Below are 57,671 nucleotides of genomic sequence, written 5' to 3' on the forward strand. Positions count from 1 at the left end.
GGCGATGGGTTTGTAACTCTCCATAATTTCCCAGGCATACAAACGATCCAAACCCCAGTTGGTCCCCCTCCGACTTTGAACATAGTAATCGCCTCCATACAGCAAGGTGTCGGTCAACTCCAATTGCAGGGCAATGGCTCCTGCCTGCATGGTATCGAGACTGGAATGAGGATTCAGATAGGTGCCGGAATTATCCACGCCAATACAGCGAAGCCGGTTGTAGGACATTTCAATGGGATCTGGGGGTCGGCAACCTATGAAGACCCTAAACATCAGGCCTCCCAGAAGCAAAAGCATCACCTTGGCGGAACGAGATAAACGCAGAGGAGATTTCATTTGGTACGTTAAGATTGAGGTTGTTTACGAAGGTAAAAATACGCGCAACGCAGCAAACCTACAAACGCCATTTTATGAAAATGGAATTTTTAACGACTAAAAAAAACTAGCGCTCCCAGAAGGTACTGGTGAAGAGAATAAGCACGGTGGTGAGTTCCAAGCGTCCGATCAACATCAAAAAGGACAAGAGCACCTTGCCGGCATCGGGCATGTGGGCATAGGTAGCTGCTGGGCCAACTGTTCCAATTCCAGGACCCACGCCGCCCATATTGGCGGCAACAGAACCCACCGAAGTCAGCACGTCCTCCCCCAAAAAGACCATGATGATGGACCCGGCGGTAAAAGTCAGCAGATATAAAACCAAAAATGAAATAAGACTGCCCACCTTTTCATCGTCGATCACCTCGCCATTTATTTTCAGAAGACTGACGCTGTTGGGATGCACCATCCGCCGGAAGTGAAGCATCACGTTGCGGAAGGAGACGACGTGTCGAATGACTTTTATACCGCCCCCGGTACTGCCTACGCTGGCCCCAACAAACATCAATAGAAAAATAAGTATCCAGGCTTCCTGCGGCCACTTCAAATAATCGGTGGTAGCAAAACCGGTGGTGGTCATGATGGAAACCACCTGAAAAAAGCTGTCTCGCAAGGCCTGTTCAAGACCAAAATCTTCCTTGAAGTAAAGAACGGAGGCAATCAGCAGGGCAATTACCAAGACGATGCCGGAATAGGTGCGCAATTCCAGATTGGAAAAAACGCGCTTAAAACGCCCTTTAACAAAGTGATAATGCAGGTAAAAATTCATTCCGGCCAGAAACATAAACAGCAAGACCACATATTGGGCATAGGACGAATAGGCCGCCATACTGGCATTGCGGGTACTGAAACCGCCGGTAGACATGGTACTGAAGGCGTGATTCATGGCATCGAAGAAATCCATATCTCCAGCCCATAAAAGGCCCATAAGTACAAAGGTGAGCGTCACATAAACGCCCCATAGCCGCTTGGCCGTGCTGGCTGTTTTGGGGGTCAGTTTTTCATAAGAAATTCCCGAAGCTTCGTTCTTAAACAGGTTGTAGCCCCCAATGCGCAAAAGAGGCAGGATGGCTACAACCAAAACAATGATGCCCATACCGCCAATCCAGTGGGTGAGACTGCGCCAATACAGGATGCTTTTGGGCAGTGCCTCAATGTCGTTAAGGATGGACGACCCGGTGGTGGTAAATCCGCTGACCGTTTCAAAAACTGCGTCGTAACCGTTGGGAATGGCACCGGTAAGCAGATAGGGCAGGGTACCGAAAATAGAAATAATAACCCAGGTAAAAGTCACCGTAAAATAGCTGTCTTTAAGTCCCAGCTCCTTTTTAAGGTCGCGCAGCGTGAAAAAATACATGGCTGTACCGGCTGCCAGGGTCAGGAGCGACGACAACATAAGCTCGTCGATAACTTCCTCCTTGTAAACCAGTGCCCAGACAATGCTGGTGAGCATAAAGGTGCCCAACAGGATAAGCACACGACCAAAAATGTTCAGGATAAAGCGGAAATTCATACGCAAAGACTAAACAAGATAAAGTTAAGGGTTCTATTCAGGCGGCGCAAATGTAGTCAATAAACCGGCACCACAAAAACTATTGCGGCAAAGACATCCGTATTCGCCAGGGAGCCGGGAAAAGATTGTTGATGCGGCGACCAATATTTTTACCGAAACCCAGGGCAGCACCCGCATAGCTGAGCAAGACATAGCCCCTGGGCAGGTCCGGTGGCGCTTCGAGCGCCTCCCCCTTCAGATAGCGCAGGGCGGCAGACAAGTCTAGTTCATATCCCGGGAAGGCCCCGGGATGCAAAGAAGTATTCAATGCCAGTTCGGCGGCGGGCACCCAATGCGCCTTTAAAGCCTGTCCCAAAAGCACCCCATAACTCAACACATCCACGTGCCGCTGCAGAAGCTGCAATAAGCCCTGCTGTTCAGCTGGGAAGGCGCGCCATCCTTCCTGCGCCTCTTCAAAATGCCACGCACCCGACACCAAAAGTCGATTGAGCTCAGTAGGCACTGCCGCTTTCCGGGCTTTCTTTTTTTCAGCCTTGGGGGCCGAAAATGCAGAAACCCCACTGGTTTTACGCAACAGGGCCACAAAAAAGCCCTCGCCCTTTACCTTATGCGGATAAAAAGCCAGGCCGTTACCCTGGCCCACAGGCAGAGCCACCGTACCCCAGTCTTCCGGTACCCTCAAAGGCAAGATTTCTGCACCGTACTCAGCCGCCAACCAGGTCAAATTGGCCTCGTTTTCCTCGGGATTAAAGGTACAGGTGCTGTAAATCAGGTAACCGCCCTGCTTAAGGGCGGGCCAGGCCGCACTTAAAATACGCTGCTGACGCAGGGCACAATGCCGGGCATTGTCGCTGCTCCATTCCTCAATGGCCCGGACATCCTTGCGGAACATGCCCTCTCCGCTGCAGGGGGCGTCGACCACCATCAAATCAAAAAGACCTTCCAATGCTGAAAAAGCCGATGGGTCGCTGCGTGTAACCACTTGGTTTACCTGTCCCCATTTGGCCATATTTTCTGCCAAAATATTGGCGCGGGACTTGATGACCTCATTGCTGACGAGGAGCCCACTGCCCGCCAGAAAAGCGGACATCAGGGTGCTTTTGCCACCGGGTGCTCCACACAAATCGAGCAAAACGGGATCATCTGGCAGCCGGTCGTCCAACTGCTTCAAAATCCAATCCAACACCATACTGCTGGCTTCCTGTGGATAGTAACAGCCGGCATGAAAAAAGGGATCGAGGGTGTAAACCGGCTTCTCCGGCAAATATCTTCCGCTGGCACACCAGGGAACCATTTCAGTCTGGTCAAAATGGGGCGGACTCACTTTTTGAGGATTCAATCGCAGCGAAACGGGTGCCTGGGCCTCCAGCGCCTGAAAAAAAAGCTGCAGCTCACTCCCCATTTGGGCGGCGATGCGACTGCGAAAGGCTTCCGGCAAAATAAGGGTCATAGTGCTTACATTTCACTCTCAAAAAAGAGCTTGTAAAAATTCATTCCCCGCTGGGCATCAAAACCCTTTTCAATGTAATCGCGCTTCCCGTGCACATAAACATGAAAGTTCTTATCCAGTTTGAGTACCGACTTAAAATGCTTCTTCTCCGATTTAACGGCACTCTTGCTGATGTCGAAACTGTCGTTCAAAGGAATACCCCGGCTTTCTTCAAACTGGGTACGGTAGTCGGCAAAGGCATCGGCCACTTCTGGGAAACGCACCACTTCCTGCTCAAAATCTTCCTGCTTAAAAGTGCCCTTCTTATCGAAAAAATCCAGGGAACGATTCAGAAAATCAAACTGCTCGGGACGCGGCACCTGATTCTCATTGTTGTACACATCCTGCACAAAACCCTTACACATATTCATGTAGTTCTGGGTAAAGTAGTAGCTGTCCTCGCGCGGCTGCAGGGCCAAAAAATCTTCTTTCCAAAAACGCGCCTCATTGCCCTTGTTGATGTTATCGACCATCACCGCCTTAAAACCCTGGGCCCTTTCGGTATTAAAAATGATGCAGCCCTTGTCCATCTTACGGATGTTGATGCCTTCCTGAGCACCCAGAATAAAGTTCTCCTCCTTCAAAAAGACCTTTAAAAAAGTATCCTTATTCTCGCTCTTGAACAAGCCCAATCCGTCTGCCACCTCCCCGTCTACCACGCAGTTGCGGAAGAGGGCCACATAAAATTCGCCACCGCGAATTTTGGGATGGTTGCTTTGCTGATGCAAAAATTCGGCCAACTGCAAAGAGGACTGATAAAATTGGGATGGATCGTCAAAAATGGCACAGGCCTGCTGATACACCAAACCTGCGGCGCCTTCCTCCGCCCCTATGAAATTGTAATAAGCCTCGGTTTTAAATGCGGAGAAAAAGTAGGTTTTGAGCACGCTGCCCACCATCTCCTCATCCTGCAGCCGCATGCTGCTTTTCGAAAAACGTACGGGCTCGCCATCGGCACGGGTTCCTACATGGTGTACCACCAGTTCATCGATCACTACCTGGGAATGTTCAATCATTAGAATGTGCTTTTTTTTACTTCAGCAAAGATAAAAATTTTAGCCAAACCCCTATTCCACGGCACTGCCGCTCAATTCGTAAACTGCGGCAGTGCGTGCAGCCATGCGTGCGCCCAGGCCCCCATTCAGGGCGATTTGAGCCGGAAACTGTAATTTTCGTGCCCCACCCAGCAAATCGTTGCCCGCATAAAACCAAGCGGCTTTCATGCCGCAGAGTTGCATGGCGTCGGACGGAATCCGTAATTTAAAGCTTTGCTCCTGTTCGCTGAAATTGGCCACGACCAAATACTGTCGCCCTTCATGGTAACGCAGAAAGGCAAAAAGCGCTGCAGCGTCGAATGCAGGATTATCCTTATTGGCCCACATCAAATCGTAGAAACGACCCTTAACAAAGGCGGGGTGTTCCTGCAGCACTTTGAACAAGCGCTTGTATGCTGCACGGAGCCTTCGGGCAGCTTCGCTGAATCCTTCCTCGCCCCAGTGGCCCTGCTGCCAGAGCTGCAGGGTATGCGGATGCCAGTAATCGAAGATGCTGGTGCGACCGTCCACTCCGCTGAAGCCTTCTTCGTCCATTCCGGGTTCCCCCAATTCCTGACCGAAATAAAGCAGCAGGGGATTATTAAAAAGGGTGGCCAACACCACCATTCCCGGAAGGGCACGGGCGCCGTCGCCCAAAAAAAAGTCCGAAGCCAATCGCTGCTCATCGTGGTTCTCAAGAAAATAAAGCAAGAAACCATGCAGTCCGTCGGTCTGCTGCCAGGCGGCAGTCAGCGCCGAAGCCGGTGCCTTTCCTTCCAGCACAGCCCTTAAGGTATCGTAAAGCACCACCTTGTCGTACAAATAATCAAAGCCGGCCTTAAAAATGAAATCGTGGTAACGCTCCTGTTCGTAGACTTCGGCAATAAACAAGAGCTTTGGGTAGCGTCGGCGTACTTCGCCAATCATCCAACGCCAGAAAGCAATCGGCACCATACCGGCCATGTCGCAGCGAAAGCCGTCGATGCCTTTATCGGCCCAATACAGCACCACGTCGCGCATCTTCAACCAGGTATCCGGTTCAGGGTCAAAATCTTCGGGACTGTCGCCCACAAAATCCACCCCATAGTTGAGCTTAACCGTCTCGTACCAGTCGCCGTGCCTCGGGTTGGCTTTAAAGCAATCGTTGCCGGTGGCCCGTGCGGGTTCCTCTTCCCAGCGTTCACCCCGCTCCTCGGCTTCGGGCGAATCAAAGCGGGCACCCGGCAGATAGTAAAAGTTGTTGTCCTTATGAAAGGCCAAATCCCGACGATCGCCGGCCCCAAAATCAACCACCCCTTCAGGAGCGGCATCCGACACATACTGCCGGGCCAAATGATTCGGCACCAGATCGATCAATACTTTCAAACCCTGCTTATGGGTCCGCTCCACCAATGCCTCAAACTCTTCCATGCGTCGCTCCACTACATCGGCCAAATCCGGATCCACATCGTAATAATCCTTAATGGCGTAGGGCGATCCGGCTTCCCCTTTAACCACATCGCGCGAATCGCGCACAATCCCATAAGCACTGTAATCGGTGCAGGTGGCATGCTCCAGCACGCCGGTGTACCAAATATGGGTGGCCCCCAAATCGGCAATGGCCGCTAAAGCCGCCTCATCAATGGCAGAGAATTTTCCACTGCCGTTTTGTGCCAGGGAGCCCCCTTTTATGTTGCTGCTCTGCTTGTTGCCGAACAAGCGCGGCAAAAGCTGATAAATGACCATCCGTCGTTTTTCCATCCTTCAAATCCCTCCAAACTGAAACCATTATTACTTGGTAAAAATAACACAAACTTCGCTGCCAATTACATAATTCTTATCTTAGTCTGTTGAATTCTTCACACGCCAGTCGCTGTATGTCCATGAGAAGATTACTGTTGATCATCAACCTCCTGCTGTCCGCACCGCTCTTCGGTCAATACTACCACGCGGGCAACAGTCCCGCCCGGCTGCGCTGGCAGCAAATAGAAACACCCGCAGCGCGACTCGTTTTTGAAAAGGGCTTTGCTCAACAAGCTTTACAACTGGCTGCTTTTATGGACAGTGTGGCACCCTTGGTGGGCGCCAGCATGCGACACCGCCCCCGCTCCATCGACCTCTTACTGCACAACCACACCGCCTATGCCAACGGCTTTGTCACCTGGGCACCGCGCCGGTCCGAATGGTTCACCCTGCCGCCACAGCAGCTGCAGCCCACCCCCTGGCTGCAACACCTGGCACTGCACGAATACCGCCATGTGGTGCAAATCGACCAACTGAACCGTGGTTTTACCAAAGACCTGTCGTGGCTGCTGGGCCAGCAGGCAGTGGGCGGCGTGCTGGGCGCCTACGTACCCATGTGGCTGCTCGAAGGAGATGCCATCCTGGCAGAAACCGCACTGAGCGAGAGCGGCAGAGGCCGCTCTCACGCCTTCAACGCCGAACTCAAGGCGCAGCTGCTCGAAAAGGGCCGCTATTCCTACGAAAAAGCCTATCTGGGCTCCTACCGGGATTATGTGCCCGACTACTACAAAATGGGCTACCTGATGGTAAGTAAGGGGCGTGAGTGGTGGGGACCGCCGGTATGGGAACAGACCTTGAAGTTTGTGGGGCGGCGCAGCTGGCATCCCAGGGCCTTTGAAAGGGGCTTGAAACGACAAACAGACATGGGCCAACGGGAGCTGTACCAAAAAACTTTCGACGATTGGACCAAACAGTGGAGGGCAGAAGCCGAGCATATTCAACCCTCGTCCTTTCTGGCACTGCCTGTTGTGTCGGACGATTACCGCAACTACCGCTGGCCTGTGGCGGTGGACAGTCAACGAATTGTGGCAGAAGTGGAGGGTCCGGGACTGCGGCGACAAATACAAATCCTGAATGAGGTGGACGGCACGGCCAACACCCTGTTGTACCTGGGCTGGCGCGCCCAGGAAGCGCTGTCGGCCAATGAGCAGGGGGTCGTGTGGACCGAGTTGCGGCAGCACCCGCGCTGGGAGCAGGAGGTGTGGTCGGAGCTTTGGCATGCCTCCCTCGAGACGGGACAGCGCAGAAGGCTGAGCAGTAAAACCCGCTATTTTTCTCCCGCTCTGCATCCCGAAAAAGCAGAGGTGGCGGTAGTCGAAGCGCATACCGACCTGCGTTTTGCACTGGTGGTTCTCGATTTGGAAAGCGGCCGGGAACTGCATCGCTTTGCCGCTCCCGAGCATTGTCAGCTGCTTACACCCAGATGGAACGCAAAGGGAACCGGTCTCCTCCTCTTTTTGCAAGGCCCAGAGGGACGGGCCCTGCATACCCTGAACCTTAACACAGGTCACTGGCAGCAAGTCCTGCCCTGGTCGCACAAGGACTTCCGCAACCCCGTGCAGCAGGGCGACAGCATTTGGTTTACGGGTCCCGCCACCTACAACGACGAAATTTTCCTTTGGACGGGCGAAGAGGCAGTGCCCAGGGAGGTGACCCAGACCGCCTACGGGGCCGACTACGCCAACCCCACGCCGGAGGGGGGACTGCTTTACAGTCGCTATACCGCCCAGGGCTACCGGGTGAGTCGCCATTTGCAGGACGCAGCAGAAACCACCACCGCAAATGCCTCCGCTTTAGAAACAATGGCGCGACTACTGACCGAACAGGAAAAACAAATACAGGCTGAACTGCCGCCGGCCGACTCCACTTCGACAAAAGAATATACCCCGCGTCGCTACAGCAAATGGAATACCCTGCAGTGGCACAGCTGGGCACCGGCCTTTGTCGACCTCGAAGGCGGCGCCTTGTACACCGGCATAACCGCCTTCTCTCAAAACCTGCTGGGCACTACCTTTGTTTCAGCAGGCTACAACGCCAACCCGGCCAACACCCACGAACGCTTTCAGCTGCGCATCGACTACCGTGGATTTTACCCCCTGCTGTCCCTACGCTTTCAGAGTGGCTACCAATCCTTTAAAAACCATGGCCCTTTAAGTGACGGGCAATACCTTTACTACCTCAATAACGACGAACGAGTCAATCAGCGCAGTCTGAAAGCAGGAATAAGTCTCCCCCACAACTTCAGTAGGGGCGCCTGGTCGCGCCACCTCCATGCCGCCCTCAACTTCAGCCTGCAGCAAAGGGATGCCCTGGAAGCAAATCTGACCCAGTATCTCCACCTTGGCGACGCGTTGATAGAAACGGGACAAACCCTTGAATACCGGCAGGAACGCATCCATTTTAAGGGCTTGGATTATACCCTTAGCCTGCGCAACATCCGGCGTGGCAGCAGTCGCGATGTAGTCCCCCGAATGGGCCAGTCCTCCTCCCTCTTCTACCGGCATGCCGCCTTGGGAAGTACCGACAATGGAAGCATAATGGGATTCATGACACGGATCTATCTGCCGGGACCGGGAAAACACGATGCACTGTACCTCAGTGCAGATTTCCAAAAACGAAGCTGGGGCGAAACGGTGGCCAACAATGAGGACCTCCGCTACCGACAGAGCAATGTCATCAACTACCCCCGCGGCTATGATTTTGTACCCAACGATAAAATGTGGCTGCTGAGCGCCAACTACCAGTTTCCCTTGTGGCTGCCCGATGTCCGCCTGGGCAAATTGGCCTACCTCAAGCGGCTCCGAATGGGTCTCTTTTACGACCAGGCTTTCAGCACTTATGAGCAACGACTGGAGCCACTTTCGATCAATGTGCAACAACACATTCGACCGGCATCGGCAGGACTCGAATTGTTTGCGGACACCCACCTGCTGCGCTTCATCAGCCCTTTCAGCATCGGAGGCCGGGCAGGCTACACCAGCGAAGGCGATTTTTTTGGCGGCTTCATCTTCAGCAGTGCACTGAGTGGCTTTTTGGTTAACCAGTAAGGGCTAGGCTTCCTTCACCACAGACCCGAGCGGTCCACGCCGCAGCGTAATGATGGTGATCTCCGGCGGCATGCCGACCCGGGCAGGCAGGCCATGGTAACCCAGGCCCCGGTTCACGTACAAAAACTGCTTGCCTTCCTGATACAGACCTGCCCAGCGCTTTTGCACATATTGGGCGGGACTCCAGCGAAAGTCTCCCTTTTCAATACCAAACTGCATGCCGTGGGTATGGCCGGACAAAGTGAGATCAAAAATACCCTGGGGCCGAATTTTATGGTCCCAGTGGTCGGGGTCGTGCGAAAGCAAAATACGGAAGTTCAGTGCTTCCAGTCCGCGAGCAGCCAGCTGCTCATCTCCCGTCTGCGGAAAAGAAGCTGTACCCCAGTTTTCTACCCCGGCCAGACCAATGCGGTCGCCATTTCGACTCAAAACCAGGCCCTTGTTGCGCAGCAATTGAAAACCCAAACGACGGTAGCCATCGGTAATGCCTCTGAAGTTGGCAGCTTTTTTAGATTCGGAAGGCCAGCGACTGTAATTGCCGTAATCGTGGTTGCCCAAAATGGCATACTTACCCATAGGCGCCTTTAAAGGCGCAAAAACGGATTCCCAGCCGCGCACTTCGGCCGCAAAATTATTCACCAGATCACCGGTAAATAAGAGCAAGTCGGGCTGCTCTGCATTAATTAAAGCGATGGCTTCTTTCAAGGGTTCTCTGCGATCGCCAAAACTGCCAATGTGCAAATCGGATATTTGCGCAATGCGTAAGCCATCAAAACCGGCAGGCAAATTGGGGAAACTAAGTGTCACATGCCGGGTATAAAAAGCGTAGCGGCCTTTAAACGCACCAAATAAAAGGGAAACAAAGGGCGCCGTAGCCATCACAATTCCCACCTGACTCAAAAACTTCCTGCGCGACATGCGGGGGTAGTGGTGCACCTTTTCTTCGCGCTTTGGCCAAAGCCGGTTAACGACCAGCTGCAAGCCATGAAAACCAGAAAAAAGGAACTTGCTGAGATATACCAACAAGAAAAAAAATAAGAACCAGCCGAAATCACGATAAATCTGTGCACCATCGGTCTGGGGCATGCGCAAGCCTGTGTATATAAAACCTATAATGGCAGTTAAGGGAAGCAAGCCAAAAAAAGAAAGTGCAAACATCCTTGAAGCGGGAGACTTAAAACCTTTACTCTTTTTCCAACGCCAAAGCAAAAAGGCATCGATCAAAACCACCACAACCACTACCAACCACACCAGAGCAAACTGATACTTCATACGCGTTTCTGTTAGGAAGCATATACTTAAAGACAGGCAACAAAAGCCTGAAAATGAAGGACGCTACACGGATTTGTTTACCATAAAATCCGTTGCAAAGTTACAACAACCCTGCCGCCGTAGTGATAAAAAAAGTTAATCTTGCAAAAGGACTGTTGCACAGGCTTAGCGTCCTTCAACAGACATTTCGGGAACATATATTGGCAAATCACTCCTTTGTGCGACCAACAAGCACTCAAAAGCATTACTTTTGAAGCATGAGCAAAAAGACGGAAAACGCGGACGATTTTCTGCGCATTCATGAGGGCATCATGAAACCGGGCCTTCCCTCCTCCCTGAGGCGAATAGCCTATGTCTCCCTTATAGGCATTGCCAGCATGCTTCTTCTGGGAGAGTTGCTGGATCTGTCGGATATGTCGGACATCTATTCGCGTCCCATCGCAATCATTATGGCTGTACTGGGGATCAATTTATTGAGTGAAGGCAACATCATCATCAACAGAGTGCTTAACCGGCGCATGCCCTGGAGCAAACAATTGAAAAGACGGATTGGCCTGCAGCTTGCACTGAGTTTCGCCTGGCTTACAATCATTTACCTCTTCTTTGTATTGACTTCGCCACGAAGCCTGTCTAAAGGGGCTTTGATTTCCTTCATCTTCGGAACGATTTTTATCATGGGGTTTAACGGGGTGCTGATTCTCCGTAACTTTGCCTACAACTGGCGACAATCCATTCTCGAAAACGAAGAACTCAAACAGGCCAAACTGCATGCCGACTATATGGCGCTGCAAAACCAACTCAATCCGCACTTCCTTTTCAACAGTTTCAGTGTACTGATCTCGGAAATTCAATACAACCCGATAAGCGCTGTTGAGTTTGCGCAAAAGATGTCGGACGTTTATCGTTACGTGTTGCAACAGCGCAATGCCACCACCACGCCCCTTAAATCAGAATTGGATTTTATTGCCGATTATTATTATCTTCATCAAATCCGTATGGGTGAGACCCTGGATTTGAAAACAGATATCAATCCCGAACACCTTAACCTGGAAATTCCGCCCCTTACCCTGCAGATTCTGATTGAAAATGCCATCAAACACAACCGGGCTACGGAAAAAAAGCCACTGCAGATAAGGGTGAGCAGCAGACCCGATCACAGAATTCAGGTCAGCAACAACATTCACCGAAAAAGCAGCACCTATTCTACCGGAACCGGACTCGAAAATATAACCAAACGCTATCGTCTGCTCACATCCAAAGAACTTATTATCGAAGACGACAATGGGGTTTTTCAGGTCAGTCTCCCCTTACTCGAAAAGCACGAACTGCCCAAACCCATTTAAACCTAAAATTTGCATCCGATGAATACCCAACCAACACGCATCCTGATTGTTGAGGATGAATTGCCTTCACAGCGCCTCCTGAAAAACATGATTGTAGAGCTGCGACCCGACTGGCAGGTGGTGGCCACCACCACCGGAGTGGAGGAAACCGTGGAGTGGCTGCAAAACAATCCCCACCCCCAACTGATCTTTTTAGATGTCCAGCTGTCGGACGGCCTCAGTTTCGAGATATTTGACCAAATTAAGCCCCAATCGGTGGTGGTCTTTACAACGGCTTACGACGAGTACGCCATTCATGCCTTTAAGGTCAACAGCATCGACTACCTGCTCAAGCCCATTCGTCCCGAACAGCTTGAGGAGAGTCTGAAAAAGTACGAGCGCCTCATGCTAACACTGACGCCCCGCATTGACCTTAGCGAACTGAAAAACTTAAGCGCCTTGCTGCAAGAAGGAAAACCGACTTACCGCAACCGCATTTTGGTGCCTGCCGCCGACGGCTTCCTTAAGCTCAATGTGCGCGATGTGGCTTTTTTTCACAGTTCTCAAAAAGTTACCACAGCCCTCACCCACAATCAGCAACCACATATTGTAGATATGACCCTGGAAAAACTGGAAGAAGAACTCGACCCCGACTTGTTTTTCAGAGCCAACCGTCAGTTTCTTCTGCACATCGATGCCATTCAACGCATAGAAACCTGGTTCAACGGCAAACTGGTTGTAAAAACCCGCCCCGAGGCCGATGAAAAAATTGTGGTCAGTCGCGAAAAGGCCAGAAGTTTTAAAGACTGGATCAACCGCTAATTAGCATTTTAATCTTCTGCCACAGCGGGTCGGTCGCTTTCGGTCTGCCGCCCTTCCTTTATCATGGTCTTGATCTCCTCCCGTTCTTCGCTATCGGGCTGGGGTACTTCACTTTTTTGACCAGGGGTTCCCTCGCTCAAATAAAAACGACAAAACAAGGGGAAGTGATCGGACCCAATTCCACGCAGTCGTTTAAAGGAGGCGATAAGCACCTCGCCGGAATGAAAAAACAAATCGATGGGAAAACGAAAAACAGGATAGCGGGCATGAAAGGTGGACACAAAGCCGCGTCCGATGCGCGGATCAATCAGGCGGGAGACTTTTCGGAATAAAATGGAGGAGCGTGCCCAGGCTACATTGTTGAAATCGCCGGCAACGACAACGGGGCCTGTCTGTTTACGCACTCTTTGGGCGACCGACAAGAGCTCGCTGTCGCGTTCCTTGGATGTGGGTTCTTCGGTGGGACTGGGTGGTGGGGGATGCACCCCCCAGAAGGTGAAGGCCTGGCCATCCCGGGTCTCCATCTGAATCTCCATACTGGGAAGGTCGTCTGCGGTCAGGTAATGCACCTTGGCATTTATGACCGGCAAACGGGTATAGAAATGCATGCCATAGGTATTCTCCAAGGCTACTTTTTGACTGAAGGGATAAACTTTCTCCAAGGCAGCCATTCCTTGCTCCCAGGCGTGGTTCGACTCCATGGTGAGTACCACATCGGGATCCTGCTCCCTGATCAAAGCAAGCAAGCGCTTATACTGCGCATTGAACAGATACACATTAACGGAGAGCAGGGTAACACCCTGTCGTTCAGCTTCCGACTTGAAGCGTCTTTTCTTTGGATACAAGGGCGTATAAGGGAAAAGCACCCAGCTGTTGTGGATACCAACCGCCACCAGGGCGCCCGTGCTCACCCAAAACAGAATGCCTTCAGCTTCGATCCAGGGCCCTGCCAGCACAAGCAGCATCAAAGCCTGCAAAACCCAGAGCTGAATCCGCACAAAGTCGAGCACCCTAAAAAACCAGTGCTGTTCGCTTACCAGAGGCAGCAAATCAACCAACACCAACAAAAAAACACCCAGCGTCCAAATCGTCATCATGATCATCAGAAAATCAATGCGCTACTTTTCGGACAATGAAAATACGCATTATTCCGGCATGCGACAACAAACAGGCTAAGCTTTCATGATATAACAAACCACCTGCAAGTCCCCTTGCCGGGCAAAAACCAGATAACCCTTCTCTTTCAACTGATCCAGGAGGGGCACCGGTTCAAAAGGAGCTTGCAGCTCCAAAATCTCATCGCCCTGCAGCTGATGGGCGGCACTGAGGACTCCGGCCAGGGGACTTTCTCCCTTTTGAATAAGGCTGGAAGCATCATAAATCCGCACCACCCGGCTTTCAGAAAACCATTCGGGCGGGGCAGCGACCAGATAACTGTGCGCCTCTGATCCCGCCTCTGTGCCGTGTTGACCCACGGCCTCCCGCAGATTTCTGACCAAGTCATCAACAGGCAATTGACCTATGGCTGCCGCCTGTTGCAGGGTGGCAACCCGGCCCACCGTTCTTCGCAAAACGGGATGCTTCAACTTTTCAAAGGCGGGCGACAAAGCCACCAGAACCTGTTCCAGCTCAGGCCACTGGTCGAGCAGCTCCCCCACCTTTGTTTTTGGTGTAATCAACACAATCTTGTTATTTTGAGTAATTTAAGAGTCTCTGCTCACCCTCTAAGGCCCGCAACTTGGTCAAATCCTGGGTAAACTCAACCGTGCCCAGGTATTCCCCTTCGGATCCGCGCATGGCAAAATATTCGATGTAAATAAAACGCCCCTGAAACTGAATCCAAAATGCAGCACTGCTTTCCTTCCCGCTTTTAAAGTCCTCAATAATCTGATCCACAATATGCACACTACCGGGTGGGTGACACATACGTACATCACGTCCCAAAATAGCACGGTTGCGGGCAAAAATGCGCTTGGGTCCGTGGGAAAAAAATTTCACCTTATCGTCCTTGTCCACAAAGGTGAGGTCGATGGGCAGGGTGGAAAACAAGGAAGATAACTCATCCATATTAAAGGCGCCGGTCGGGAGGCGCACATTGCCTCCGACGCCATATTCCACCTGCGAAGCACTGGCTCCCTCGGGTCGCCACTCTACCTGCGGATCGACCAGACAAAAACCGTATTCCGGTGTTTGCTGATGCACCTGCATCCACTCCTCCTCAGTCAGGGTGTCCATGCTCATAGGCAGCAAAATCTCCTCCTCTTTCATGATCATATCCAAAACCGACTGAACGGCTGGCTTCACCGCGCCTTCTACCACCAGGGGCAACTCATCCAGCTGCAGCGTGTCGTGCTGACTCACCGCGGCTATGGCGGCTTTTAAATAACTGCGCGTTTCGTCGTGTTTGCCCCACATCACTTTGGGGGGACCGGTAATACCGTGGGCTTCCATGAAGGGAAACAGCAGGTACTCTTTCTTCAAATAGTGCTTGTCCACATCCATCAGCGCATTGAGTTTGCCGTGCAGGGCAATTAACCACTTGGGCACCTCATCCTGCTGCAGACCCGAGCGTTGCTTCAACAAATCCGCGACTTCCTCAGCAACTGCCTCCAGGGCTCTGTTTTCCTGCTTCAAGACATCCACCGGGTGCCCCTCGGGCACCGGTGCGGCGCCGCTTTGGTCGATATGCCCATCCAAGACCTGGGTGTGGACATCACAGAGCTTGAGGACTTCCTCCACCGGAAGTCCCTCCGATATCAGCTCTTGTTCCACTTCCACCACATCGTCGTAGGGAATGTATTGCAACAGATCGACCAAGCGCTGCTTGACCTGCTCGGGGGCCTGACCGCTGTGCAATTCCAAAATCATGTGCTTAAGAATTTCCTTGCGCTTCTCCGAATTGTTGATGAGCTCACTCATATGCCTGCATTTAAAATTAAAACAAAGCTGTCGTTATTTAGCCTGCATTATTCATAAATTATCTATTACGACAACTTATGAATAAAGCAGGTTAGAATCAATAAACAAAGATAAAAAACAAAAAGACTTCAAAGTCTTTTTACAGAAAAAATTTCTGATTTTTGTATCTTTAATGCCTCTTTAGTCCCTTTCCGTCCATTCCGAAAAAAAAGATACAAGTTATGTCCGAATTAATCAACCAACCTGAGCAGCGCCTGAAACAGTTGCTGGACTTTTGCCGAAGACTTATTGCAGGTGAAAACGGGAACGAGCTGTACCAGCACTACCGCCCGATAACCGACCGGGTTACAGCCACCGAAGCCATGGAGGTGCTGGATCTGCTTCTTCGCGAGGGAATGCCGGTGGCTGCGCTCAAAGCCTGGGTGCCAAAAATCCTGAATGTATTTCACCGTTCGCTCAAGGCAGGGGAATGGGAAAAGCCCGGCGAAGGGCATTTTCTGTACTACCTGATGCAAGAAAATAGAAAAGCGGAGGCGCTTATGCAGAAAATAAAAGGCTGGTCGCGACAAGTCTTTCCCGACCTGCAAGCCACTCATCTCAAAGCCCTTAAAAACAGTCTCCACGAACTACGTGCCTACGAAAGCCATTACATCAAAAAAGAAAATATCCTTTTCCCCTATCTGGAGCAGGCCTTTCCGGGGCACCGCTGCCTGTCGGTCATGTGGTCCTTCCACGACGACTTCCGCAACAGTCTGAAAGTACTCGACGAGCTGCTCAGTCGGGATAAACCCGATGCACGCCTGCTCAGCCGCGAACTGGGACGCCTCTTTTTTGTGGTGCTGCCCCTTATTTTCAGGGAAGAACAAATTGTCTTTCCGGTTGCGCTCAGGGCCATCCCTGAGCGCCTCTGGCAAGAGATGCTGAATCAAAGTGCAGAGGTGGGCTGGTGCTACATTCCAGAACCAGAACTTCGGGCAGGCTCCGCAGCACGACCAACATCCGCATCCTCGCTGCCGCAGGCCGGCCGCGACCCTTCTTCGCTTATCGACCTCGAAACTGGGGTCTTATTGCCCGAGCAAATCAAATGGTTGCTGAACACCCTGCCGGTAGATGTCACCTTCATCGACGAAAACGACGAAGTACGCTACTTCTCGGGAGGCGAACACCGTATTTTTCACCGGGCCAAGGCCATCATCGGCCGAAAAGTTCAAAACTGCCACCCACCGGAAAGTGTGCACATGGTCGAGGAAATTGTAAACGCCTTTAAAAACGGGAGTCGCGACCATGCCGATTTCTGGATCAGCATGAAAGAACGCTTCATCCACATTCGCTACTTTGCCGTTCGCGACGAAGAAAAACAATACAAAGGCACCCTGGAAGTCAGCCAGGATGTTACCGAAATTCGTGCTCTGGAAGGCCAGCGTCGGCTGCTCGAATGGAAATAATGCAGGCTAGCCTGGGTTTGGGAGGGTAAAACGGAAAGTAGTTCCCTTACCTTCCTCGCTTTCGACGGAAACAACCCCACCATGCCTTTCAACAAATTCCTTGATCAACAAGAGCCCCAGTCCCGAACCAGCCTCACTGGCGGTTCCGGGCGTACTGATTTTCCCTTCCATAAGGAATAAAGAAGGCAGCAAACTCTTGGGAATTCCCACCCCATGATCGGCCACACTGATGGCCACACCATCGCTGAGCGAAGCGGCCGAAAGCAAAACTTTGTCGCCTGAAGAACTGTACTTTATAGCATTCGACAGCAGGTTTCGTAAAATACTTTGCAGCATCTGCGCATCGGCATAGGCCTGCAGAGACAGAGGTACATCGGCCTCCAAATTAATACTTTTACGCTCTGCTTCTCCGGACAGACTGGCAAAAACCTCCTGAACCGTAACATAAAGCGACAGCTGCGCCGGAGCAAAATTAAGATGGCCGGTTTGCGAACGCGACCATTGCAATAAATTTTCAAGCAATTCGTAGCCGCGTAAAGCACTGGAATAGATCAATTCAGCGTAGGAAGCTACTTTCTGTTGCGACAATTTACTCAAACGGGAAACCAACAACTCGGAGAAACCGATTAAGGCATTAAACGGGTTCCTCAAATCGTGCGCAACAATGGAGAAAAAACGATCCTTGGTCGCATTGAGCAACTTAAGCTCCTCATTGGCTGCCCGCAACTGTTCCCTTTGTACACTCAAGGCCTCTTCGGCCTGTCTCTGGAGGGTAACATCACGCATAAAACCGACCAAACCAATAAGTTGTCCTCGACTGTTGATCAAAGGACTCTTGGTTACAGCCATCCGGCGCATCTCTTCACCCAGCGGAACCAACACCTCATCGTCTACAACAGGAATCCGTTCACGCAGCAGCGTTTGCTCCTGTTCCCACAATTGTCCGGCCAAGGCTGGAGCATAGAAATCATAATCGGTTTTGCCAACCAAATCCTTCTCAGAACTTGCGCCAAGCAGCTGAAGCATTCCCTGGTTCAAAATAAGGTAACGACTGTCGTTATCCTTAATAAAAACAGCATCCGACATGCTGTCGATCAGCGTCCTGAGCTGGTGCCTTTCGTCCAATATAGTCATATGGGCACGATGCAAAACCCTTCGCACATAAGCCCGCAATATCATGATCAAACTCAGGAGCAACAAAATGCCCAACAACAAGCGAAACCAAAGCTGCTGCCACCAGGGAGGCAATACCACCAATTGAAACGGTTGAGACCGAACCGACCAGCTTGCACCACGATCCCCACTGGCCTCTACCCTAAAAACATAGTTGCCGGGCGACAGGTTGGTGTAATTGACCACACGACTACGGGAGGAGCTTTCTACCCAGCCCCGATCCACTCCTTCCAACCAGTAACGGTAGCGAATTTTATCCGGGTTGGTATAATTCAAAGCAGCAAACTCAATGCCCACCATGTTTTGATGGTACTTCAACTCGACCCTTTCTGCACCAACGATATTTGTGCTGAGCGCGCCGTCTTCCTGCACTTTCAGAGCTTGGTTAAACACTTTAAGGTCGGTAAGCACCAAAGGCGCATCCAATACAGGTTCCTCTACCGCAGTGGGGTTGAAATACAACAGGCCGGAAGTCGTTCCAAAATACATCACACCATCAGGGTTCCGGTGGTAGGCCGACCAGTAAAACTGATCGGAAATAAGTCCTTCCGTCTCAGTAAACACCCTAAAGTGCCCTTCCTGGTAGTTAAAATGGGTCAGACCACGGTCTGTCGACAACCACAAACCCTTTTCGTCGTCTTCCAAAATGCCGTAAACAATGTTGTGGGCGAGACCATTCCGAACAGAGAAATTAGAAAAAACAGCCTTTTGCTTATCCGCACTTAAAGAGTCCAGGCGGTCCAGACCACTCCCAAAAACAGAAAACCACAACTGCCCGGTCCTGTCCTCCAACATACTCACAATGTGCGAACCGCTCATCCCTGAGGGATCTTCACTGCGATGTCCATAAAAATAAATGGTTTCGGGCTGAATGCGTGCCAAAGGCTCCGCATCACTTACCAGCTCGTACATATACAAACCATTGACCGTACCCACCCACAAACGCTCTTTCGAATCAATCAACAAACTGGAGACACCGCCAATAGTCTCCCCATTGAACTTGCAGCTCAACAAGTGAAAGCGGCCGGCTTTTGCATCAAACACTTCCACGCCCAAAGAACCACCCAGCCACAGATTGTCGTGCCTGTCGCGATAAAGCGAGGAAATAAAGTAGTTGCTTAAGCCGCCATTTGCCGAATTGTACCGCTCAATTGTAAAACTGGAATGGCCGGAGGGCCGGACGTGATTCAAGCCCCCGCCCCAGGTGGCTGCCCATACCCCCCCTTTGCCATCGGCTTCAAGACCCGAAATGAAATTGTGACTCAAATCCTTGTGGGGCCTGTCGCCTTGCATCAGATAATGTGTCTTTCCGCTCTGCTTATCAATAACATTCAAGCCACCACCAGCAGTCCCTACCCACAAAAACGCTTGCGTTTCTACCACCGAGTTAACCACCTCATTATTGAGGGAGCGATAATCGGATCCGGGACGTCGATCAATATGCGAGAAGGGCTGAAAACTTTGATTGAAACGGTTCACTCCTCCCTTTTCTGTCCCCACCCAAACATTGTCCTTCTCATCTACCCATACCACAGAAATAAACTCGTTGTTGATGCTGAAGGGCTCATTACCTGTTGGCAAACGATGAAACCGGTCTCCAGCAAGCACAAAAACACCCCCCAAAGTACCTGCAATCATCCGACCTTTGCGATCCTGACCAATAGACCGAACCACCGCGTGCCCCAGACCACTGTTGTCGTCGGTACGGTAGCTCCTGAGCACCTTGCCCCGATAATCAAATACCGTAATTCCAATTTCGTGTCCAACCCAAATGCGCCCCCGGTGGTCCTCATAGATGGTGTGGACCAAAGAGGCAGGAAGCTCTGCCGGAAAATAACCCTGGCCCACCGGCACAAGGGTAGCGTCGCTTTTGTCCAACTTAAACAAACCGCTGTTGTTGGCTATCCAAAGCTGACCGTGACTGTCTTCAAACAAATCGTTAATATTTGTATTCGAAACGCCAGACCGCCCCATAACAGGGCGCAAATCGTAATGGACAAGCGAATCAACAAACTGCATCGCCTCATCCATAATCAAACGACTTACTACCCCATGCACGCTACCTACCCATATTTCATTGTCCGCACCTACTGCGAGACTGGAAATTCCTCCACGCAAGCCGGCATCCAGACTTTCCTGATCCTGATAAACCAAATGAAAGCGATCCTGCTGGTAGGCGTACTTATTCAACCCCTCCAGATTAAGCACCCACAAATCCCCCTTATTGTCCTGTCCCAGCTCCAGAATGACTCCGTCGGAAAGACTTCCGGCGGCAGTGTCGGGCAAAAATTGAAGCACATTGCTCCCGTCAAAGCGATTGAGTCCGTCCCAGGTCCCAAACCACATAAAACCATACACATCCTTAATGATGCTCGACACATAATTGTGCGACAAACCCTGCGAGGTGGTTATTTTTTGTACACGGGCATTTTGATTTTGCCCCTGTATTGAACCCGCCATCAGGAACAAGAAAAACATCGTGACAAGCCCCTTAAACCTGTTGATCAAAATCCGTTTATAAAATGAAGGTATGCGCATATATAGAAGATAGACCATTGATATTGTACACACAAAGCAGCAAAATGGTTTCAGCACGGACAAGTATTTATCATTTTTTTTACGAGTTTTGCAGCAAAGGAAAGCGCAGTGAGTAAGACCCTGAAAGAGCTGATAGCAGAAGGTGAACACCAACAGCAGGATTTCAAATACGCCATAAATGACTCCAAAAAAATTGCCCGTTCGCTGGCGGCCTTTGCCAATACAGATGGGGGCAGGTTGCTGGTCGGCGTTAAGGACAACGGCAGAGTGGCAGGCGTGGCTTCGGATGAAGAGTATTACATGGTAGAGGCAGCAGCCAATATGTATTGCAAGCCCCCGGTGCCTTTCGAAACCAGTATTTGGGAAGAAGACGGAAAAACCGTGTTGGAAGTAGTGGTTCCCAGGAGTGGACAAAAGCCCCACAAAGCACCGGCCAAGGACGGCAGCTATAAGGTTTATGTGCGCGTCAACGACCAAAACATCCTGGCCAATGGGGTACTGCTCAAGGTCTGGGCCCGACAAAAACGCAAACAGGGCACCTTCCTTAAAATGACCCAGGCAGAAAACATTTTACTCTCGCACCTGTCCGAGCATCCAACCATAAGCATGAACGGCTTTCAACGCCTGGCGGGCATCAACCGCTGGACCGCCGAAAAAATCATCGTCAACCTACTGGTGGTGAAAGTGCTCGAAATGGAACTAAGTGAGAAGAACTGCCTTTACAAACTCCGCCCACAGGCACCCAAAGCCGATAATCTCAGGGACGAACACTGAAGCAATATTTCTGTCCGGCGCGGGCCTCCACCTCATAAACATAGGTCGTAGGCGTCATCCGGTATTCAATTTGCTCGGGAAAATGCACCAGGGGTTCTGCTGTGGCGGCCACGCTAAGAAGGGGATTGGGCGATGGCGAAGCAGCATCCACCTCGCGCAAGCCCTGGTTTTCCATGAGCCTTTGTGGGCTGCGCACACGACACACCCCGTCCTGTGTGGCATAAATCACCACCTCCCTCAAATGTCCCTCGGCCCAACTTAAATCCACCCCAAAACCACCCCGGGCACGCAGGCCACTTACCGAGCCCTGTGGCCAGGCATCAGGCAAAGCGGGCAAAAGATGTAAGGCGCCATCGTGACTCTGCAGTAACATTTCAGCAATTCCTGCCGTGCACCCGAAATTACCATCGATCTGAAAAGGCGGATGCGCATCAAACAAATTGGGATAGGTCCCTCCCTGTTCCCCCTTTTTATCCAGCGGAGCCGGGCTCAGCTGGTCCTCAATAAGCTTGTAGGCCCGATTCCCGTCCTGCAGGCGCGCCCAAAAGTTCACCTTCCAGCCCATCGACCACCCGGTACTTTGATCGCCTCGATGCTCCAAGCTTGTACGTGCAGCAGCAAAAAGTTCCGGAGTGCGATAGGGGGATATTTGGTTGCCCGGATGCAAGCCATACAAATGCGATACGTGCCGATGCCGGTCCTCCGGATTATCCCAGTCGTGCATCCACTCCTGCAGTTGGCCAAAACGGCCTGTTTGCATAGGAGGCAGTTCTGCACGCAGCTGCCGCAGGGTATCCGCCAACTCATCATCGACATCCAAAACATCGGCTGCTTTTATAACACTTGTAAAAAGGTCGAACAACAGTTGATTATCCATTGTAGCCCCTGCAGCTATGGTTACCCCTGCCGGATGTCGGTTCTCGGGCGACTTGGAGGGGACCACCACCTGGTAACCCGTGTGGGGGTCCTTTTGAAGCACATCGACAAAGAACAAAGCAGCTCCTTTTAAAACCGGATAATGCACACGCAAGAACGAGGTATCGGGATAGAATTGATAATGCTGCCACAAATGCGTGCTCAACCAAGCGCCCCCCATTGGCCACATGCCATAAATGGCCCCATCTACGATGCCCGTAATTCGCCACAAATCGGTATTATGGTGCAATACCCAGCCGCGGGCACCATACATCTCCCGGGAAGTTTCAGCACCACTTTCTGAAAGATCCTTCAACATAGCAAACAGAGGTTGGTGGCACTCCGGCAAGGCCGTTGGTTCCGCGGGCCAATAATTCATTTCGGTATTGATGTTCACGGTGTACTTACTGTCCCATGCAGGAAACAACTCCTTGTTCCATATCCCCTGCAAATTAGCTGGTTGCGTTCCCGGAAAGGAGGACGAAATCAACAAATAACGGCCAAACTGAAAATACAGAGCAGCCAAATGGGGATCTTCACCACTTTTAAAACCTTTTACACGCTCATCGGTTGGCAGGTCAGCTGCATCGGTGCGTCCCAAATCAAGCGAAACCCGATCAAACAGCCTTTTGTAGCTTTGTTGGTGGTGTTGTTGAACGGCATCAAAAGTCTTACCCTGAACGGCATGGATACGTTGCTGGTTAAAGGCGGAAGGGTCCTTGTCGAGATGCTTGTAATTACGGAAATTGGTGGCCATGGACAAGTACAAGGTAAGGGTGTCTGCGGCACTCACCTCGACAGTATTCTCGTTAAACTCAAGCGATCCGCCAGCCAACACAGGCAGCAATCGGCTTTCAAACTTCACCTTGCCTTGCTTGTTCTCATGGGCGGTACCCCACCCTTCCATTACCAAACAGTTGTCGTCCACCCGCAAGGAGTGACTTGGCTGAATCGAGGACAGCTCCACACTGCAGGTCAGCTGACCGGGCTCAGAAGCATAAATTTGAACAGCCACTACCTGGTCGTCAAAGGAACTCAGGTAACGTCTGGTAAAAGTGACTCCCTCGACCTGGTAACTGACCGTGCTCAAGGCGGTAGACAAGTCCAACTCCCTACGATAATTGATGGGCGAATGGTGACCGGGAAAGTGAATAAACAAATCACCCAGGGCTTGATAGGGCATCCCATAATTATTATTGGCCTTAGCCTGCCTTGGAACCACCTCCATAACCCGCTCGTTGGCCTCGCGGTACTCACCCGCAAACACCAGGCGACGCACCTCCGGTAAGATCTCTTTAAAGCCATAGGACACGTTGTTGCCCGGCTCACCTGCCCAAAGGGTTTCTTCGTTGAGTTGCAGCTGCTCTCTTTCTGCGCCGCCATAAATCATGGCCCCTATTCGTCCATTACCTATGGGCAAAGCCTCCTCCCACTCAGTGGCAGGACGGGGATACCACAAGATGAGTTCGGAACTTTTGTTTTCCGGATTACTGCAAGCACAAAGGGACAACGACAGAAAGACTGCAAACAACAAATTTCGCATAGCTGGTGAATTAAGAAATACAGTTGGTAAAATACAACAAAGTGACCCAAACCATGTAAAAAAAATGATTTAATAAGGGAGACATTCCGGTTGTAGTGGTGGTGGGGTGGACAAAAGCTTTTATTTAGAGGAAATTTTTTGCTGCACGGCTTCAGCTGTTTCCATTTCTCTTACTTTTAAGCAAACAACAGCATTTAACGACCATGCAGAAAAGACAGCACAATTTCATGCACAGCCTCCTGGTTTTGGCAGGACTCTGGCTCATTCAGGGCTTTTCCCTGATGGCCCAGCCAAGCGGCGGACCCTACGGTCCGGTACCCCAAAAATACGAACTCCCCAAAGTTGAGGGCAACACCTGGTTTGTTGCCCCCAATGGCAACCCCGAAGCAGCTGGTACCCATCTGACCGCTCCTACCACCATCGAGGCTGCCTTTGAAAAAGTTAAATCGGGCGACGCCATCGTTCTGCGCGGCGGCACCTATCGCAGCGGCAACCTTTTATTGAACCAGGGCATCACCATGCAGCCCTTTGGCGACGAGCAGGTGGAGCTGAAAGGCACCCTGGAAGCCAGGGAATGGACCGACCTGGGTCGGGGACTCTGGATGACCGAATGGGAGACTTTGTTTCCCATGGCTCCGGAGGACTGGTGGGTATTTCATAACGCCGGGCGACAGACGCCGCTGCACCGTTTCAACAACGACATGGTTTTTGCCGACGGGCGCTTTTTACAATCGGCCGGCTGGTTGGGTGAAGTGGACGCTGACCATTTTTTTGTCGATTACGACAAAAAGCGCATCTATGTAGGCCTTGATCCCAAAAAGCACCAGATGGAAATCACCGCCTTTGACGTGGCCATCCATCGCGTTGACGGACCGCTCAACGGCCTGGAATCGGATCAGAAAGGGCCAACCATTAAAGGAATCACCTTCACCCAATACGCTTACCGTGCCTTCGAATTTGACGGCACCAACCCCGAACGGGTTTCAGCCCGTCATGAGCACGGCAAAAGGGTAACCGGCACCACCCTGGAGCATGTCACCATTTCCTTCTGTTCCAGAGTGGGTGGCTACTTCCGGGGCGACGATTTTACCATGCGCAACTGCCTGGTCAGCGACACCAGCACCGAAGGTGTTTTCATTCTGAGCTCCAGCAACGTTTTACTCGAACGCAACATTTTCACGCGCAACAACATCGAAAACATCACCGGCTATTTCCCTGCTGCTGTAAAGATCTTTAACCAATGCTACGATGTGGTATGTAACGACAACCTGGTGACCGACCTCGAAAATTCCAACGGCATTTGGTACGATGTGGGCAATGTGGATGGGGTTTTCACCAACAACCGGCTGCAAAATGTGGGCAGTCGCCGCATCCCCTTTAACGCCAGTACGCCCTGGGCGGGCGACAATGCCTTTTTCTTTGAAATTTCTAAAGGGGTGACTGTTGCGGGCAATGAATTCATCAACTGCGACCAGGGCGTATTTATTCTTAATTCCTTCGGAGCTGAGGTTTATCAGAACACCTTTGTAAACAGTGCTGCAACAATTGCCCTAACGCCACGAAGTGCGCAGGGCGATCATTTCGGCTGGCACCCGGCTTCCGGCCCCGATGTCGATGAACGCCACAACCACGTACTGACCAATAACCTCTTTGTCGCCACCTCTGAGTATCTCAGACCCTTCATCAACGTGTGGCAAACTCCGGAACTCTGCGAAACCCTCAGCGACAACCCCGTCAAAAGCATGGACGGCAATGTGTTTGTAACCAACCCCGCCTACAGCGAGGACCTGATTTATTGGAGCCCCCTCCCGGCAGAAGAGAACTGCCACCAGAGCTTTAAAAACCTGGCGGCCTTCGCCCAGGCACATCCCGCTATGAATCAAAAAAGTGCAGACTACCCCTTGGGCAGCATTCCCCTTTTCAAAGGCCTGCACACAGCAAACTACGAACTCCTGCCAACTTTCCCGGGACACCAGCGTGCTGTTGCCCTGCCTTCTCGCGTGCAAAAGCTGCTCCAAACAAACAAAAATCAGAAGCCCTATATTGGTGCGCACCCGGCTGAATAAGCGCCTCCTCCTTCTTTAGCTGAACCTGTGATGCTGAAAGCCCGATGAACGACAATGTTTATCGGGCTTTCTTTGGCCGCGTAAATTGCATTTGCTTCTTTATCTTTGCAGCAGCAATTTGAGCGCCGTACATTATGCCGTATATCGACTGGAGCACGCATGCTGCCACCCGGGAACTTCCCATTGTAGCACAACTTCCGGCCCTTAGGGACCACCTTCGCCAACACAACACCCTGTTGTTGAGTGCCCCTCCCGGGGCAGGAAAGAGTACCCTCCTTCCTCTGGCCTTATTGGAGGAGGATTGGCTGGGCAATCAAAAAATACTGATGCTCGAACCCCGACGCCTTGCTGCCAAGACCATAGCTACACGCATGGCGCAATTGCTCGGAGAGGAAGTAGGTCAGACCATAGGCTACCGCATCCGTTTTGAGCAAAAAATCAGCAAGGCAACCCGCATCGAAGTCCTCACCGAAGGCATACTCACCCGTATGCTCCAGTCCGACAATGCCCTGGAGGGCGTAGGCCTCCTGCTCTTTGATGAATTTCACGAGCGGAGCATCTTTGCCGATGTGGCCCTGGCACTCAGTCGCGAAGCCCAGCAGGTGCTGCGCAGCGACCTTCGGATGGTCATTATGTCGGCCACCCTCAACGTGCCCCACTTGGCCGAAATGCTGCAGGCACCTGTCCTCGAAAGCCAGGGCCGACAGTACCCGGTGACTGTTTTGTACGGCGAAAAGCGGGAACTCAGCATCCTGCCCGAGGTGGCCGCCAGGGCGGTCCACCATGCCCTGCAAAAGGATCAGGGCGACCTGCTGGTATTCTTGCCCGGAGAAGCAGAAATTCGTCGTTGCGAAAGTCTCTTGCGCCCCCTGCTGCCGCAGGTGGCGCTGCATCCGCTGTACGGACAATTGCCCTTTGGGGCCCAACAGGCTGCCCTTGTGCCCGATCGCCAGGGACGGCGAAAAGTAGTGCTGGCCACCGACCTGGCCGAAACCTCCCTGACCATCGAAGGCGTGCAGGTGGTCATCGACAGCGGCTATGCACGCACCCTGCGCTTTGACCCCGGCTCGGGTCTCTCCCGCCTAACCACCGTGGAAATTTCACGGGACCGGGCCGACCAGCGGGCGGGACGGGCAGGACGCTTAGGGCCGGGTAAATGCTACCGCCTTTGGAGCAAGGCCGACGACGAGCGATTGGCTGAACATCGCCTACCGGAAATCGCCGACTCCGACCTGGCACCGGTCGTACTCGATCTGGCCCGTTGGGGCATTAAAGACCCCCTCTCCCTCAGCTGGCCCACGCCCCCACCACCCGCTCATCTTGCCCAGGCCCGGGACACCCTCAGTCAACTGGGGGCTCTTGAAAACGACACCATTACCCCCCACGGAAAAGCGATGGCCCTATTGCCTTGCCATCCGCGCCTGGCCCACATGCTGCTGAAAGCACGCGAAAGTCACACCCTGTCCCTGGCGGTCGACCTGGCCGCCGTATTGGAAGAACGCGATCCTTTGTCGCGCGAAGCAGGCATCGACATTAATCTGCGCATAGAAAAACTAAGACGCATGCGCGCCGCAGGCCGGGAAGTGCGAGAATGGAAGCGCCTGATCAAAGTAGCCGATGCCTATGCCCGCCTGATGAACACAAAAACCGAAAACGAATCCTTCGATGCCTACGCTACGGGCCTGTTGCTGGTCCACGCCTTTCCAGAGCGCATTGCATCGGCCCGACCGGGCAACAACGCGCAATTTCAACTTTCCAACGGCAGCTGTGCCATGGTGGCGCACACCGACGATCTGGCCCACGAAGCCTGGCTGGCGGTAGCCCACCTCGATGCCAGAGAAGGCATCGGAAAAATTTTCTTAGCGGCGCCCCTGAATCCCCGGGACCTGGCCCCCATGGTTAAGACTGTGGAGAACATTGCATGGGAATCCAGAAAAGGGGGACTGATTGCCGCTGAAGAATTACGCATTGGCGGTCTTGTTTTACAAACACGACCTCTTAAAAACCCCTGCCCCGATCAAATCACCGCAGCGCTGTGTCGTGTGCTGGAAAAAGAAGGCGCCCATCTGCTCGATTTCAACGAAGAAGTCACCCAATGGCAAAACCGGGTACAGTGTCTTGCCCGTTGGCGCCCGAAAGAAGACTGGCCCGATGTAAGCACCACCCACCTCCTGAAACAATGCAGGGAGTGGCTGGCCCCCTACCTCAACGGCCTCCGTAAAAACGAAGAACTAAAAAAAATAAACTTAAAAGAAGTCCTCCATTACCACCTGAGTCCTACCCGGCAAAAGTCCTTAGACCACCTGGCCCCGGAACGTCTGCCGGTCCCCAGTGGCTCCCTGATCAAACTGTCGTACCAAAGCGATGGCGGCGCCCCGGTTTTGGCCGTCCGCCTCCAGGAGCTTTTTGGCCTGGCTGAAACTCCCACGGTAAATGAGGGACGTCAAAACGTACTCCTGCACCTCCTGTCGCCCGGCTTTAAACCCGTACAGGTAACCAGCGATCTACAAAGCTTTTGGAACAACACCTACTTTGAGGTGCGGAAAGAATTGCGGAACCGCTACCCCAAACACGTATGGCCCGACGACCCCTGGACCGAGCAAGCCATCCGGGGAACCCGTCGCCGTCCAACCAGATAAGAGAGAAACTGCCCGGGCTGACCCACCACAAGTTCAACGCCACTGCTTAAGGCTTTAGGGGCGCCAAATCGATGCCGCTGCCTGCAGCATACCATTGACTAATACTCACCGGCAAACGACCATTTGCGCCAATATGGCCGGTCAGCAAACGCCATACAGCCTCCTGGGCCCTGTCGTTGTTCTCATAAGCCAAAAGCAGAGCGCCAACACCGTCCAATTCCCGCCAGGGAGCCAGATGATAGGCATTGCCCATAAACACCGTGAGCGCCTGCTTTCGCTTGAGCAACTGAATCACTTCCTGCCTCAGCGCAGCATTGGCAGCACGACGTCCCCACTGGCTGTCGCCAATCACAAAAATAAGTCCGACCTCCTCCCCTACGCCAGCCAACTGCCGCCTGAAAGCGGCAGGGTCGTGCAAGGCCAGATTTTGTACCTTTAAGCCCAACGACCGCAAGGAGTCGCGCAAAACAGGAGCCATCCCCAAAAGCAGAACCTCCTGCTGCTTCATCTGCGCCGGGTCAATTGGTAAAACTGCCTTGTTGTGCAAGAGGGTGAGGGCCGACTCGTACAAAAGCCGATTCAATTCAAGCGTTTCGGGTGTGTACAAAAGACTGTCCACCACCTTTACTGCCGAACGCTCACTGAGCCAATACTGAAAAGCGAGGGAGCGCCGACACTTTGCTTCCATCTCACGGGGGCAAAGCAAGCTGTCGGCCAAGGCCTTTTTAACGGCGGCAATGGCTCCGGGCAAATCTTCGGTAAATTCCACCACATCGTTGCCGGCCTTCAGCGCAAACATATCCACCACTCCTGGCGTACCCATCCCCCGGGCGCCCTGCATATTCACCGCGTCGGTCAGCACCAAACCCTCAAAACCCAGGTCCTCACGCAAGAGTCCCTTTACAATGCTGTCCGAAAAGCTGGCCGGCAGGCCAGCTCTGCTGTCCAGCGCAGGCACCTCAATGTGCGCCGTCATCATCCCCCATAAACCAGCCTCAATCATTGCTTTAAAGGGAAGCAGATCGGTGCTGTCTAGCAAGGCCCGATCATGTTTAACCACAGGCAGCGTATGGTGCGAATCGCTGTCGGTATCTCCATGCCCCGGAAAATGCTTGCCTACCGCCATTACGCCTCCATCCTGCAGCCCCCTCATATAGGCTACGGATTTTCGTGCTACATTACCGGCTTGCTCCCCAAAGGAGCGATGCCCAATGATCGGATTGTCGGGATTGCTGTTCACATCGGCCACAGGAGCCATGTTTACATGGATACCAAGCACACGCATTTGACGAGCAATTTCAAGTCCCATACGGTAAACCAGGCTGTCGCTGGCCAGAGCGCCCAGAGTCATGGCATAAGGAAAGGCGGGCAAGTCCTTCAAACGCATGGCAGCTCCCCATTCTCCATCGATCGATACCAGCATGGGGCGCTTACTGAGCGACTGCAAATCAAGAACCACTTCGGGCACCCGCTCCAAAGACATTCCCATGAGCAAAACGCCTCCCGGCTGGTAGCGCTCCACCTGAGTCCGTATGCGCGCATAGGCTGCGGGTTGATCCGCCTGCTCCACAGCCAGCCAGAAGAGTCGCGCAATGCGTTCCTCTTCGCTCATACTGAGGTACACCGAATCGACCCACTGTTGGGCCGAATCGTACACCAAATCAGGCGTAAGCACCAGGGGGGCAGCGGGCGGCTCAGCCCCGACCAAAGGGGGCTGACAGCGCAAGAAAGACAACAACAAAAAAAGAGAGCTAAAAAAAACGAGGGAGCGCATAAAAGTGCAAATTAACTTGTTTAGGCCTATATTAACAATTTAGGGATACAGCAGATATCGGGCACGCAAACGGCTGAAAGCAGCCAGTTCGTCCTCCCAGGAGGCACGGATTTCTGTTTCGCTCATGCCGCTTTCAATTTGTTGCAGCAAGCGGTCACCGCCAGCCAGCAGATTAAAAAAACGCCGGCGCGAGATAAAATCGGCCTTACGTCCGGATTTTTCATAAAAGGCCAGGAGGTACTTCAGGGTAAAGCGATGGTCCAGTCCCTCCTCCTGCCGCAAATCGATGCCGTAACAAAGCTGGCCCTCTTGCAAGGGTTGCTGGGCACCGGGCCCACTTTGGGGTGTGAAAGTAAAAGAGCCGAAGGAAGGGTTGGGATACCCGGCGACCTGAAAGGGGAAGGGGGTACCACGCCCTATGCTGACCTCCGTGCCCTCAAAAAGACAAAGTGAAGGATAGAGCCGTATGCTCAGGGCATTCGGCAAATTGGGCGAAGGGGGCAGAGGCAACTCGTAAGGGCTGTCGTGCCGATAATTCGCCATCTCCACCACGGTAAGGTCACAAAAAACACCGTCACTCAACCAGCCCTCCCCATTGATCATTTCGGCCAACTCTCCCAGCGTCAATCCATGTACCACCGGAAGGGGGTGCATACCCACAAAGGATTGAAAAGCCAGGTTGAGCACCGGACCGTCGATGTAGTCGCCATTGGGATTGGGCCTGTCGAACACCACCACAGGCAAGTTCTCTTCGGCGCAGGCCTCCATCAAATAATGCATACTGGAGGCGTAGGTATAAAAGCGTACCCCCACATCCTGCAAATCAAAAACCAACACATCTAAACCTTCCAACTGTTGAGAAGAAGGCTTTTTTGAAGTGCCATAAAGAGAGATTATGGGCAAACCACTGCGCGGATCGCGACCATCGGCAATGTGGGCACCGGCATCGGCATTTCCGCGAAAACCGTGTTCGGGGACAAAAATACGTTGTACATCCAAACCCAATGTCAACATGGTATCGAGCAGGTGGGTGGGCCCCACCCTGGAACTGTGGTTCACCAGAAGGCCAATCCGCTTCCCTTCGAGCAGGGGTTTCCACAGCTCAGTACGCTCGGCGCCCAGGCGCAGACCGTTCTCTGAAGCTGCGGGCCTGCAACACAAGAACAAGGGAAAAACCAACATCAGCCACAACAGTTGCCGACTCATATTACTTCCTTTAGCATTCAGTTACTTATCAACGGCTCTTAAGCCTGTCCACCGGGTGCGGAAAACGGCAGGGGATTAAAACCGGCCGACCCGTCTTTGATGTCCTTTACCGGACCAAAATGCTTTTCGTAGCGCGATATGTTGTCCTGCAAGGCATGCAGCAAGCGCTTGGCATGCTCCGGGGTTAAAACGATGCGTGATTTCACTTGAGCCTTGGGAACTCCAGGCATTACCCGTACAAAATCCAGTACAAACTCCGAGGGGGAGTGACTGATGATGGCCAGGTTGGAGTAAATACCCTGACCAATTTCTTCATTCAATTCAATTTTTAATTGCTGTGCTTTTTTAGGATCTTCCATAATACGGTATTTTATCGATCCTAAAGATAGCGTTTTTTACACAGTCGGACATAAAAAAGGCCATCCCCGGAGGGATGGCCTTTCCATATCTGCAGCAAGTGTCAGACTAAGTTCTATTCGTAAACCGTCTCACTTTCGAACTTATTTCCACCTACCAATTTCTCATAGTCCTCACGCGAACCCACAACAATCTTGTCGTAATCGCGCAATCCGGTTCCTGCAGGAATCAAGTGACCACAAATCACATTCTCCTTCAAGCCGTCCAGAGCATCAATCTTACCTTGTATGGCTGCCTCATTCAGCACCTTAGTGGTTTCCTGGAAGGAAGCTGCCGACATAAAGCTCTTGGTCTGCAAGGCCGCACGGGTAATCCCCTGCAAAACCTGACTGGAAGTGGCCGGAACCGCTTCACGGGCCTGTACCAATTTCAAGTCACGACGCTTCAACTGAGAGTTCTCATCGCGCAGGCGACGGGCAGTAATGATCTGACCAGGACGCAGACTCTGCGAATCACCGGAATCTTCCACCACCATTTTACCCCAGATCTCATCGTTCTCTTCCATGAACTCAATCTTGTCGACAATCTGACGCTCCAGGAAGCGGGTATCGCCCTGGTCGTCAATCTCCACCTTACGCATCATCTGACGCACAATGATTTCGAAGTGCTTATCGTTGATTTTCACCCCCTGTAGGCGGTAAACATCCTGTACTTCGTTAACAATGTACTCCTGAACAGCTGTGGGACCTTTAATCGACAGGATGTCGGCAGGTGTAATGGCGCCGTCTGACAACGGAATACCGGCACGAACATAATCGTTCTCCTGCACCAGTATCTGCTTAGACAGCGGAACCAGATACTTCTTAACCTCACCGGTTTTTGAAGTCACAATGATCTCACGGTTACCCCGCTTGATTTTCCCGAAGGTTACCTCTCCGTCGATCTCAGAAACAACCGAAGGATTGGATGGATTACGGGCCTCAAAGAGCTCGGTAATACGGGGCAGACCACCGGTGATGTCACCGGAGCGACCCATAGCACGAGGAATCTTAGCCAGAATATGCCCCTGCTTGATTTCCTCTCCATCATCTACTGCGATGTGAGCACCTACAGGCAGGTTATAAGTTCGCAACACCTCACCCTTCTCGTCCAAAATGCGGGCACTGGGGTTTTTGGTTTTATCGCGACTTTCAATAATTACTTTTTCACGGAAGCCGGTCTGCTCATCCGACTCTTCTTTGAAGGTTACCCCATCAACCAGGTTGTCGAACTGCACTTTACCCTTTTTCTCACTAATGATCAGGGCGTTCCATGGATCCCACTCCGCAATCAAATCGCCTTTGGCTACTTCCGCACCGTTCTTTATGTACAGTTTGGCACCATAGGGTATCGGCTGAGTCGTGAGGGCAATATTGGTGTTTTTATCGACGATACGCATCTCGGCCAAACGACCAATCACCACATCCACTTCAGTTCCTTCTTCCGTTGTGGAAGGTACAGTACGTAACTCATCAATTTCGACACGACCCTCGTACTTCGCCAACATACTGTTTTCTGAAGTAATGTTGGAAGCAGTACCCCCAACGTGGAAGGTACGCAGCGTCAACTGGGTACCAGGTTCCCCGATGGACTGGGCAGCAATTACACCCACAGCCTCACCTTTTTGTACCATACGACCGGTAGCCAGGTTACGACCATAACACTTGGCGCAAACTCCTTTCCTGGATTCACAGGTCAATACAGAACGAATCTCCACTCTTTCGATGGGCGAACCATCTATGATTTTGGCAGCCACTTCGGAGATTTCTTCACCCGACTTGACAATTACATCACCGGTAGTGGGATTGTAAACATCGTGTACAGATACACGACCCAGTATGCGCTCATACAAGGAAGCAACCACTTCCTCATTGTTCTTGAGTGCAGTAGCGGTAAGGCCACGCAGTGTTCCACAGTCCTCCTCATTAATGATTACGTCCTGAGACACATCGACCAAACGACGGGTCAGATAACCGGCATCGGCTGTTTTAAGCGCGGTATCGGCCAGACCCTTACGGGCACCGTGGGTAGAGATAAAGTACTCGAGAACCGACAAGCCTTCCTTAAAGTTCGACAAAATCGGGTTTTCAATAATCTGACCGCCTTCGGCACCAGACTTCTGGGGCTTAGCCATCAAACCACGCATACCAGAGAGCTGACGAATCTGCTCCTTTGAACCACGAGCTCCGGAATCCAACATCATATACACCGAGTTGAAACCCTGCTGATCGGAACTCAACTGCTCCATCAGGGTATGGGTCAAACGGGCATTTACGTGCGTCCAAATGTCAATAATGGCATTATAGCGCTCGTTGTTGGTAATGAAACCCATGTTGTAGTTGTTCACCACCTCTTCCACTTCATCGTAACCCGATTGTACCAAGGCATCCTTCTCAGCCGGAATAATCACGTCTTCGAGGTTAAAGGACAAGCCACCCTGGAAGGCCAGCTTATAACCCAGGCCTTTGATGTCATCGAGGAATTGAGCCGTGGCGGGTGTTCCACAGGTCTTATGTACATAACCAATGATGTCGCGAAGCGCCTTCTTGGTCAACAATTCATTGATAAAGCCCACTTCTTTGGGGGTCACTTCGTTAAAAAGTATACGTCCCACAGTCGTTTCGACCATCATCAGTTCAGGGGTTCCACTTTCATTAAGGTCATAATCTTTCACCTTAACCTTAGCGTGCAACTCCACCTTGCCTTCGTTGTAGGCAATTTTTGCCTCCTCGGGCGAATAAAAGACCAAGCCCTCACCCCGGGCTCCGGGACGCATTTTGGTCATATAATAAAGTCCCAAAACCATATCCTGCGAGGGAACTGTAATGGGTGCTCCGTTGGCGGGGTTCAAGATATTCTGAGAACCCAACATCAACATTTGGGCCTCCAGAATGGCTGCATTGCCCAAAGGCAGGTGAACCGCCATCTGGTCACCGTCAAAGTCGGCGTTAAAAGCGGCACAAGCCAGCGGGTGCAACTGAATGGCTTTTCCCTCAATCAGCTTGGGCTGAAAAGATTGAATACCCAAACGGTGCAGGGTTGGCGCACGGTTCAGCAATACAGGGTGCCCTTTCAGTACATTCTCCAGAATGTCCCAAACTACGGGATCCTTACGATCTACTATCTTCTTGGCCGATTTAACCGTCTTTACTATTCCGCGCTCAATCAATTTACGGATGATGAAAGGCTTATAAAGCTCTGCAGCCATGTCCTTGGGCAAACCACACTCGTGCATGCCCAACTCGGGACCTACAACAATGACCGAACGTGCAGAATAATCAACACGCTTACCCAACAGGTTCTGGCGGAATCGACCCTGCTTTCCTTTCAAACTGTCTGAAAGAGACTTCAAAGGACGATTGGCATCGGTTTTAACGGCGTTGGATTTACGGGAGTTGTCGAAAAGTGAATCGACCGACTCCTGCAACATCCTTTTTTCGTTACGCAAAATCACTTCTGGCGCCTTGATCTCGATCAGGCGCTTCAAACGATTGTTACGAATGATAACCCGGCGGTAAAGATCGTTCAAATCGGAGGTGGCAAAACGGCCCCCATCTAGCGGCACCAAAGGACGCAACTCGGGAGGAGTTACCGGAACCACCTTAACAATCATCCATTCGGGGCGGTTAATCCCCTTTGATTCGCGGAAGGACTCCACAACCTGCAAACGCTTCAGCGCTTCATTCTTACGCTGCTGCGAGGTTTCGGTATTGGCCTTATGACGCAAGTCATAAGACAATTCGTCCAAATCCAAACGGCCCAGGATCATGTACAAGGCCTCGGCACCCATTTTGGCGATGAATTTATTGGGGTCATCGTCTTCGAGCATCTGATTGCCCTTGGGCAGCGAATCCAGGATATCCAGGTATTCCTCTTCGGTTAAGAAGTCCATGGTCTTAACTCCATCCTCGGCCTTAACACCGGGATTGATGACCACGTAACGTTCGTAATAAATGATGGCATCAAGCTTCTTGGTGGGCAAGCCCAGCAAGTAGCCGATTTTATTGGGCAGGGAACGGAAGTACCAAATGTGGGCAACGGGAACCACCAGGGAAATGTGTCCCATTCTTTCACGTCGCACCTTCTTCTCAGTAACTTCCACTCCACAACGGTCACACACAATGCCACGGTAACGGATACGCTTGTATTTTCCGCAGTGACACTCATAATCCTTCACGGGACCAAAGATTCTTTCGCAAAAAAGACCATCCCGTTCGGGCTTATAAGTACGGTAATTGATCGTCTCGGGCTTCAATACTTCCCCGCTGGATCGCTCCAGAATTTCTTCCGGGGAAGCCAAACCTATAGAGATCTGGGTAAAATTACTCTTGACTTTCTGTTCTCTCCTGAATGCCATATATCGTAGAGTATTAAAAAATTAAAACAAACAACCGGTAGTCATTAACTTGCCGGAAAGACTATTCAAGATTCACGCTCAAACCTAGACCGCGCATCTCGTGCAACAATACATTGAGCGATTCAGGAATACCAGGCTGGGGCAGCGGATCGCCTTTTACAATCGCTTCATAAGCCTTGGCTCTACCTAAGACGTCATCAGACTTAACTGTAAGAATCTCCTGAAGGATATTGGCAGCACCAAAGGCTTCCAGAGCCCAAACTTCCATCTCACCAAAACGCTGTCCACCAAACTGAGCTTTACCACCCAGGGGTTGCTGCGTAATGAGCGAGTAGGGACCAATGGAACGGGCGTGCATTTTATCCTCAATCATGTGACCCAGTTTCAACATATAGATGACCCCTACCGTAGCAGGCTGATGGAAACGATCACCGGTTCCACCATCGTAGAGGTAGGACTTACCTACACGAGGAATCCCGGCATCATCGGTATACTTATTCAGATCATCCTCACTGGCACCATCAAAAATGGGGGTGGCAAATTTAACACCCAACACCTGCCCGGCCCAGCCCAAAACGGTTTCGTAGATCTGACCAAGGTTCATACGTGAAGGTACACCCAAGGGGTTCAGCACGATATCTACCGGCGTACCATCTGCCAGGAAAGGCATATCCTCCTGACGAACAATACGGGATACAATACCCTTGTTACCATGTCGACCGGCCATCTTATCCCCAACGGTAATCTTCCGCTTCTTGGCAATGTAAACTTTGGCCAGCTGAACAATTCCTGCAGGAAGCTCATCACCAATGGTGATGTTGTACTTCTGACGCTTCTCTTTGGCCTCCAGCTCCTTGAATTTGATCCGGTAATTATGAATAACCCGGGCAATAAGATCGTTCTTATCCTTATCGGTCGTCCACTTATTGGGATTCACATTCAGATAATCCACATCCTGCAAAACCTTCTGGGTAAATTTGGTTCCCTTGGCAATCACATCTACACCAAGATAATCCTTAACACCCTGACTGGTTTTTCCGTTTATCAACGAGAACAATTTATCTACGAGACGATTGGTCAAATCGGCAGAAGAACGGTTAAACTCCTCATCGATCTTAGCCAACAGCGGTTTCTCCGACGAACGGGCCTTACGGTCCTTCATCACTCTGGAGAACAACTTCTTCTCGATAACCACTCCCGACAACGAAGGGGTCGCTTTAAGCGAGGCGTCCTTAACGTCTCCGGCCTTTTCACCAAAAATGGCACGCAAGAGCTTTTCTTCCGGCGTAGGATCACTTTCTCCTTTAGGCGTAATCTTTCCGATCAGAATGTCGCCGGGCTTCACATGGGCCCCAATTCGAATCAATCCATTCTCATCCAGATCTTTAGTAGCCTCTTCGCTCACGTTGGGAATATCGGCGGTAAGCTCCTCCAAACCACGCTTGGTATCGCGAACTTCCAAAGAATACTCATCGATATGCACCGAGGTAAATACATCTTCCCGAACAAGACGCTCATTCAAAACAATGGCATCCTCAAAATTATACCCCTTCCAAGGCATAAAGGCCACACGCAAGTTGCGTCCCAAAGCCAATTCTCCCTTATCGGTAGCATACCCTTCGGTAAGAATCATACCTGGAGAAACCCTTTGCCCCTTACTTACGAGCGGCTTAAGGTTAATACTGGTATTTTGGTTGGTTTTTAAGAACTTAGTCAGTTTATAGCGCTGCGTTTCTGCCTCAAAGCTTACAAAACGCTCTTCCTCGGTCAAATCGTAGCGAATTACGATTTCTTCCGCATCCACATACTCCACTACCCCGTCGCCTTCAGCTACAATCTGAGTACGGGAATCGCGCGTCAATGGACCTTCCAGACCGGTACCAACAATGGGCGACTCGGCGCGCAAAAGCGGTACAGCCTGACGCATCATATTGGATCCCATAAGCGCACGGTTGGCATCGTCGTGCTCCAAAAATGGGATCAGCGAGGCGGCTACAGAGGCAATTTGGTTGGGTGCCACATCCATCAAAGCCACTTCTTCCGGTTCAACAACGGGGAAGTCGCCTTCCAGACGTGCCTTTACCCTGGGATTGATGAAGAATCCTTCATCATCAAGGGGAGCATTGGCCTGAGCAATGGTATGGTCCTCTTCCTCCTCGGCACTCAGATAAGTAACCCCATCGTTGCTGAGGTTCACCTTTTTATCGGTAACCTTGCGATAAGGCGTTTCGATAAAGCCCAGCTGATTGATCTTGGCAAAAACACAAAGCGAAGAAATCAATCCGATGTTGGGTCCTTCAGGCGTTTCAATGGGGCACAAACGACCGTAGTGGGTGTAGTGAACGTCACGCACTTCAAAACCGGCGCGCTCACGCGACAAACCACCAGGACCAAGGGCCGACATACGACGCTTGTGCGTGACCTCTGCCAGGGGATTGGTCTGGTCCATGAACTGCGAAAGCGCATTGGTACCAAAGAAACTATTGATCACTGAAGACAGTGTCTTGCTGTTGATCAAATCAATGGGGGTGAACACTTCGTTGTCGCGTACGTTCATCCGCTCCCGGATGGTACGAGCCATACGGGCCAACCCGACTCCAAACTGATTGCCCAACTGTTCGCCAACTGTACGAACGCGACGATTACTCAAGTGGTCAATATCATCGACATCGGTTTTTGAGTTGACCAACTCAATAAGGTACCCGATGATGGCAATTATATCGTCCCTGGTCAATACTTTCGTGTCCAGGTCGGTATTCATATTCAATTTCTTATTGATCCGGTAACGCCCTACATCACCCAAATCGTAACGCTTATCTGAAAAGAAAAGCTTGTCAATCACATCACGCGCAGTAGCCTCATCCGGCGGCTCCGCGTTACGCAACTGACGATAAATGTGAACCACTGCTTCCTTCTCTGAGTTACAGGGATCCTTTTGCAGGGTATTGTAAATGATCGAGAAATCGTTGGAATTCGTCAGCTCTTTATGCAACAAAATGGTTTTGGCACCAGAATCAACAATCTCATCGATGTGCTCATTCTCCAAAATGGTTTCACGATCAATGATCACCTCATTCCGCTCAATAGAAACCACTTCGCCGGTATCTTCATCCACAAAATCCTCCAGCCACGATTTCAAAACACGAGCAGCCAAACGGCGTCCGACAACCTTCTTAAGGGTAGCCTTGCTGACCTTAATTTCGTCAGCCAAATTAAAGATTTCAAGAATTTCTTTATCTCCTTCGTAACCAATGGCACGCAACAAGGTCGTCACCGGAAGCTTTTTCTTACGGTCGATGTAGGCATACATCACATTGTTGATGTCGGTGGCAAATTCGATCCAGGAACCCTTTAAAGGAATGATTCGCGCGGAGTATAGTTTAGACCCATTGGCATGAATGCTCTGCCCAAAGAAAACACCAGGCGAACGGTGCAGCTGAGAAACAACAACCCTTTCGGCACCATTAATGATGAAGCTGCCCTTATCGGTCATATAGGGAACAGTCCCCAAATAGACATCCTGAACAACGGTGTCAAAGTCCTCGTGCTCGGGATCGGTGCAATACAGCTTAAGTTTGGCCTTCAAAGGCACACTGTAAGACAAGCCGCGTTCTATGCATTCCTCTATGGTATAACGGGGAGGATCAATATTGTAATCCAGGAACTCCAGAACAAAGTTGTTACGGGTGTCGGTTATCGGGAAATTTTCCAGAAAAACCTGATTCAACCCTTCAAATTTCCGCTCTTCAGGTGTGGAGCCCATCTGAAAAAATTCGCGGAAAGATTTTAATTGTACCTCCAAAAAATCAGGATACGGAAGCTGATTCTTAATGGTGGCAAAGTTGATTCTTTCGGCAGTAATTGGAGTCATCTATCAACTGATTAATTGAACTTATAAACGTAGAAGCATAAAAAGGTTTAGGATTCCGCAGAGCGGATTCCTAAACCATTCCCTCAAAAAAGGGGTATCTGATTACTTAAGTTCAACTTCTGCTCCAGCTTCTTCTAATTGAGATTTGAGTGCTTCAGCTTCTTCTTTAGACACTTTCTCCTTGATGGGAGCGGGAGCTTTGTCAACCAGCTCTTTGGCTTCTTTAAGACCAACACCGGTCATTTCTTTTACAAGCTTAACAATAGCCAGTTTAGAACCACCTGCAGATTTCAGGATAACGTCAAATTCAGTCTGAGCAGCAGCCTCTTCACCAGCAGCAGCAGCGGGACCAGCAACAGCTACAGCAGCAGCTGCGGGCTCAATGCCATACTCATCCTTCAATACGTTAGCAAGTTCAGTTACTTCTTTTACAGTCAAATTAACCAATTCTTCTGCAAGCTTTTTAATATCTGCCATTTTTGTAAGTGTTAATAAATTTCTGTTAGTAATGTTTTAATTTCTCTCTTCCAAGGTTTTGAGGAGTCCGTGAATGGTGCTTCCGCCTGATTGCAGTGCAGAAACAACGTTCTTCATCGGAGACTGGAGCAAAGCAATAACATCGCCCAGCAATTCCTCTTTAGATTTGATGGCGGTAAGGGCTTCCAACTGGTTATCGCCCAGGTAAACCGACTCTTCCACAAAAGCACCCTTCAAAGCAGGGATTGCAGCTTTTTTACGGAAGTCCTTAATCAGTTTGGCCGGAACATTACCGGTGTTGCTGAACAACACGGCAGAAGTACCCTTGAGAGCGACATCAATGCCCTCAATATTTTTCTCACTCTGCTCTATAGCCTTAAGAAAAAGGGTGTTTTTAACCACCATCATTTTCACATCCTTCTGAAAGCAGAGACGACGCAGTTCACTGGTAGCACCTGCATTCAAGCCTGAGGTATCCGCCACATAAAAGTGGGCATACTCGGCAATTTTTGAACTCAGGTCTTCTATTAAATTCGCTTTATCTGTCTTTTTCATGGTTCCAAATTTCGCTTTAAATTAAACATTAAACCTCAAGAGACTTGGGTTCAATTCGAATTCCGGGACTCATGGTACTCGACAAAAAGATGCTCTTAACGTAAGTTCCCTTTGCAGAAGACGGCTTCAGTTTGTGAACAGTTCCTACAAATTCTTTAACGTTTTCGACAAGTTTTGCGGGGTCAAAGGACACCTTACCTACGGTAGTATGGATAATGCCATAACGATCTACTTTAAAGTCGATTTTACCGGCTTTAACTTCACTTACAGCCTTACCAATTTCCATAGTTACGGTCCCACTTTTAGGGTTCGGCATCAAGCCACGTGGACCCAATACTCTACCCAAAGCTCCCACTTTACCCATTACGCTGGGCATGGTAATGATCACGTCCACATCGGTCCAACCTTCTTTGATTTTTGCGATGTAGTCGTCCAAACCAACGTAATCGGCACCGGCGCTTTTGGCCTCCTCTTCCTTATCGGGGGTACAGAGCACCAATACTCGGGTCTCTTTACCAGTTCCGTTGGGAAGTGTTACCACGCCACGTACCATTTGATTAGCTTTACGGGGATCAACACCCAGACGAATGTCGATATCCACCGACGCGTCAAATTTTGTAGAGGTAATTTCCTTTACCAAACTTGCCGCTTCCTCGATGGTATACGCCTTCTCGGTATCGATCTTTGCTAAAGCTAACTTCTTATTCTTTGTTAGTTTTGTCATTTTTGCAAACAAGTTTTAATTGTTACCCGGAAATTCACCATCTACGGTAATTCCCATACTTCTGGCGGTACCGGCAATCATCCTCATTGCAGAATCCACAGTAAAACAATTCAAGTCTGCCATTTTGTCCTCAGCGATGGTTTTCACCTGATCCCAGCTTACCGAGCCCACCTTCTTACGGTTGGGTTCAGCAGAACCGGATTTCACTTTGGTTGCCTCCAAAAGCTGAACGGCTGCCGGAGGTGTTTTGATTACAAATTCAAAGGACTTGTCCTTATAAACAGTAATCACCACAGGCAACACTTTCCCAGCCTTCTCTTGCGTTCTGGCATTGAATTGCTTACAGAATTCCATAATGTTCACCCCTTTGGCACCCAATGCAGGGCCCACCGGGGGTGATGGATTTGCTGCGCCACCTTTGATCTGAAGCTTAATAAAAGTTTCTACTTCTTTAGCCATTGTAGCAATTCGTGTTGGTTATTAAAATTCAGATTCAGGAGATAATCGTTTCATTCGTAGAGATAAACCAAAGGTCTATCCTGGAAGCCCCGCTACTAAACGAACAACTATTCCTTTTCAACCTGTAAAAAACTTAATTCAAGAGGTGTCTTACGGCCAAAAATCTTGACCATAACTTTCAATTTCTTCTTCTCTTCATTCACTTCTTCAATGACCCCTGTGAAACCGTTAAACGGACCGTCGGTCACTTTTACTGTTTCGTTAACATAGAAGGGAACATTGATTTCTTCAGCATTCTCTGAAAGTTCATCGACCTTACCCAGGATGCGATTAACCTCTGATATACGTAAAGGAGTAGGCAGGTCTTCCCGGTCGGTCAAAAAACCAATTACATTGGGAATGCCTTTGAGTACGTGGGGAACCTCACCGACAAGGGCGGCCTCAATCAGTACATATCCGGGAAAGTAGTTTCTTTCCTTACTGATCTTTTTCCCATTACGAATTTGATAAACCTTTTCGGTAGGTATCAAAACCTGGGAAACATAGTCCTGTAATTTAAGGCCGGCTATTTCGCTCTCGATGTATTCTTTAACTTTCTTTTCCTTACCACCGATGGCACGAAGCACATACCATTTTTTGTCGATTTCACTCATTACAATAGGGTTCTCCCAGTGTTAATACAATTTCTTATAGAACCAGTTCAGCAAGGTATCAAAAGAAACGTCCATGCCATAAACCATCAAAGCAATAATGACCGAAGCCACCATCACCACAATGGCACTGTTCTGCAATTCGGCCCAGGTAGGCCAGGAGGTTTTATTAACCAATTCGTTGTGGACCTCTTCGAAATATGCTATTATTTTTTTCATCCTATCAAGAATTCGATTCTATATTGCACGGGAGGAGAGACTCGAACTCCCGACACCTGGTTTTGGAGACCAGTGCTCTACCAACTGAGCTACACCCGTAGAAAAGTTGAGAATGGCAAGCCATTCTCAACTTGTATGTCAATAATCCTTAGGATTACTCTACAATTTCAGTAACCTGACCGGCACCTACTGTACGACCACCTTCACGGATAGCGAAACGCAAACCTACGTTTACAGCTACGGGGTAAATCAAATCAACAGTAATGGTTACGTTATCACCAGGCATTACCATTTCAGTTCCTTCGGGCAAGGTAATCTCACCGGTAACATCCAGGGTACGGATGTAGAACTGAGGACGGTACTTGTTGTGAAAAGGAGTGTGACGACCACCTTCTTCTTTCTTCAACACATAGATTTCAGCCTTAATTTTGGTGTGCGGAGTGATGGATCCGGGCTTAGCCAAAACCATACCACGCTTGATCTCATTCTTGTCGATACCACGCATCAACAAACCTACGTTGTCACCAGCCTGGCCTTCATCCAAAATCTTGCGGAACATCTCAACACCGGTACAAACGGTTTTCTTACCTTCTGCACCCAAACCGATGATCTGCATTTCTTCACCGGTTTTGATGATACCGGTTTCGATACGGCCGGTAGCAACAGTACCACGACCAGTAATTGAGAATACGTCCTCAACAGGCATCAGGAAGGGCTTCTCAACATCACGGGGAGGCAGCGGAATCCACTCATCACAAGCGGTCATCAGTTCCATTACCTTCTCTTCCCACTGAGCTTCGCCATTCAAAGCACCCAAAGCAGAACCTTTGATAACAGGGGTATTGTCGCCGTCGAAGTCGTAGAAGCTCAACAAGTCGCGAACTTCCATTTCAACCAGCTCCAACAATTCCTCATCATCAACCATATCCACTTTGTTCAGGAATACAACGATACGGGGAACGTTTACCTGACGAGCCAAAAGGATGTGCTCACGAGTCTGAGGCATAGGACCGTCAGTAGCAGCACAAACCAGGATAGCGCCATCCATCTGGGCAGCACCAGTAACCATGTTCTTCACGTAGTCGGCGTGACCAGGACAGTCAACGTGCGCATAGTGACGATTGGCGGTTTGATACTCAACGTGTGAGGTGTTGATGGTAATACCACGCTCTTTTTCTTCAGGAGCGTTGTCAATAGAATCGAAACTCTTAACTTCGGACAAACCAGCCTTCGCCAGTACAGTAGTAATAGCGGCGGTCAAAGTGGTTTTACCGTGGTCTACGTGACCAATGGTACCGATATTAACGTGAGGCTTCGTCCTTTGAAATGTTTCTTTAGCCATAATTCGAAATTATTTAAGACAATTAGAACAATATTGAAACCGTAAAACTTAAACTAACCAGAGCCAATGATGGGAATTGAACCCATGACCTCTTCCTTACCAAGGAAGCGCTCTACCCCTGAGCTACATCGGCTTTTAAAACTGAGCGGGAAACGGGACTCAAACCCGCGACCCTTAGCTTGGAAGGCTAATGCTCTATCAACTGAGCTATTCCCGCGTTTTTTAGCGCCACAAAGTTAATGATTAAAATGTAAAAAATCTTCAAAACAACGATTTAAAACATCTGTTTCAAGAACTTTCGCGACACACACCATCATTCAACCCCACCAAAACACTAACTATCAAACCCTTAGTGGAGGTCGAAACAAAAAAGCAAATCTCTTTCATTTCAATAGGCTGATTATTGTTGATAACCAGCCTATTGTATTGCTTTCTTTCAGCTAAACACTGAAAATGGTGTGCAAATGTATAATAAATTTCAAACAACGCAAAAAATAAGATGCTTTTTTGCCCTATTTGGCCTTGACCTTATCTTTGCGCTTAACCACCTGTTTACGCAGTGCTTCACAAGCCAAATCTACGGCTTCTTCAAAGGTTTTACTTTGTTTTTTGGCGAACAAATTATTGCCCGGCAAATCAAGTGCAATTTCAGCAACCTTATTCTCCAGGGTTTCCGACTTATCCAGGCGTAAAACCACCTCTGCGCCAATAATGCCCTCAAAAAACTGATCAAGCTTCCCTACCTTCTGGTTTACAAAAGCTTCCAAATGATCGGCTGCATCAAAATGCACGCTTTGAATTCTGATGTTCATAATCTCTCCTCCTTTTACTTTAAGCTCTGGGATGAGCTTGTTTATAAATCGCGTTCAACTTTTCAAAAGTATTATGGGTATAAATCTGTGTTGCATTCAGGTTGGCATGTCCCAACAACTCCTTTATGGCATTAAGATCAGCACCGCGATTCAACAAAACAGTGGCAAAGCTGTGACGAAGCACGTGGGGACTTCGCTTTTGCTGGGTGCTCACCTGAGTCAGCGCTGCATGAACAATGCGATAAACCAAACGATGGTAAACCGCTTCTCCTTTGACTGTAAGAAAAAGGGCCGAATCTTCCAGCGCACCAAAGGTCTCCCTTCTGACTTCTACATAAAGCAAGAGCAGTCGCTTCAATTCGGCAGTAAGCGGAATCAGGCGTTCCTTATTGCGCTTCCCCCTAACCTTTACCAGTCCCCGGGACAGATCAAAGTCCCGGACTCTGAGAGCCACCAATTCGGACAAACGCATACCCGTATCGTAAAACAATTCCAAAATGAGTTTGTTGCGCAAGCCTTCGAAATCGGACCCAAAATCGGTCCGGTCCAACAACTGCACCATGGCCTCATCCTTAACAAAAACAGGAAGTCGCTTAGGAATTTTTGGAAGATTAACAAGCGCCGCCGGATTGCTTTCAATTACCCCCTCAATCTGAAGGTGCCTGAAAAACATTTTAAGGGCGGATATTTTACGATGAATCGTACGCGGGCTGCGACCCGCCTCACTCAAGGCCACCACCCAGGACCGAATCAGCCTGGGTTTAACCAGCTGCAAAACGCCTTCCTCTGAACTGCCTAAAAAATCCAGGAACTGTTGCAAATCATTTCGGTACGCAGTAAGGGTATGTGCCGAACTTCGCTTTTCAGACTCCAGATATTGTAAAAAACGCTCCGTTTGCTGCATAAAAAAAATGTCTTACCTCTCTCCTCTTATAAACGAATATACGAAATAAAAGGAGAAAAGTAAGACACTTTTCCTTAAAATTATAAGGGCCCTGTCTATTCTTCTTCGCGCTGCAATTGCTGAATATAAATGGCCTTTTTCTTTTGCTCACGATTCACAATCGAAGGCTTTGTAAAAGCCTGACGCGAGCGAAGTTCTCTCATGGTTCCGGTCTTTTCAAACTTCCTTTTGAATTTCTTCAAAGCCCTTTCAATGTTCTCACCTTCTTTAATGGGTACGATTATCATAGTTTCCTTATTTAAATATTTTCTTTTTGTGCGTGCAAAGTTACAATTAATAGCTTCACCCCCAAAATTTCAGGTTGCAAAGAAAATGAAGATTCTGGATATCAGCAAATTTTTTCTCTTTAATTTTCCTCCCCCAACTGCTTCTGTTGCTCCAGCTCGTCCCAAGTGGGCCCACAGAGCAAATAATGTTGCAACCATTCCCACTTCAGCGAATCAATCAAACCCGCCACAGCGACCTCGCCCAAGTCCTCAATCCTCCCATGCAACTGCCGCTCATCCCAAAGGGCTTTGGCCAGATAGTAATCGATATAGGGATGCTTTCGCAGTTGCTGAACCGAAGCGGTATTAACATTAAGCTGTCTCAAATCCGTACTGTCCACCACCAAAAAAGGCAACATGCTTTGCACCTGCTCCGCACTCAAACCATAAACTTCATACAACTGTTCCAGCGCCACAAAACCACCAAGCAAAGAGCGATAAGCAACAATTCTGCGACTGAAAACCGGGCCAATCCCCCTCAACATCATCCAGGCAGTGGTATCGGCACTGTTGATACCGAGAGGCCTCTTTTCAGTTGGCCAATCACTTACAGACTTCTCTAGGGCCTTAGTCTTCTGTGGTCGCACAAAGTGGGGGGCTGCTGCCCTGGGGCGGGGGACTTCCAGGTCAGCAAAGACAGGCTGTAAAGTATCTCCCAAAAACACGGAATAATCTGTCTTGGGATACCAATGGGGCATGCTGATCCTACAAACAGTCAGGACAAAAAACAGCACAAGCAGAATAAAGACTCCGCGCTGCTCGCGACGCGAAAGGGTCAGGATTCGGGGAAACATAAGGTATTTTTCCCGGCAAGTTACAACTTAAAAGCTTAAGTGGCAAAAGGCTAGAACCGGAGCAGGCCCAAACCGTTAAGAAACACCAGGGCAATAGCAATGGGAGCAAGAACACGAATCACTGGCACAAACAGCCGAAAATAAAAGGCCGCCCGGCCATCGGCTTCCAACTCGTCGCGCACCACCTGCTTACCCAGAAACCAACCAACAAAAAGTACGATCAACAAACCACCCAAAGGCAGCAGAATGTTGGAGGAGGTTCTGTCGAAGAAATCAAAAACAGCTCCATTCAAAGCACAGACAACACCCAAGGCCGACATTACACCGGCGGCCAGCCAGGTGGCTGTACTTCGCTTCATTTTCAGTTCTTCTACAAAATAGGCGACCACCACCTCAAGCAAGGAAATGGAAGAGGTGAGGGCCGCAATAACCAACAGCACAAAAAAGAAAATGGCAAAATAATATCCGCCGGCCATCTGATTAAAAATACCAGGTAGCGTAATAAAAACCAACCCAGGCCCTTGTCCCGGCTCAAGTCCAAAGGAAAAAACAGCAGGGAAAATAGCCAGGCCGGCCAGGATGGCAATGAAGGTGTCGGTCAGGGAAACAGATATGGCCGTTTTGCCCAAAGACTCCTTCTTCTTGATGTAAGAGCCGTAGGTAGCCATCACACCCATACCAAGACTAAGGGAAAAGAAAGCCTGGCCCAAAGCTTCCAAAATGGTGTTGGTGTCGACCTTAGAAAAGTCGGGTCTAAACAAGAAATCCACTCCTGCCATGGCGCCATCAAGACTCAGAGACCGGAATATTAATCCCAAAAGGATCACCAACAACAGAGGCATCAAAATCTTGGTATAGCGCTCTATACCCTTTTGCACACCACTGCGAACAATAAAGGCAGACAGAGCCATAAACAGCAACATAAACACGACCGGGCGCCACGAGGCAGTGGTCAGCTCATCAAATATAGCCTTGATGCCTTCGGGACTTTCGCCGGCAAACTGATTACCGATAGCATAGAAGGTGTACTCCAGGGTCCAGCCAGCTACCACCGCATAAAAAGACAAAATCATAAAGGCGGCCCCTACACCCATCATCCCCACAAGGGGCCAATAGGAACCGGGTGCCAGCTTACGAAAAGCACCAAAAATATTTAATTGTGCCTTACGACCAATCAGCAATTCGGAAAGCATTACCGGCACCCCGATGGCCAAAATAAAAAGCAGGTACAACAACAGAAAAGCTCCTCCACCATTCTCCCCGGCTACATAGGGGAAACGCCAAATATTGCCCAAACCGATGGCTGAACCAGCGGCAGCTGCTATAACTCCAAATTTGTTGGTAAAACTATCGCGTCCTCCTTCTTGCTTTGACATGGCTCCTTTGGCTGTTTAATAATAAGTCTTACTCTCTGCTTCCAAAAATAAACAAATCACTTATTATTTCAAATCAAAACAAGATTCTCGCTGATAAAACAATGCTTCAAACTCCAAAAATGTTTAAAAAACAAAGCAAACGTTAAAACTGAACAGAAAAGCAGGACAAAACTTCAGCTTCAGGCAGAAAAATTGTATAAGTTAGTTGCTTTACCTATTTTTGTAGCTACTAAAAACCAACATTTAAACAATAAAAAAATGGCTGTAAATTACAAAGAGCTGGGCCTGGTTAACAGCAAAGAACTGTTTGCCAAGGCTGTTGCCGGTGGCTATGCCATCCCGGCCTATAATTTCAACAACCTGGAGCAGCTTCAGGCGATTCTTCAAGCTTGCGTAGAAACCAAATCACCGGTTATTCTGCAGGTATCTTCAGGTGCCCGTAAGTACGCCAATGCTACCCTTTTGAGAAATATGGCCAAAGGTGCCACCGAATACGTTAAAGAGTTAGGTTACGAAGTGCCCATCGTTCTGCACCTCGACCATGGCGACACCTTCGAAATTTGTAAGGAGTGTATCGACAATGGTTTTTCTTCCGTAATGATTGATGGTTCGCACCATCCTTACGAAAAAAACATTGAACTGACCAAAAAAGTGGTAGAGTATGCCCACCAGCACGGTGTAACCGTAGAGGGAGAACTGGGTGTTTTGGCAGGTGTTGAAGACGACGTAGTAGCCGAGCATTCGACCTACACCCGCCCTGAAGAAGTAGAGGATTTCGTGAAGCGTACCGGCGTGGACTCCCTGGCTATTTCAATTGGCACTTCGCACGGGGCCCACAAGTTTACCCCCGCTCAGTGCACTAAAAATGCCGATGGCGTACTGGTTCCTCCCCCATTGAAATTCGAGATTTTGGAAGAAATCGAAAAGCGTATTCCCGGCTTCCCCATTGTTTTGCACGGTTCTTCTTCTGTGCCTGTTGAGCACGTTGACACCATCAACAAATTTGGCGGAAAACTGGATGCCGCTGTAGGTATTCCCGAAGAGCAACTGCGCAAGGCTGCCAAGTCTGCCGTTTGTAAAATCAACATCGATTCTGACGGCCGTCTGGCAATGACAGCAGCCATTCGCAAGGTAATGGCTGAAAACCCGGGTGAGTTTGACCCCCGTAAATACCTCGGACCTGCACGTGATACACTGAAGGCCCTTTATATTCACAAGAACAAAAACGTTTTGGGTTCGGCCGACAAAGCTTAACCAATAAACAGGATTACAAAAAGAAAGGCAGCCTCACCGCTGCCTTTCTTTTTTTCCTCATTTCCCCCCTCAGACTAAAAGGGATAACCAATGGCGAAGTTAAACGCGACATCCTCCCAGGTATAAGGCCGGGTAAATGGAATCCACCTTTCAGCAACCGGTACAGAGGGATCATTCAGCTTTAAACCGGCATCAATCCGAAAAATAAAATAATTAAAATCAAAACGGGTTCCAAAGCCTGTTCCAAGAGCAACTTGTTTGTAAAACTGGTCCCATTGAAACAAACCTCCGGGGGGACTGGAACTTTCTCTAATGGCCCAAATGTTTCCGGCATCCAAAAACAGGGCGCCCTCCAACAACCAAAACAAGGGAAAACGATATTCTACATTCATCTCCAGTTTAATATCGGCCGTTTGATTGTAAAAAACGGCTTCCGCATCCCTAAATGTTCCGGGTCCAACAGCCCTTACAGGCCAGGCGCGCAAAGAATTTGCCCCACCCGAAAAATAGCGCTTCTCAAAGGGCAGGACATTTAGATTGCCATAAGGCAAACCAACCCCGGCAAAAAAACGATAAGTAACGGAGGTAAAACGGCTCAGTGACTGATGGTAACGTAGGTCCACATCCGACTTAAAATACTGGGCATAACGAATCCCAAGAATGGTGTGGTAAGTACCCTCGTCTTTCCACAGAGACGACAGGCCGTTGAGCATATTTCCGGCAGCTTCAGCCGAAAACCGGAAATACCAGAAGTCTCTGGTTTGCCGGCCCATTTGCTGCTGGTTATAGGTATAAGTATAATTCGTATTGGCAATGAGGTGATCTTCATAGGTGTAACGCAAGAAGGGATTCCGCTCAATGTACTCCCAAAAGGCTGAGGATACTGTGGGAATGTTCACCAGGTTAAAATCGATGGGATACAGACTGTGGGTGCTGGTGCGTGACGACCGCCAGGAATAACCCAGACGCGCATTAGCAATGGTACGGGTATAATCGGGCCTACGTTGGTAATTATAAGCCAGGGCAATGGTTGTACGGGGATTGTAACGTTGCCTAAAACTTTCGATACGCACCGGCATAAGAAACTGAGGAAAAACCACCGAAGCATCGGCGCCCAGCTCCAGGGTATTAAAACGTTCCCGGTCGGCACTCCTGCTGACAAACTGATTCTCCCTTGCCAAACGGGTGCTGAGGGTAAACAACTCGGCACCTTTAAAAATATTCTTGTGCTGATACTTAAAATTGCCTGCAGCACCCAGGTTCCCCGATGAGTTGGTACCTTCAATCTCCACCGAATAGGATTGATATCTGCCTGGAACAACCTGAATATAACAATCAATAAGGTGACGCCCTTCCGCATCACGAAGACCTTCAACTTCTTTAAAACGAATGTTGATGTATTTAAAAATTCTTAGGCCACTCAAAAGAGACTGGGTACGATCGACTAAGGTCGACTGGTAAAGTGCGCCGGGCTCAATGTAATTGCTGTTGAGCAGCACTTCTGGTTTAAAATCCAATTTGCCTTCATGCACAATTTGAATGCCTTCCATGAACACGGTATCCATCTGAAGGGCAAGATCCCCAATGGAAGCCGACAATTCGCGTGTATCCGAATTCACCTGAAAGACGACCTCGCGCACCGCATAGGTGGCGTGGAGTCCTTCTGCGGTTCTGCCATTAGCGTTCTCGGGTGGACGCATAATCACCAGGGTGTCGTTGACCCTGTGTGCACCCAGGGAGCTGTCGGCCAAAAAATAGATGTATTCCTTCGAAAAATTATAGTATCCTTCGTTGCGCAACAATTCGGTAATGCGCTCCCTTTCCCTGTCGTGCATCTCTGAGGTGAAGCCCCTCCCCCTGCGCATAACGGAATTCACTGTATCGTTGAATACGACAGCTCTCAGACCAGGATCATCAATTCGATAGAAAACATCGTTAAGTCGATAGCGGGGACCCGCCTCAACGGTATAGCGCACCCGGGCTTTTCTTTCGGAGGGATAGCGGATACTGTCGCTTACCTGATTCAGATAATAACCTCTGTTACGCAAATAAAGCCCCATCTGCTCTACCGAACGGTCCACCAGAGTGGAGTCAAAAACCACAGGAGCTTCCCCCATGCTGCGCAGCCAACGGTTAAAGCCCTTGCTTTCATCCTTACCCGAAAGATTATAGATACCCAGGTGTAAACGCCAAAAACCAAGAATGCGCAAGTTCTCCTGCTGACGCAGATAGGAGCGCAGCTCATCACGCGGAACATCCCTTGCATCACTTTTTATCGCCACACGAGACAACAGCTTTTCTCCTTCGGGAACATACTTTGTACTGCGACATCCCGTCGACAACAGAACCGCCATAAGAAACAGTCCCCCCAATAATGGTGAAGCAAGGTACCTCCTGATCATTTATGCTATGATATTGTTACATTTGCAGCAAAGGTAAAAAAAAGCAGCATGTTAAGTAAGAATCAGAAAAAACTGATTGCCTCCATGGCGCAAAAAAAGCAACGCGATAGCCATGGCCTGTTTTTGGCTGAAGGGCCTAAAATTATAAATGAGCTCCTGGATGCCGGCTTTACCCCCCACCTTTTGGCCGGAACGTCAGAATGGAAGGCCCCTGGCCGTCAGAATTATGAAACCCTTGTACTTAGTCCTGCAGAACTGTCTTCTGCCTCTCTGCTTAAAACTCCCCAACAAGTACTGGCGCTTTTTCGTCAACCCACCCACACGCTCAATAATGATGCCATAAAAGAAGATCTCACTCTGGTACTGGATGGCATACAGGATCCTGGGAATTTGGGCACCATCATCAGGATGGCAGATTGGTTCGGCATTAAAAAACTGATATGCAGCAAGGACACCGTGGATGCCTTCAACCCCAAGGTGGTGCAAGCCACCATGGGTGCCCTGGCAAGAGTTCAACTGTTTTACACGGATCTTGACAGCTTTCTTCCGGCCTGTAAAAAAGACCACCACCTGCCTGTTTACGGCGCATTTTTAGAGGGGGACAACATCTACACGTCCTCCCTCAAAACCCCTGCGCTATTGGTCATGGGCAACGAAGGCAGAGGTATTCGTCCCACCACATCCCAACACCTTACCCAACGGCTAACCATTCCTTCCTTTCCCCCACAAAGCAGTGGATCAGAATCATTGAATGTAGGCGTGGCTACGGCCATTATCTGTGCAGAATTCCGACGTCAGCAAGGGTTCAGCTGAGTTAAACACAAGACTACTTTCCCAGCGACCTGGCGACCATCTCTGCACAACGCGTGCCATCCAGCGCCGAGGAGGCTATTCCTCCGGCATATCCTGCTCCTTCTCCGCAAGGATAAAGACCTCTCAGCTGCACATGCTCCAGAAGCTGCGGATCACGAGGGATCCGAACCGGAGAAGAGGTGCGCGATTCGGTTCCCAACACAAGGGCTTCCTCGGTCAGGAAACCCTTGGCCCATTGACCGAATTTCTTGAAGCCTTCGCGCAGACGAAAAGAAATGGCTTCTGGCAAAAGAAAATGAAGGGGAACCGACACGGCTCCGGGAATGTAGGAGGTCGGGGGCAAATCGGCGGAGAGTCGACCAGCAACAAAATCGGTCAACACCTGACCGGGAGCAATTACATTGTGCCCCCCATTGAGATAACACAGCTTTTCTACTTCACGCTGATAGGCCAGACCAGCCAAAACCCCATGTGCCGCATAAGCATCGAGGTCGCCAGGGCGAACTTCCACCACCATTCCACTGTTGGCAAAGGGAGAAGAACGGGTAGAAGCAGACATCCCGTTAACCACCATTTCGTTGGGACCGGTCATTGCAGGAACGATGGTTCCCCCCGGACACATACAAAAAGAGTACACACCCCTTTCCTTAACCTGGCAGGAAAAACTGTACGAAGCTGCAGGCAGGTGCTCGCCCCTGCCTTCGGGCGTGTGGTATTGAATCTGATCAATCAACTCCTGGGGATGCTCCACTCTTACGCCCATGGCCCAGGTTTTGGCTTCCAGCTTTATCCCCTTTTGATGTAACAATTCATAGATATCCCGGGCCGAATGGCCTGTAGCCAGGATAACAGCTCCGCCGCGTACTTCATCGCCGCCGGCTGTCCGCACCCCCAGTACCCTGTCGCCTTCCACGATAAAGTCGCTCACCCGGGTTTCAAAATGCACTTCGCCCCCGGCGGCCAAAATCTGTTCGCGGATATTTTTCATGATACGGGGCAGCAGATTGGTGCCAATGTGGGGATGAGCATCAACTAAAATTTCGTCGGAGGCCCCATGAAAATGAAGTATTTCCAAAAAGCGTTGAAAATCGCCCCGCTTGGTACTTCGGGTATACAGCTTACCATCGGAGAAGGTGCCGGCACCACCCTCTCCAAAGGCATAATTGGATTCGGGATTAACCGCTTGGTTGCGATTCAAAAGCGCCACATCCCGCTTGCGTGCACCGATGTCCTTGCCCCGCTCCAGCACAACGGGCTTTAGTCCCAGCTCGATAAGACGAAGGGCTGCGAAATAGCCACCCGGACCGGCGCCCACCACAACGACTTCGGACTGATGGGAAACATCGGGATACTCAAACACAGGAACCACACGATCGGGCTTCTCTTCATCGACCCAAACCTGTACGTGCAACTGCATGTGAACCGGATGTTTACGTGCATCGATGGAACGACGACGAATGTGCCAGCCCTTAATGCGGGGCCCAGAAACATCGAGATTTTCAGCCAGAACGCCCTTAATCAGCGCCTCGTTGCCGGCTTCGGCCGGCAACAAACGCAGCACTACTTCTTGAATCATCAGCAAACAGAAAATTACTCAAAATAAAAATTGAGTACAAATATACGGGAAGTCAGGCGATCCAACACATCGGAGTAGTAAATATCCTCGGGCTCACCCGTTCCTGCAGGATCCAAAACATTCATCAGGCCCACCGAAAGCTTTAACTCCGTAGAAAAACGAAAATAGCTCATGTAAGAATCAAAGCCGGCACCCACCTCCCAATAAACATCGAAGGGACGCACCAACAACCCGTCCTTTTTACTCTTGGCCAAATCGAAACGGGGATTGATTCCTGCCGTAAAAAATGGTTTGGCGTTGTGCATACGGGCCCCGTTTAGTTTCAAGACCAGAGGAACTTCTATAAAGGTGGATTTGATTTCCAAAGGATGTGGATCTTCTTCCCCATTCTCCGCAACAAACATCAAATCGCGCTGGCCAAAGCTGATGCCGGGAAGGACCCGAAAACTGAAATATTGATTCAGCCTGAAATTGGTGACCATCCCAATATTGATGCCCGGATTGAGTCGTACCACATCGGCGTAGCGCACGCCCCCGGGACCTTGCTGGTCCGGGGCCTTGGAAACCACCCGATAGTCCATGGTATTAAACCCAATGAGGAATCCAAAATTAAGCGCCTTATCGTCAAAATTGGGCAAATTGGGAACCTTGCCGTTAGACGGCTGCGCAACCGCCGTTCCCAGGACTCCTGCAAAAAAAAGAAAAGCAAAAATATACTTCATGAAATGCACCCTGATTTGATGTTGCTGAGCAGGCCTTTGCGCCTGCTTCATAAACGTCGCCAATACCAATTTATTGCAGGGGACGATGGGCAACATAGATGGTGGCAATCCCCAGGGTCTGCCGGCGACTCTTTTCTACTTCAAAACCGGCTTGCACCAAGGCCTCCTCAAAGGCCTTTCCTTCAGGAAAATGCAACACGGAAGCAGGCAAATAATCGTAAGCTTCCTTATCCTTTGAAATTAAACCTCCCCACCAAGGCAAAACGTGTGCAAAATAACAGCCGTACAACTGCTTAAAAGGAAAAATGTGCGGACGCGAAAACTCTAAAACCACCAGCGAGCCTCCGGGCTTGAGTACACGATTCATTTCACAAAGTCCCTGATGCAAATCTCCGAAATTACGCACCCCAAAGGCCACCGTTACCGCATCAAAAAAACGATCGGTAAAGGGCAGTGCTTCTGAATCGGCTTCTTTGAGTACAATGGTATGTTGCAAACCCCGTTTCGAGACTTTCTGCGCCGCACGTGCCAACATGCCTGCAGAAATATCGGCACCGTACACCGCTGTAGGCTTAGGATGGATGCCGGCCAGGGCAATGGCCAGGTCGCCGGTTCCGGTAGCTACATCCAGCACAACAGGCGCCTTTTTTCGCGCAACAATGCGCACCACCCGCCTTCGCCAAAGCTTATCGATACCCATCGAGAGCAAATGATTCAGAAAGTCGTACTTAGGCGCAATGCGGTTGAACATAGCCGTAACCTGTTCCTTCTTCGAACCTTCGGCCTGTGCATAGGGTTTCACACTCATCATTATTTGTCAGATATTACAAAATAGGGCGACAAAGATACCAAAAAAGCACGGCAATCAGCCTTCTATTTTCCCTTCCAACCAGATTTTCAGACTGTCTTCAAATCTTTTCTTTTCCTCGTCCATAAATCCATAAGATTCATCATCAATGCGCAACTCCCCTTTGGTAACATGCCCCAGAATCGAAAAAGGAAATTCCTGCTCCACCATAAAGTCGACAAAAAGATCCTGCTTCTCGGGGGCAACAGAAACAATTACCCGACTTTGTGCTTCCCCAAACAAAAAGGCATCCTTACGAATTTCGGCGTCGGATGTAATGTCAAAACCAAAGCCCAGAGGTAGGGCGCTCTCCAATAAGCTAAAATACAAACCCCCATTAGAAACATCGTGCACCGAACGGACCAGGTTCTGATCGATCAAACCGGAAATAACCTGATGCAACTCCTTCTCTTCTTCAGGATTGTAACAAGGGGCTACTGAATGCTCCACGTTATGAATCAAACGCAAATACTCAGAGCCATTTACATCGTCGCGTGATCTGCCCACGAGAAAAATCATATCGCCCTTTTGACGAAAGGCCAGCGTGGTGTGCCGATCGGCGTGTTTGAGCAATCCCACCATGCCAATAAGTGGAGAAGGCGTTACCGGAATCAATTGTCCTTCCACCGACCTTTGGTTGTAGAAACTCACATTTCCACTGATCACAGGAAGATTAAAATGTTTACAAGCCGCGGCTATTCCACGTACTGAAGCCACAAAATGGCCATAGGCTTCCGGGTCTCTGGGATTCCCAAAATTAAGGCAGTCGGAGACAGCAAGTGGCTGACCACCAGCGCAAATAATATTGCGCACTGCTTCTGCAACGGCAATTTCGGCCCCCTTTTGAACATCCCCATTCATATAACCCGGATTGCCATCCATTGTAGCAACGAGTGCCTTCCCTTCTGTCCCCACAGGTATAATGGCAGCATCTGAGGGATAACGACTGCTGGGATTATCGGACTTCAGCGACTTGGTAAAACGGCTGCCCAACCATTTTTTGGAGGCCAGATTGGGCGAGGACATCATACGCCGAACCGCAGCCGGATAGTGATCGGGTTCCGGAAAATCTTCAACCTTAACGGCAACACCCCGCTTGGGATCAATCTGAAAATCCGGCTCGTACACCGGTGCTTTACCTCCCAGA

42 protein-coding genes and 3 tRNA genes (2 of these 45 cut by a window edge) are annotated in these 57,671 nt (G+C 50.1%); 9 read left to right on the plus strand and 36 right to left on the minus strand.

Annotation, left to right across the window (positions count from 1 at the left end; all coding sequences use genetic code 11):
- The 5 genes from B4W65_RS04405 to B4W65_RS04425 form a co-directional block, all read right to left on the minus strand.
- Positions 1–228 carry the 5' portion of a hypothetical protein gene (locus B4W65_RS04405; protein ID WP_146697707.1) on the minus strand. Its footprint begins 300 nt before the window's first position, so 228 of the gene's 528 nt are visible here — the first part of the coding sequence; the start codon lies at positions 226–228; its stop codon lies off the left edge, out of view.
- 214 nt (positions 229–442) lie between these two features.
- Positions 443–1,888: a TrkH family potassium uptake protein gene (locus B4W65_RS04410; protein WP_088653908.1), complete on the minus strand. Its 1,446-nt coding sequence runs from the start codon at positions 1,886–1,888 to the stop codon at positions 443–445.
- Between the two features lie 79 nt (positions 1,889–1,967).
- A complete protein-coding gene (locus B4W65_RS04415) occupies positions 1,968–3,338 on the minus strand; it encodes a methyltransferase RsmF C-terminal domain-like protein (protein WP_088653909.1) in 1,371 nt (456 codons plus the stop codon).
- A gap of 5 nt (positions 3,339–3,343) precedes the next feature.
- Positions 3,344–4,393 (minus strand): nucleoid-associated protein, encoded by a 1,050-nt coding sequence (locus tag B4W65_RS04420; protein WP_088653910.1) that lies wholly within the window; start codon positions 4,391–4,393, stop codon positions 3,344–3,346.
- A 51-nt stretch (positions 4,394–4,444) separates the two neighbouring features.
- A complete protein-coding gene (locus B4W65_RS04425; protein ID WP_088653911.1) occupies positions 4,445–6,151 on the minus strand; it encodes an alpha-amylase family protein in 1,707 nt (568 codons plus the stop codon).
- Between the two features lie 122 nt (positions 6,152–6,273).
- Between B4W65_RS04425 and B4W65_RS04430 the strand changes: the two genes are divergently transcribed.
- Complete coding sequence (locus tag B4W65_RS04430) at positions 6,274–9,240, plus strand: BamA/TamA family outer membrane protein (protein ID WP_146697708.1); 2,967 nt, start codon at positions 6,274–6,276, stop codon at positions 9,238–9,240.
- A gap of 3 nt (positions 9,241–9,243) precedes the next feature.
- Here B4W65_RS04430 and B4W65_RS04435 read toward each other — a convergent pair whose 3' ends face one another.
- Positions 9,244–10,512, minus strand: coding sequence for a metallophosphoesterase (locus B4W65_RS04435; protein WP_088653913.1), 1,269 nt, complete (start codon positions 10,510–10,512; stop codon positions 9,244–9,246).
- Positions 10,513–10,769: 257 nt separating this feature from the next.
- On the opposite strand from B4W65_RS04435, the gene B4W65_RS04440 reads away from it, so the two are divergent.
- Together B4W65_RS04440 and B4W65_RS04445 are read left to right on the plus strand one after the other, a co-directional pair.
- The gene (locus B4W65_RS04440; RefSeq protein WP_088653914.1) at positions 10,770–11,855 is read left to right on the plus strand and encodes a sensor histidine kinase; all 1,086 of its coding nucleotides are present in this window, start codon (positions 10,770–10,772) and stop codon (positions 11,853–11,855) included.
- Positions 11,856–11,873: 18 nt separating this feature from the next.
- Positions 11,874–12,656, plus strand: a complete 783-nt coding sequence (locus B4W65_RS04445; RefSeq protein WP_088653915.1) for a LytR/AlgR family response regulator transcription factor — start codon at positions 11,874–11,876, stop codon at positions 12,654–12,656.
- 8 nt (positions 12,657–12,664) lie between these two features.
- Here B4W65_RS04445 and B4W65_RS04450 read toward each other — a convergent pair whose 3' ends face one another.
- The 3 genes from B4W65_RS04450 to B4W65_RS04460 all read right to left on the minus strand — a co-directional run bounded on the left by B4W65_RS04450 (position 12,665) and on the right by B4W65_RS04460 (position 15,575).
- Positions 12,665–13,753: an endonuclease/exonuclease/phosphatase family protein gene (locus tag B4W65_RS04450; protein ID WP_158522775.1), complete on the minus strand. Its 1,089-nt coding sequence runs from the start codon at positions 13,751–13,753 to the stop codon at positions 12,665–12,667.
- 75 nt (positions 13,754–13,828) lie between these two features.
- Complete coding sequence (locus tag B4W65_RS04455) at positions 13,829–14,338, minus strand: DUF1858 domain-containing protein (RefSeq protein ID WP_088653917.1); 510 nt, start codon at positions 14,336–14,338, stop codon at positions 13,829–13,831.
- A 7-nt stretch (positions 14,339–14,345) separates the two neighbouring features.
- Positions 14,346–15,575: a DUF438 domain-containing protein gene (locus tag B4W65_RS04460; RefSeq protein ID WP_088653918.1), complete on the minus strand. Its 1,230-nt coding sequence runs from the start codon at positions 15,573–15,575 to the stop codon at positions 14,346–14,348.
- 221 nt (positions 15,576–15,796) lie between these two features.
- Between B4W65_RS04460 and B4W65_RS04465 the strand changes: the two genes are divergently transcribed.
- Positions 15,797–17,020 carry a DUF438 domain-containing protein gene (locus B4W65_RS04465; protein ID WP_088653919.1) on the plus strand — a complete coding sequence of 408 codons (1,224 nt, stop codon included), beginning with the start codon at positions 15,797–15,799 and terminating at the stop codon, positions 17,018–17,020.
- Positions 17,021–17,026: 6 nt separating this feature from the next.
- On the opposite strand, the gene B4W65_RS04470 is transcribed toward B4W65_RS04465, so the two are convergent.
- Complete coding sequence (locus tag B4W65_RS04470; protein ID WP_158522776.1) at positions 17,027–20,671, minus strand: two-component regulator propeller domain-containing protein; 3,645 nt, start codon at positions 20,669–20,671, stop codon at positions 17,027–17,029.
- Positions 20,672–20,839: 168 nt separating this feature from the next.
- On the opposite strand from B4W65_RS04470, the gene B4W65_RS04475 reads away from it, so the two are divergent.
- Entirely contained in the window at positions 20,840–21,505 is a 666-nt protein-coding gene (locus B4W65_RS04475; protein WP_088653921.1) for an AlbA family DNA-binding domain-containing protein, read from the plus strand.
- On the opposite strand, the gene B4W65_RS04480 is transcribed toward B4W65_RS04475, so the two are convergent.
- Positions 21,489–23,963, minus strand: coding sequence for a glycoside hydrolase family 95 protein (locus tag B4W65_RS04480; protein ID WP_088653922.1), 2,475 nt, complete (start codon positions 23,961–23,963; stop codon positions 21,489–21,491). The two genes, B4W65_RS04475 and B4W65_RS04480, sit on opposite strands and share 17 nt — an antisense overlap.
- Positions 23,964–24,166: 203 nt before the next feature.
- On the opposite strand from B4W65_RS04480, the gene B4W65_RS04485 reads away from it, so the two are divergent.
- Both B4W65_RS04485 and hrpB read left to right on the plus strand, forming a co-directional pair.
- On the plus strand, positions 24,167–26,029 hold the full coding sequence (locus B4W65_RS04485; RefSeq protein WP_205741221.1) for a right-handed parallel beta-helix repeat-containing protein: 1,863 nt from the start codon (positions 24,167–24,169) through the stop codon (positions 26,027–26,029).
- A gap of 134 nt (positions 26,030–26,163) precedes the next feature.
- A complete protein-coding gene (gene hrpB, locus B4W65_RS04490) occupies positions 26,164–28,668 on the plus strand; it encodes an ATP-dependent helicase HrpB (protein WP_088653923.1) in 2,505 nt (834 codons plus the stop codon).
- A 46-nt stretch (positions 28,669–28,714) separates the two neighbouring features.
- Here hrpB and B4W65_RS04495 read toward each other — a convergent pair whose 3' ends face one another.
- The 20 genes from B4W65_RS04495 to B4W65_RS04590 form a co-directional block, all read right to left on the minus strand.
- Positions 28,715–30,442 carry a glycoside hydrolase family 3 protein gene (locus tag B4W65_RS04495; protein WP_088653924.1) on the minus strand — a complete coding sequence of 576 codons (1,728 nt, stop codon included), beginning with the start codon at positions 30,440–30,442 and terminating at the stop codon, positions 28,715–28,717.
- A gap of 39 nt (positions 30,443–30,481) precedes the next feature.
- Positions 30,482–31,648 (minus strand): exo-beta-N-acetylmuramidase NamZ family protein, encoded by a 1,167-nt coding sequence (locus B4W65_RS04500; RefSeq protein WP_088653925.1) that lies wholly within the window; start codon positions 31,646–31,648, stop codon positions 30,482–30,484.
- Between the two features lie 38 nt (positions 31,649–31,686).
- The gene (locus B4W65_RS04505; protein ID WP_088653926.1) at positions 31,687–32,007 is read right to left on the minus strand and encodes a DUF3467 domain-containing protein; all 321 of its coding nucleotides are present in this window, start codon (positions 32,005–32,007) and stop codon (positions 31,687–31,689) included.
- 113 nt (positions 32,008–32,120) lie between these two features.
- The gene (gene rpoC, locus B4W65_RS04510; protein ID WP_088653927.1) at positions 32,121–36,401 is read right to left on the minus strand and encodes a DNA-directed RNA polymerase subunit beta'; all 4,281 of its coding nucleotides are present in this window, start codon (positions 36,399–36,401) and stop codon (positions 32,121–32,123) included.
- A gap of 61 nt (positions 36,402–36,462) precedes the next feature.
- On the minus strand, positions 36,463–40,272 hold the full coding sequence (gene rpoB, locus B4W65_RS04515) for a DNA-directed RNA polymerase subunit beta (RefSeq protein WP_088653928.1): 3,810 nt from the start codon (positions 40,270–40,272) through the stop codon (positions 36,463–36,465).
- Positions 40,273–40,374: 102 nt separating this feature from the next.
- A complete protein-coding gene (gene rplL, locus B4W65_RS04520) occupies positions 40,375–40,749 on the minus strand; it encodes a 50S ribosomal protein L7/L12 (RefSeq protein ID WP_088653929.1) in 375 nt (124 codons plus the stop codon).
- Positions 40,750–40,785: 36 nt separating this feature from the next.
- Positions 40,786–41,304, minus strand: coding sequence for a 50S ribosomal protein L10 (gene rplJ / locus B4W65_RS04525; protein WP_088653930.1), 519 nt, complete (start codon positions 41,302–41,304; stop codon positions 40,786–40,788).
- Between the two features lie 28 nt (positions 41,305–41,332).
- Positions 41,333–42,028, minus strand: coding sequence for a 50S ribosomal protein L1 (rplA, locus tag B4W65_RS04530; RefSeq protein ID WP_088653931.1), 696 nt, complete (start codon positions 42,026–42,028; stop codon positions 41,333–41,335).
- Positions 42,029–42,043: 15 nt separating this feature from the next.
- Positions 42,044–42,487 (minus strand): 50S ribosomal protein L11, encoded by a 444-nt coding sequence (rplK, locus tag B4W65_RS04535; RefSeq protein ID WP_088653932.1) that lies wholly within the window; start codon positions 42,485–42,487, stop codon positions 42,044–42,046.
- 107 nt (positions 42,488–42,594) lie between these two features.
- The gene (gene nusG / locus B4W65_RS04540; protein WP_088653933.1) at positions 42,595–43,140 is read right to left on the minus strand and encodes a transcription termination/antitermination protein NusG; all 546 of its coding nucleotides are present in this window, start codon (positions 43,138–43,140) and stop codon (positions 42,595–42,597) included.
- A 21-nt stretch (positions 43,141–43,161) separates the two neighbouring features.
- Positions 43,162–43,356, minus strand: coding sequence for a preprotein translocase subunit SecE (secE, locus tag B4W65_RS04545; protein WP_088653934.1), 195 nt, complete (start codon positions 43,354–43,356; stop codon positions 43,162–43,164).
- A 26-nt stretch (positions 43,357–43,382) separates the two neighbouring features.
- Positions 43,383–43,455: transfer RNA gene (locus B4W65_RS04550), tRNA-Trp, on the minus strand.
- Between the two features lie 55 nt (positions 43,456–43,510).
- The gene (tuf, locus tag B4W65_RS04555; protein ID WP_088653935.1) at positions 43,511–44,698 is read right to left on the minus strand and encodes an elongation factor Tu; all 1,188 of its coding nucleotides are present in this window, start codon (positions 44,696–44,698) and stop codon (positions 43,511–43,513) included.
- Positions 44,699–44,759: 61 nt separating this feature from the next.
- Positions 44,760–44,831 (minus strand) — tRNA-Thr (locus tag B4W65_RS04560).
- A gap of 11 nt (positions 44,832–44,842) precedes the next feature.
- Positions 44,843–44,915: transfer RNA gene (locus B4W65_RS04565), tRNA-Gly, on the minus strand.
- 295 nt (positions 44,916–45,210) lie between these two features.
- The gene (gene hpf, locus B4W65_RS04570; RefSeq protein WP_088653936.1) at positions 45,211–45,510 is read right to left on the minus strand and encodes a ribosome hibernation-promoting factor, HPF/YfiA family; all 300 of its coding nucleotides are present in this window, start codon (positions 45,508–45,510) and stop codon (positions 45,211–45,213) included.
- A 19-nt stretch (positions 45,511–45,529) separates the two neighbouring features.
- The gene (locus B4W65_RS04575; RefSeq protein WP_088653937.1) at positions 45,530–46,414 is read right to left on the minus strand and encodes a tyrosine-type recombinase/integrase; all 885 of its coding nucleotides are present in this window, start codon (positions 46,412–46,414) and stop codon (positions 45,530–45,532) included.
- A gap of 95 nt (positions 46,415–46,509) precedes the next feature.
- Positions 46,510–46,701 (minus strand): 30S ribosomal protein S21, encoded by a 192-nt coding sequence (rpsU, locus tag B4W65_RS04580; protein WP_088653938.1) that lies wholly within the window; start codon positions 46,699–46,701, stop codon positions 46,510–46,512.
- Positions 46,702–46,820: 119 nt separating this feature from the next.
- Positions 46,821–47,534, minus strand: coding sequence for a ComEA family DNA-binding protein (locus tag B4W65_RS04585; protein ID WP_088653939.1), 714 nt, complete (start codon positions 47,532–47,534; stop codon positions 46,821–46,823).
- 50 nt (positions 47,535–47,584) lie between these two features.
- The gene (locus B4W65_RS04590; RefSeq protein ID WP_088653940.1) at positions 47,585–48,910 is read right to left on the minus strand and encodes a sodium-dependent transporter; all 1,326 of its coding nucleotides are present in this window, start codon (positions 48,908–48,910) and stop codon (positions 47,585–47,587) included.
- A 258-nt stretch (positions 48,911–49,168) separates the two neighbouring features.
- Here B4W65_RS04590 and B4W65_RS04595 point away from each other — a divergent pair, with 258 nt between their 5' ends.
- On the plus strand, positions 49,169–50,164 hold the full coding sequence (locus B4W65_RS04595) for a class II fructose-bisphosphate aldolase (protein ID WP_088653941.1): 996 nt from the start codon (positions 49,169–49,171) through the stop codon (positions 50,162–50,164).
- Between the two features lie 74 nt (positions 50,165–50,238).
- Here the strand turns inward: B4W65_RS04595 and tamL are convergent, their stop codons facing one another.
- Positions 50,239–52,566 (minus strand): translocation and assembly module lipoprotein TamL, encoded by a 2,328-nt coding sequence (gene tamL / locus B4W65_RS04600; RefSeq protein WP_240509479.1) that lies wholly within the window; start codon positions 52,564–52,566, stop codon positions 50,239–50,241.
- A 48-nt stretch (positions 52,567–52,614) separates the two neighbouring features.
- Here tamL and B4W65_RS04605 point away from each other — a divergent pair, with 48 nt between their 5' ends.
- Positions 52,615–53,379, plus strand: a complete 765-nt coding sequence (locus tag B4W65_RS04605) for a TrmH family RNA methyltransferase (RefSeq protein ID WP_088653942.1) — start codon at positions 52,615–52,617, stop codon at positions 53,377–53,379.
- Between the two features lie 13 nt (positions 53,380–53,392).
- Here the strand turns inward: B4W65_RS04605 and B4W65_RS04610 are convergent, their stop codons facing one another.
- The 4 genes from B4W65_RS04610 to purL form a co-directional block, all read right to left on the minus strand.
- The gene (locus B4W65_RS04610) at positions 53,393–54,955 is read right to left on the minus strand and encodes an NAD(P)/FAD-dependent oxidoreductase (protein WP_088653943.1); all 1,563 of its coding nucleotides are present in this window, start codon (positions 54,953–54,955) and stop codon (positions 53,393–53,395) included.
- Positions 54,956–54,969: 14 nt separating this feature from the next.
- Positions 54,970–55,677 carry a type IX secretion/gliding motility protein PorT/SprT gene (gene porT, locus B4W65_RS04615; protein WP_088654065.1) on the minus strand — a complete coding sequence of 236 codons (708 nt, stop codon included), beginning with the start codon at positions 55,675–55,677 and terminating at the stop codon, positions 54,970–54,972.
- 70 nt (positions 55,678–55,747) lie between these two features.
- Positions 55,748–56,488 carry a bifunctional demethylmenaquinone methyltransferase/2-methoxy-6-polyprenyl-1,4-benzoquinol methylase UbiE gene (ubiE, locus tag B4W65_RS04620; protein ID WP_240509480.1) on the minus strand — a complete coding sequence of 247 codons (741 nt, stop codon included), beginning with the start codon at positions 56,486–56,488 and terminating at the stop codon, positions 55,748–55,750.
- Positions 56,489–56,542: 54 nt separating this feature from the next.
- Positions 56,543–57,671, minus strand: the 3' portion of a protein-coding gene (gene purL / locus B4W65_RS04625) for a phosphoribosylformylglycinamidine synthase subunit PurL (RefSeq protein ID WP_088653945.1). Its footprint extends 1,106 nt past the window's final position; only the last 1,129 of its 2,235 coding nucleotides appear in the window; its start codon lies off the right edge, out of view; its stop codon occupies positions 56,543–56,545.

The organism is Geofilum rhodophaeum (assembly GCF_002210225.1).
GTDB lineage: Bacteria > Bacteroidota > Bacteroidia > Bacteroidales > Marinilabiliaceae > Geofilum > Geofilum rhodophaeum.

What these genes read in the sequence shown, in the direction of transcription:
- B4W65_RS04585 (WP_088653939.1), bottom strand. Translation starts at nt 47,534, where the DNA reads ATGTTTCCCCGAATCCTGACCCTTTCGCGTCGCGAGCAGCGCGGAGTC.
- B4W65_RS04465 (WP_088653919.1), top strand. Translation starts at nt 15,797, where the DNA reads ATGTCCGAATTAATCAACCAACCTGAGCAGCGCCTGAAACAGTTGCTG.
- B4W65_RS04460 (WP_088653918.1), bottom strand. Translation starts at nt 15,575, where the DNA reads ATGAGTGAGCTCATCAACAATTCGGAGAAGCGCAAGGAAATTCTTAAG.
- rplL (WP_088653929.1), bottom strand. Translation starts at nt 40,749, where the DNA reads ATGGCAGATATTAAAAAGCTTGCAGAAGAATTGGTTAATTTGACTGTA.
- B4W65_RS04425 (WP_088653911.1), bottom strand. Translation starts at nt 6,151, where the DNA reads ATGGAAAAACGACGGATGGTCATTTATCAGCTTTTGCCGCGCTTGTTC.
- B4W65_RS04590 (WP_088653940.1), bottom strand. Translation starts at nt 48,910, where the DNA reads ATGTCAAAGCAAGAAGGAGGACGCGATAGTTTTACCAACAAATTTGGA.
- B4W65_RS04440 (WP_088653914.1), top strand. Translation starts at nt 10,770, where the DNA reads ATGAGCAAAAAGACGGAAAACGCGGACGATTTTCTGCGCATTCATGAG.
- B4W65_RS04410 (WP_088653908.1), bottom strand. Translation starts at nt 1,888, where the DNA reads ATGAATTTCCGCTTTATCCTGAACATTTTTGGTCGTGTGCTTATCCTG.
- B4W65_RS04480 (WP_088653922.1), bottom strand. Translation starts at nt 23,963, where the DNA reads ATGCGAAATTTGTTGTTTGCAGTCTTTCTGTCGTTGTCCCTTTGTGCT.
- hpf (WP_088653936.1), bottom strand. Translation starts at nt 45,510, where the DNA reads ATGAACATCAGAATTCAAAGCGTGCATTTTGATGCAGCCGATCATTTG.
- B4W65_RS04595 (WP_088653941.1), top strand. Translation starts at nt 49,169, where the DNA reads ATGGCTGTAAATTACAAAGAGCTGGGCCTGGTTAACAGCAAAGAACTG.
- B4W65_RS04450 (WP_158522775.1), bottom strand. Translation starts at nt 13,753, where the DNA reads ATGATGACGATTTGGACGCTGGGTGTTTTTTTGTTGGTGTTGGTTGAT.
- porT (WP_088654065.1), bottom strand. Translation starts at nt 55,677, where the DNA reads ATGAAGTATATTTTTGCTTTTCTTTTTTTTGCAGGAGTCCTGGGAACG.
- hrpB (WP_088653923.1), top strand. Translation starts at nt 26,164, where the DNA reads ATGCCGTATATCGACTGGAGCACGCATGCTGCCACCCGGGAACTTCCC.
- B4W65_RS04420 (WP_088653910.1), bottom strand. Translation starts at nt 4,393, where the DNA reads ATGATTGAACATTCCCAGGTAGTGATCGATGAACTGGTGGTACACCAT.
- rpsU (WP_088653938.1), bottom strand. Translation starts at nt 46,701, where the DNA reads ATGATAATCGTACCCATTAAAGAAGGTGAGAACATTGAAAGGGCTTTG.
- rpoC (WP_088653927.1), bottom strand. Translation starts at nt 36,401, where the DNA reads ATGGCATTCAGGAGAGAACAGAAAGTCAAGAGTAATTTTACCCAGATC.
- B4W65_RS04430 (WP_146697708.1), top strand. Translation starts at nt 6,274, where the DNA reads ATGAGAAGATTACTGTTGATCATCAACCTCCTGCTGTCCGCACCGCTC.
- rplA (WP_088653931.1), bottom strand. Translation starts at nt 42,028, where the DNA reads ATGACAAAACTAACAAAGAATAAGAAGTTAGCTTTAGCAAAGATCGAT.
- rpoB (WP_088653928.1), bottom strand. Translation starts at nt 40,272, where the DNA reads ATGACTCCAATTACTGCCGAAAGAATCAACTTTGCCACCATTAAGAAT.
- B4W65_RS04605 (WP_088653942.1), top strand. Translation starts at nt 52,615, where the DNA reads ATGTTAAGTAAGAATCAGAAAAAACTGATTGCCTCCATGGCGCAAAAA.
- B4W65_RS04445 (WP_088653915.1), top strand. Translation starts at nt 11,874, where the DNA reads ATGAATACCCAACCAACACGCATCCTGATTGTTGAGGATGAATTGCCT.
- ubiE (WP_240509480.1), bottom strand. Translation starts at nt 56,488, where the DNA reads ATGATGAGTGTGAAACCCTATGCACAGGCCGAAGGTTCGAAGAAGGAA.
- B4W65_RS04470 (WP_158522776.1), bottom strand. Translation starts at nt 20,671, where the DNA reads ATGTTTTTCTTGTTCCTGATGGCGGGTTCAATACAGGGGCAAAATCAA.
- B4W65_RS04495 (WP_088653924.1), bottom strand. Translation starts at nt 30,442, where the DNA reads ATGCGCTCCCTCGTTTTTTTTAGCTCTCTTTTTTTGTTGTTGTCTTTC.
- B4W65_RS04485 (WP_205741221.1), top strand. Translation starts at nt 24,167, where the DNA reads ATGCAGAAAAGACAGCACAATTTCATGCACAGCCTCCTGGTTTTGGCA.
- nusG (WP_088653933.1), bottom strand. Translation starts at nt 43,140, where the DNA reads ATGAGTGAAATCGACAAAAAATGGTATGTGCTTCGTGCCATCGGTGGT.
- B4W65_RS04575 (WP_088653937.1), bottom strand. Translation starts at nt 46,414, where the DNA reads ATGCAGCAAACGGAGCGTTTTTTACAATATCTGGAGTCTGAAAAGCGA.
- secE (WP_088653934.1), bottom strand. Translation starts at nt 43,356, where the DNA reads ATGAAAAAAATAATAGCATATTTCGAAGAGGTCCACAACGAATTGGTT.
- B4W65_RS04500 (WP_088653925.1), bottom strand. Translation starts at nt 31,648, where the DNA reads ATGAGTCGGCAACTGTTGTGGCTGATGTTGGTTTTTCCCTTGTTCTTG.
- rplK (WP_088653932.1), bottom strand. Translation starts at nt 42,487, where the DNA reads ATGGCTAAAGAAGTAGAAACTTTTATTAAGCTTCAGATCAAAGGTGGC.
- B4W65_RS04415 (WP_088653909.1), bottom strand. Translation starts at nt 3,338, where the DNA reads ATGACCCTTATTTTGCCGGAAGCCTTTCGCAGTCGCATCGCCGCCCAA.
- B4W65_RS04505 (WP_088653926.1), bottom strand. Translation starts at nt 32,007, where the DNA reads ATGGAAGATCCTAAAAAAGCACAGCAATTAAAAATTGAATTGAATGAA.
- tamL (WP_240509479.1), bottom strand. Translation starts at nt 52,566, where the DNA reads ATGATCAGGAGGTACCTTGCTTCACCATTATTGGGGGGACTGTTTCTT.
- B4W65_RS04610 (WP_088653943.1), bottom strand. Translation starts at nt 54,955, where the DNA reads ATGATTCAAGAAGTAGTGCTGCGTTTGTTGCCGGCCGAAGCCGGCAAC.
- rplJ (WP_088653930.1), bottom strand. Translation starts at nt 41,304, where the DNA reads ATGAAAAAGACAGATAAAGCGAATTTAATAGAAGACCTGAGTTCAAAA.
- B4W65_RS04435 (WP_088653913.1), bottom strand. Translation starts at nt 10,512, where the DNA reads ATGAAGTATCAGTTTGCTCTGGTGTGGTTGGTAGTGGTTGTGGTGGTT.
- tuf (WP_088653935.1), bottom strand. Translation starts at nt 44,698, where the DNA reads ATGGCTAAAGAAACATTTCAAAGGACGAAGCCTCACGTTAATATCGGT.